This is a genomic window from Microtetraspora niveoalba (assembly GCF_001570405.1).
Classification (GTDB): Bacteria; Actinomycetota; Actinomycetes; order Streptosporangiales; family Streptosporangiaceae; genus Microtetraspora; species Microtetraspora niveoalba.
In genome coordinates this window covers 56786-114456 of the sequence record NZ_BBYM01000029.1, presented here as the reverse complement: position 1 = coordinate 114456, position 57671 = coordinate 56786, and the positions used below count along the sequence as shown (strand labels likewise).

The 57671-nt window shown below is 67.7% G+C and carries 47 protein-coding genes, 1 tRNA gene and 1 pseudogene (1 of these 49 cut by a window edge); 36 read left to right on the top strand and 13 right to left on the bottom strand.

Translation table 11 applies throughout. The features are described 5' to 3' along the window. The 3 genes in view from AWQ70_RS26900 to AWQ70_RS26890 are tightly spaced (each overlapping or abutting the next) and all read left to right on the top strand, a layout consistent with a single transcriptional unit that may run on beyond the window. Nucleotides 1–1427 carry the 3' end of a hypothetical protein gene (locus tag AWQ70_RS26900; protein WP_067181595.1) on the top strand. 4087 nt of this gene lie to the left of the window's left edge, so only the last 1427 of its 5514 coding nucleotides appear in the window; its start codon lies off the left edge, out of view; the stop codon is at nucleotides 1425–1427. After that, the gene (locus tag AWQ70_RS26895; RefSeq protein WP_067181592.1) at nucleotides 1424–8149 is read left to right on the top strand and encodes a DEAD/DEAH box helicase family protein; all 6726 of its coding nucleotides are present in this window, start codon (nucleotides 1424–1426) and stop codon (nucleotides 8147–8149) included. The genes AWQ70_RS26900 and AWQ70_RS26895 overlap by 4 nt, the downstream gene beginning before the upstream one ends. After that, a complete protein-coding gene (locus AWQ70_RS26890; RefSeq protein WP_067181588.1) occupies nucleotides 8146–10452 on the top strand; it encodes a UvrD-helicase domain-containing protein in 2307 nt (768 codons plus the stop codon). Before AWQ70_RS26895 ends, AWQ70_RS26890 begins: the two co-directional genes overlap by 4 nt. 64 nt (nucleotides 10453–10516) lie before the next feature. Here AWQ70_RS26890 and AWQ70_RS26885 read toward each other — a convergent pair whose 3' ends face one another. Next, the gene (locus tag AWQ70_RS26885) at nucleotides 10517–11578 is read right to left on the bottom strand and encodes a PDDEXK family nuclease (protein ID WP_067181583.1); all 1062 of its coding nucleotides are present in this window, start codon (nucleotides 11576–11578) and stop codon (nucleotides 10517–10519) included. A 584-nt stretch (nucleotides 11579–12162) separates the two neighbouring features. Between AWQ70_RS26885 and AWQ70_RS26880 the strand changes: the two genes are divergently transcribed. The 3 genes from AWQ70_RS26880 to AWQ70_RS26870 are packed head-to-tail and all read left to right on the top strand — an operon-like array spanning nucleotide 12163 to nucleotide 16387. Next, on the top strand, nucleotides 12163–14394 hold the full coding sequence (locus AWQ70_RS26880) for a hypothetical protein (protein WP_067181580.1): 2232 nt from the start codon (nucleotides 12163–12165) through the stop codon (nucleotides 14392–14394). Continuing rightward, nucleotides 14394–14807 carry a hypothetical protein gene (locus tag AWQ70_RS26875; RefSeq protein WP_067181577.1) on the top strand — a complete coding sequence of 138 codons (414 nt, stop codon included), beginning with the start codon at nucleotides 14394–14396 and terminating at the stop codon, nucleotides 14805–14807. The genes AWQ70_RS26880 and AWQ70_RS26875 overlap by 1 nt, the downstream gene beginning before the upstream one ends. Next, nucleotides 14804–16387 carry a hypothetical protein gene (locus AWQ70_RS26870; RefSeq protein WP_067181574.1) on the top strand — a complete coding sequence of 528 codons (1584 nt, stop codon included), beginning with the start codon at nucleotides 14804–14806 and terminating at the stop codon, nucleotides 16385–16387. The genes AWQ70_RS26875 and AWQ70_RS26870 overlap by 4 nt, the downstream gene beginning before the upstream one ends. Here the strand turns inward: AWQ70_RS26870 and AWQ70_RS26865 are convergent. Then, the gene (locus AWQ70_RS26865; RefSeq protein WP_169808756.1) at nucleotides 16369–17310 is read right to left on the bottom strand and encodes a hypothetical protein; all 942 of its coding nucleotides are present in this window, start codon (nucleotides 17308–17310) and stop codon (nucleotides 16369–16371) included. The genes AWQ70_RS26870 and AWQ70_RS26865 overlap by 19 nt on opposite strands. 222 nt (nucleotides 17311–17532) lie before the next feature. Between AWQ70_RS26865 and AWQ70_RS26860 the strand changes: the two genes are divergently transcribed. Further along, complete coding sequence (locus AWQ70_RS26860) at nucleotides 17533–17922, top strand: hypothetical protein (RefSeq protein ID WP_067181567.1); 390 nt, start codon at nucleotides 17533–17535, stop codon at nucleotides 17920–17922. A 251-nt stretch (nucleotides 17923–18173) separates the two neighbouring features. Continuing rightward, complete coding sequence (locus tag AWQ70_RS26855) at nucleotides 18174–19091, top strand: UTP--glucose-1-phosphate uridylyltransferase (RefSeq protein WP_067181564.1); 918 nt, start codon at nucleotides 18174–18176, stop codon at nucleotides 19089–19091. Between the two features lie 265 nt (nucleotides 19092–19356). On the opposite strand, the gene AWQ70_RS26850 is transcribed toward AWQ70_RS26855, so the two are convergent. Then, the gene (locus tag AWQ70_RS26850; RefSeq protein ID WP_373282382.1) at nucleotides 19357–19944 is read right to left on the bottom strand and encodes a 2'-5' RNA ligase family protein; all 588 of its coding nucleotides are present in this window, start codon (nucleotides 19942–19944) and stop codon (nucleotides 19357–19359) included. A gap of 44 nt (nucleotides 19945–19988) precedes the next feature. Continuing rightward, nucleotides 19989–21296, bottom strand: a complete 1308-nt coding sequence (locus tag AWQ70_RS26845) for an NsdA family TPR-like regulatory protein (protein WP_157530436.1) — start codon at nucleotides 21294–21296, stop codon at nucleotides 19989–19991. Nucleotides 21297–21470: 174 nt separating this feature from the next. Here AWQ70_RS26845 and AWQ70_RS26840 point away from each other — a divergent pair, with 174 nt between their 5' ends. The 12 genes from AWQ70_RS26840 (at nucleotide 21471) to AWQ70_RS26785 (ending at nucleotide 31494) form a co-directional block, all read left to right on the top strand. Further along, nucleotides 21471–21785 (top strand): hypothetical protein, encoded by a 315-nt coding sequence (locus AWQ70_RS26840; RefSeq protein WP_157530434.1) that lies wholly within the window; start codon nucleotides 21471–21473, stop codon nucleotides 21783–21785. Then, the gene (locus AWQ70_RS26835; RefSeq protein WP_067181551.1) at nucleotides 21782–22399 is read left to right on the top strand and encodes a hypothetical protein; all 618 of its coding nucleotides are present in this window, start codon (nucleotides 21782–21784) and stop codon (nucleotides 22397–22399) included. Before AWQ70_RS26840 ends, AWQ70_RS26835 begins: the two co-directional genes overlap by 4 nt. A gap of 210 nt (nucleotides 22400–22609) precedes the next feature. Continuing rightward, a complete protein-coding gene (locus AWQ70_RS26830) occupies nucleotides 22610–22867 on the top strand; it encodes a hypothetical protein (protein WP_067181547.1) in 258 nt (85 codons plus the stop codon). Between the two features lie 382 nt (nucleotides 22868–23249). After that, nucleotides 23250–23465: a DUF397 domain-containing protein gene (locus AWQ70_RS26825; RefSeq protein ID WP_067181544.1), complete on the top strand. Its 216-nt coding sequence runs from the start codon at nucleotides 23250–23252 to the stop codon at nucleotides 23463–23465. Nucleotides 23466–23479: 14 nt separating this feature from the next. Beyond that, nucleotides 23480–24454: a glycosyltransferase family 2 protein gene (locus AWQ70_RS38010; RefSeq protein ID WP_169808754.1), complete on the top strand. Its 975-nt coding sequence runs from the start codon at nucleotides 23480–23482 to the stop codon at nucleotides 24452–24454. After that, entirely contained in the window at nucleotides 24451–25686 is a 1236-nt protein-coding gene (locus AWQ70_RS26815; RefSeq protein ID WP_169808753.1) for a methionine adenosyltransferase, read from the top strand. Before AWQ70_RS38010 ends, AWQ70_RS26815 begins: the two co-directional genes overlap by 4 nt. Before the next feature lie 58 nt (nucleotides 25687–25744). After that, complete coding sequence (locus tag AWQ70_RS26810; RefSeq protein ID WP_169808752.1) at nucleotides 25745–26590, top strand: sugar phosphate isomerase/epimerase family protein; 846 nt, start codon at nucleotides 25745–25747, stop codon at nucleotides 26588–26590. Beyond that, on the top strand, nucleotides 26587–27642 hold the full coding sequence (locus AWQ70_RS26805; protein ID WP_067181530.1) for a Gfo/Idh/MocA family protein: 1056 nt from the start codon (nucleotides 26587–26589) through the stop codon (nucleotides 27640–27642). The genes AWQ70_RS26810 and AWQ70_RS26805 overlap by 4 nt, the downstream gene beginning before the upstream one ends. After that, nucleotides 27639–28529 (top strand): Gfo/Idh/MocA family protein, encoded by an 891-nt coding sequence (locus tag AWQ70_RS26800; RefSeq protein WP_067181527.1) that lies wholly within the window; start codon nucleotides 27639–27641, stop codon nucleotides 28527–28529. Before AWQ70_RS26805 ends, AWQ70_RS26800 begins: the two co-directional genes overlap by 4 nt. Then, nucleotides 28526–29359, top strand: a complete 834-nt coding sequence (locus tag AWQ70_RS26795) for an AAA family ATPase (RefSeq protein WP_067181524.1) — start codon at nucleotides 28526–28528, stop codon at nucleotides 29357–29359. Before AWQ70_RS26800 ends, AWQ70_RS26795 begins: the two co-directional genes overlap by 4 nt. A gap of 16 nt (nucleotides 29360–29375) precedes the next feature. Next, entirely contained in the window at nucleotides 29376–31001 is a 1626-nt protein-coding gene (locus tag AWQ70_RS26790; RefSeq protein WP_084517847.1) for a carbamoyltransferase family protein, read from the top strand. Between the two features lie 25 nt (nucleotides 31002–31026). Beyond that, a complete protein-coding gene (locus tag AWQ70_RS26785) occupies nucleotides 31027–31494 on the top strand; it encodes an NUDIX hydrolase (protein ID WP_067181630.1) in 468 nt (155 codons plus the stop codon). Between the two features lie 122 nt (nucleotides 31495–31616). On the opposite strand, the pseudogene AWQ70_RS26780 reads toward AWQ70_RS26785, so the two are convergent. Continuing rightward, nucleotides 31617–32851: pseudogene (locus AWQ70_RS26780) on the bottom strand (IS701 family transposase). 200 nt (nucleotides 32852–33051) lie between these two features. Here AWQ70_RS26780 and AWQ70_RS39295 point away from each other — a divergent pair. The 5 genes from AWQ70_RS39295 (at nucleotide 33052) to AWQ70_RS26760 (ending at nucleotide 38078) form a co-directional block, all read left to right on the top strand. Then, the gene (locus AWQ70_RS39295; protein WP_157530432.1) at nucleotides 33052–33192 is read left to right on the top strand and encodes a hypothetical protein; all 141 of its coding nucleotides are present in this window, start codon (nucleotides 33052–33054) and stop codon (nucleotides 33190–33192) included. Nucleotides 33193–33316: 124 nt separating this feature from the next. Next, on the top strand, nucleotides 33317–35329 hold the full coding sequence (locus AWQ70_RS26775) for a PatA/PatG family cyanobactin maturation protease (protein WP_067181518.1): 2013 nt from the start codon (nucleotides 33317–33319) through the stop codon (nucleotides 35327–35329). Nucleotides 35330–35372: 43 nt separating this feature from the next. Continuing rightward, nucleotides 35373–35567: a hypothetical protein gene (locus AWQ70_RS39290; protein WP_066936515.1), complete on the top strand. Its 195-nt coding sequence runs from the start codon at nucleotides 35373–35375 to the stop codon at nucleotides 35565–35567. Nucleotides 35568–35619: 52 nt separating this feature from the next. After that, entirely contained in the window at nucleotides 35620–37056 is a 1437-nt protein-coding gene (locus AWQ70_RS42110; RefSeq protein WP_169808751.1) for a S8 family serine peptidase, read from the top strand. After that, complete coding sequence (locus AWQ70_RS26760) at nucleotides 37053–38078, top strand: DUF6895 family protein (RefSeq protein ID WP_066936509.1); 1026 nt, start codon at nucleotides 37053–37055, stop codon at nucleotides 38076–38078. Before AWQ70_RS42110 ends, AWQ70_RS26760 begins: the two co-directional genes overlap by 4 nt. Nucleotides 38079–39087: 1009 nt before the next feature. On the opposite strand, the gene AWQ70_RS26755 is transcribed toward AWQ70_RS26760, so the two are convergent. Together AWQ70_RS26755 and AWQ70_RS38005 are read right to left on the bottom strand one after the other, a co-directional pair. Further along, nucleotides 39088–39312: a DUF397 domain-containing protein gene (locus tag AWQ70_RS26755; RefSeq protein ID WP_067181510.1), complete on the bottom strand. Its 225-nt coding sequence runs from the start codon at nucleotides 39310–39312 to the stop codon at nucleotides 39088–39090. Then, nucleotides 39294–40121, bottom strand: coding sequence for a helix-turn-helix domain-containing protein (locus AWQ70_RS38005; RefSeq protein WP_084517845.1), 828 nt, complete (start codon nucleotides 40119–40121; stop codon nucleotides 39294–39296). Before AWQ70_RS38005 ends, AWQ70_RS26755 begins: the two co-directional genes overlap by 19 nt. 547 nt (nucleotides 40122–40668) lie before the next feature. Here AWQ70_RS38005 and AWQ70_RS38000 point away from each other — a divergent pair. The 6 genes from AWQ70_RS38000 to AWQ70_RS26720 all read left to right on the top strand — a co-directional run bounded on the left by AWQ70_RS38000 (nucleotide 40669) and on the right by AWQ70_RS26720 (nucleotide 45723). Next, on the top strand, nucleotides 40669–41199 hold the full coding sequence (locus AWQ70_RS38000; RefSeq protein WP_084517844.1) for an ATP-binding protein: 531 nt from the start codon (nucleotides 40669–40671) through the stop codon (nucleotides 41197–41199). Then, nucleotides 41196–41471: a hypothetical protein gene (locus AWQ70_RS26740; protein ID WP_067181501.1), complete on the top strand. Its 276-nt coding sequence runs from the start codon at nucleotides 41196–41198 to the stop codon at nucleotides 41469–41471. Before AWQ70_RS38000 ends, AWQ70_RS26740 begins: the two co-directional genes overlap by 4 nt. Before the next feature lie 421 nt (nucleotides 41472–41892). Further along, on the top strand, nucleotides 41893–42726 hold the full coding sequence (locus AWQ70_RS40675; RefSeq protein ID WP_067181498.1) for a hypothetical protein: 834 nt from the start codon (nucleotides 41893–41895) through the stop codon (nucleotides 42724–42726). Then, entirely contained in the window at nucleotides 42726–43613 is an 888-nt protein-coding gene (locus tag AWQ70_RS26730; RefSeq protein ID WP_067181495.1) for a TRM11 family SAM-dependent methyltransferase, read from the top strand. Before AWQ70_RS40675 ends, AWQ70_RS26730 begins: the two co-directional genes overlap by 1 nt. A gap of 265 nt (nucleotides 43614–43878) precedes the next feature. After that, entirely contained in the window at nucleotides 43879–44073 is a 195-nt protein-coding gene (locus tag AWQ70_RS26725; protein ID WP_245647166.1) for a helix-turn-helix domain-containing protein, read from the top strand. Between the two features lie 6 nt (nucleotides 44074–44079). After that, complete coding sequence (locus AWQ70_RS26720) at nucleotides 44080–45723, top strand: tyrosine-type recombinase/integrase (RefSeq protein ID WP_067181487.1); 1644 nt, start codon at nucleotides 44080–44082, stop codon at nucleotides 45721–45723. Between the two features lie 797 nt (nucleotides 45724–46520). Here AWQ70_RS26720 and AWQ70_RS26715 read toward each other — a convergent pair. Beyond that, the gene (locus AWQ70_RS26715; RefSeq protein WP_067181484.1) at nucleotides 46521–47291 is read right to left on the bottom strand and encodes a TetR/AcrR family transcriptional regulator; all 771 of its coding nucleotides are present in this window, start codon (nucleotides 47289–47291) and stop codon (nucleotides 46521–46523) included. 102 nt (nucleotides 47292–47393) lie between these two features. Here AWQ70_RS26715 and speB point away from each other — a divergent pair, with 102 nt between their 5' ends. Both speB and AWQ70_RS26705 read left to right on the top strand, forming a co-directional pair. Further along, nucleotides 47394–48410: an agmatinase gene (speB, locus tag AWQ70_RS26710; protein WP_067181481.1), complete on the top strand. Its 1017-nt coding sequence runs from the start codon at nucleotides 47394–47396 to the stop codon at nucleotides 48408–48410. A 152-nt stretch (nucleotides 48411–48562) separates the two neighbouring features. Then, entirely contained in the window at nucleotides 48563–50044 is a 1482-nt protein-coding gene (locus AWQ70_RS26705) for a purine-cytosine permease family protein (protein ID WP_067181477.1), read from the top strand. 160 nt (nucleotides 50045–50204) lie between these two features. On the opposite strand, the gene AWQ70_RS39285 is transcribed toward AWQ70_RS26705, so the two are convergent. Continuing rightward, the gene (locus AWQ70_RS39285; RefSeq protein ID WP_157530430.1) at nucleotides 50205–50366 is read right to left on the bottom strand and encodes a hypothetical protein; all 162 of its coding nucleotides are present in this window, start codon (nucleotides 50364–50366) and stop codon (nucleotides 50205–50207) included. 226 nt (nucleotides 50367–50592) lie between these two features. On the opposite strand from AWQ70_RS39285, the gene AWQ70_RS26700 reads away from it, so the two are divergent. Further along, nucleotides 50593–50997, top strand: a complete 405-nt coding sequence (locus AWQ70_RS26700; RefSeq protein WP_157530428.1) for a DUF6221 family protein — start codon at nucleotides 50593–50595, stop codon at nucleotides 50995–50997. A 576-nt stretch (nucleotides 50998–51573) separates the two neighbouring features. On the opposite strand, the gene AWQ70_RS26695 is transcribed toward AWQ70_RS26700, so the two are convergent. Further along, nucleotides 51574–51647 (bottom strand) — tRNA-Ile (locus tag AWQ70_RS26695). Between the two features lie 253 nt (nucleotides 51648–51900). On the opposite strand from AWQ70_RS26695, the gene AWQ70_RS26690 reads away from it, so the two are divergent. Then, entirely contained in the window at nucleotides 51901–53031 is a 1131-nt protein-coding gene (locus tag AWQ70_RS26690; RefSeq protein WP_245647165.1) for a sugar ABC transporter substrate-binding protein, read from the top strand. 61 nt (nucleotides 53032–53092) lie between these two features. Then, nucleotides 53093–53290, top strand: coding sequence for a DUF2795 domain-containing protein (locus AWQ70_RS26685; protein WP_067181465.1), 198 nt, complete (start codon nucleotides 53093–53095; stop codon nucleotides 53288–53290). Between the two features lie 380 nt (nucleotides 53291–53670). Here AWQ70_RS26685 and AWQ70_RS26680 read toward each other — a convergent pair whose 3' ends face one another. The 3 genes from AWQ70_RS26680 to AWQ70_RS26670 form a co-directional block, all read right to left on the bottom strand. After that, nucleotides 53671–54075 (bottom strand): DUF6221 family protein, encoded by a 405-nt coding sequence (locus AWQ70_RS26680; RefSeq protein WP_067181461.1) that lies wholly within the window; start codon nucleotides 54073–54075, stop codon nucleotides 53671–53673. A gap of 248 nt (nucleotides 54076–54323) precedes the next feature. Further along, nucleotides 54324–55010 (bottom strand): hypothetical protein, encoded by a 687-nt coding sequence (locus AWQ70_RS26675; protein WP_067181457.1) that lies wholly within the window; start codon nucleotides 55008–55010, stop codon nucleotides 54324–54326. A 48-nt stretch (nucleotides 55011–55058) separates the two neighbouring features. After that, entirely contained in the window at nucleotides 55059–57083 is a 2025-nt protein-coding gene (locus tag AWQ70_RS26670) for a sensor histidine kinase (protein ID WP_067181453.1), read from the bottom strand. Between the last annotated feature and the right edge of the window lie 588 nt (nucleotides 57084–57671).

Sequence of the window (57671 nt, the reverse complement as noted above, 5' to 3'; positions counted from 1 at the left end):
TGTCAAGCGAGCAGGACGTGCCGGTCGAGCAGGCTCGACTACTTTCACCGGTAAGTACAGCGGAGGACTTAGCCATCGACGCGCTGGCTGGGTATCCATTGCGGCTCGGCGCGCTCGGGCCGCAGATCACCCGTGGTTTCGACGAGAGTGGCGCAAAGAAGCCTGTATTCGGTGCTGGCAAGAACACTCCGCTTATCGACTACAACACGAACCGGGAAGGACTCGCGGACTATCAAGTCGATTCCTGGGACGAAGTCATCCTCAAGGGTCCGCAGCTTGGCGTGGCCAACCCGCTCTTCAAGCAGCCCAGTCAAGGCGGTGGCGAGGTGCGAGGACTCGATCATGTGCAGATTCCGTCTGACGTCGTACCGGAGTCCGAGTACCGGCGTGTGGCAGACGACAGTACGTATCGCGCCGCGCAAGGCAGGTGGTTGAATCACGTACGGCTTGAGAAATTGCGCGCCTCGGAGCAAGAGATCTCGATAGTGCGGGCCAGGTTAGCCAAGACACTGAAACTCCCTGAGGCAAAGATCACAGACAAGGAGGTGGACGAGGCGCTTGTCGCTATGGCGACTCGGCCCTACACAGAATTTTATCGCTTGGCGTGGCGGCGGCAGATCGCTCCTGACACTGAGCGTGCCCTGTTCGCCGCGATCATCCCTCCTGGTCCAGCGCATGTCCACATGGTTCACAGCTTGGCGATGCCCACCCCGAGAGCGACTGTGCTCATGGCTGGGTTCTGGGCGTCACTGCCACTGGACTACTTCTTACGTACAACTGGCCGAGGCGACCTCCAGGTTGCAGGAGCACACGCAATGCCCGCTCCTCAGACCGACCACCCTCTCGCTCCTGCCCTTCTCCTCCGAACTCTCCGTCTGAACTGCCTCACCACCGCCTACGCGAACCTGTGGCAGGAGCTCTTTGACCCCACCTGGGTGACATATGAACCCTGGGCTCGCGTCTGGAAGGGTATGAAGACGGAACTCCACGCCGTGACGCCGGACTGGCAGCGCGACATACCACTCCGTTCTGAATATGCCCGCCGAGCGGCTCTGGTCGAAATCGATGCCCTTGTCGCCGCATGGCTTGGCATTGACGCCGACACTCTTGTCACCATGTATCGGGCGCGATTCCCCATTATGCAGGACTTTGATCTAGTGACCTGGTTTGACGCCAACGAGCGGAAAATCGCTGGCGATCGGTATACCTATGGCCATGGTCAGGATAAGGAGCACTGGAAGCAGTTCGAGGCGTACTTAAAATCTCCGCAGATCAGCGCCGTTCCCGAGAGCTATACGGCCCCCTTTTACAAGGCGGATCGCGAAACGGAGATGCGCGAGGCGCACGCCGTCTTTCAGAAGCGGCTCGATGAAGCGATCGCCCGTGGCGCGTGGGATCCAGTCAAACAGGAGGTACCGAAGCCGTGAGGCCGACGCTTCAGGCGCGGGCGCTCAAGGAGAGCCTGCTGCAGTACCTGTCGACGACGTACGCGCTCAGCGACGAGGGGGCACGTGAGGCGCTGCACCGGTTCCTCGGGGACGAGACATCAGGGATGTTCCGGGGGCCGTATCTGCGGATTCATACGCCTTTCACGACCGCCGGCGAGGAGTGGCGCGAGCATCTGGAGTGGCAGCGTGCGGGGTTCACGCCGTACGCGCATCAGGCGGTGGCGTTCGCGCGGCTGACCTCCGCGAACGGGCACACGCCGCAGCCGACCATCGTCACCACGGGCACAGGCTCGGGCAAGACGGAATCGTTCCTCTACCCGGTGCTCGATCACTGCCGCCGGGAGCGGAGGGCGGGGAAGACCGGCGTGAAGGCGGTGTTCCTGTACCCGATGAACGCGCTCGCGACCGACCAGGCACAGCGCATCAACGACCTGCTCAAGGAGAACGACGATCTGGGCAGGCTGCGGGCGGGGCTGTACATCGGCGACCGGGCGGTGACGCAGTACGAGAAGGTGCATACACGGCGTTCGGACATGCAGTTGTCGCCGCCGGACATCCTGATCACCAACTACAAGATGCTGGACCTGCTGCTGCAACGCGAGGACGACGCCATGTTGTGGCGGGAGTCGGACATCCGATACGTCGTGGTGGACGAGTTCCACACGTACGACGGAGCGCAGGGTACAGATGTGGCGATGTTGCTGCGGCGGCTCGCGTCCGCGGTCGGCGCGTCCGAGAAGGGACGCCCGCTGGGGCGCATCTGCCCGGTGGCGACGTCGGCGACGCTCGCGTCGGGGGCGGGCGACGGCGAGGTGGCGCGCCTGCTGCAGGTGGCGACCGACGTCTTCGGCACGGAGTTCACCGCCGAGTCGATCGTCGGGGAGAACCGGCTGTCGGTGGAGGAGTTCATCCCGCTTACCGAAGTGACGATGCAGCGGCTTCCGACACCGGACGAGCTGCTCGCGCTGCCCGATCCCGCGTCCGGCGAGGAGGCGCTGCTCGACCTCATTGAGGCGGTGACCGGAGTCCGTGATGACGATCCGCTTCAGTTGGGGGGAATGCTGAAACGGCACCTCTTCACCCGGGCGGTGATGCAGGCGCTGGACGGTGAGTTGAAGACCGGCGCCGAGGTGCTTGACATCATGTGGCGGGCGGGAGCGGCCGGTTGGGCGGAGGCCGTGGCTCGGCAGCCGGAGAAGGCCGCGGAGGCGCTGGCCCGGTTCGTGGCATTGCTGTCGCATGCACGTGACCCCCAGTCTCCGCCGAATGAGCCGCGCCCGCTCGTCCACGTCGAGGTGCACCAGTGGGCGCGTTCGGTGTCCCGGCTGCTGCGGGGTGTGCTTCCGTGGCCGAAGGCGGAGTTCCGCTGGGATGTTGCCGGCATAGCGGACGCGAGCGTTACGGACAGTGAGCGCTCTGTGCCGGTGACGACGGCCACGTCGGCGCAGAACGCCAATCTTTTCCTGCCGGCCGTGTACTGCCGGGACTGCGGCAGGTCGGGCTGGGCGGTGTTCTCTCCGGAGAGCGACGACCACGACGTTCAATTCGACACTTTCAAGATCCGGCGCGCCTCGCTCGGACAGGACAAGGCCCGGGTACGGAACCTGATCGCGGCGACCGATCGTGAGGCGCGCGAAGGCTCTGGGGTAGGGCCGGCGTCGGTCGGCGGCAGGGGCGTCAGCGGCGCCTCGGCGACGCAGGGCAGCGGTGGCTTGCTTATGGTGCTGGACGGCGCGCGCAAGCGGCTGCGATTGCCCGATCCGCTTAACGACTACGACAGGAACACCGGGGAGCCACGGCTGGCAGCCCGCGACTCCGCGTTCGTACTTGTTTACTTCGGCGGCCCGGTGGCGAACACCGCAGCCAAGGAGGACTGGTGCCCAGCGTGTGGCGAGCGCAATGCGATTCGCTACCTGGGCACCGGTTCCGCCGCGATGGCCGCGGCGTCGATCACACAGCTGTTCACGGGCGGGGAGCTCGACAAGAAGCGGCACGAGGACAAGACACTGATGTTCAACGACTCGGTGCAGGACGCCGCGCACCGGGCCGGATTCGTCGCCAACCGCTCATACACCTTCTCGCTGCGCGCCCTGCTGGCCAAGCACCTGCGCCACGACGAGCCGACGGCGCTCAACGACCTCATCGCGGACGTGGTCGAGGCCACGACGGACAAGGACACCCTCGCTGCGGTGGTGCCGCCGGATCTGCACGTCTACAAGGGAGTCGACCGGCTGCTGTCCGGCCAGGGGCGTGGCGGCGACATGGCGACGTGGCGGCTCATCGGGCAGCGCCTCGCCTTCGAGGCCCTGATGGAGTTCGGATTCCGCTCCCGCAACGGCCGCACCCTGGAGCTGACCAGGACCGCCGCCGCGCACGTGCGTATCGACGACCAGGCGGCTGTGGTGGCACTGGTGAAACGGATCCACGAAGAGTGCCTCCGTGACAGGGTGCCACTGATCGCCCAGGACGACGCACGGTACCTGGCGTTGGTGCGGATCTTCCTTGAGCGGCTCCGCACTCGAGGCGCGGTCGCCCACAAGTGGCTGAGCAGGTACGTGGACGATGCGGGAACCAACCGCTACTACATCTGGGGCGGGCGTGCGCGAGGCATGCGGGCCTTCCCCAAGGGGATCGCGGCGCCGGTCTTCCTGCTGAGCCGGAGCAAGGACGGCAGCGACTTCGATTTCGCCACTGGTCGGCTCTCCTGGCATGAGCGGTGGGCCGGACGCTGCCTGGGGCTGCCAAGGGAGATGTCACCGGAGTTCTGGTCCAAGCTGCTGCCCGAACTCGCCGCGCTGGGGCTGCTGTCGGTGCGAACGCCCCGCGACACCTCGCTGCGCGTCTATGGCCTCAAGCCAGGCAATATCGAGGCCCAGCTGCTGGACGATACTCAGGTGCGGCATGCGTATGTGCGCTGCCCCGTGTGCTTCTGGGAGCAGACGGTGCACCCGTCACTGCTGGACCAGTGGCACGAGCAGCCCTGCCCCTCTTACCGCTGCCGCAGAGGTCGCCTGGTCGCCGGTGACCGGTCTGAGGGGTTGGGCGTGCACCACCGCGACCGCGACTACACCCGCGACTACTACCGGCTCCTGTACCGCGGGGCGGGCATCTATCAGGTGGTCACCGCCGAGCACACCGGCATGCTCACCCGCCCGCAACGCGAGGAGGTGGAGCGGGCCTTCAGAGAGGGGGCGGGCTTCAAGGCCCCCAACGTACTCTCCTGCACTCCGACGCTGGAGATGGGGATCGACATCGGCGCGCTGTCAGCCGTGGTCCTGGCCGCGCTGCCACGCCGCCCCGCCTCCTACGCCCAGCAGGTCGGGCGGGCCGGACGTCATACGGGTAACGCGTTCTTGCTGACGATCCCGGACCGCAGGCGCCGTGACCTGTACTTTCTGGAACGCCCCAAGGACCTGATCGCCGGCACGATCGTGCCGCCGGGCTGCTACCTGTCGGCCATCGAGATTCTCCGTCGCCAGTACCTGGCCCATCTGCTGGACCTCGCCGCCGCTAGACGCCTGGTACGCGCCGATGGCATCACGCTCCGCGCGCTGCCGCACAAGGCACCCCGCCTGTTCGGGCCATCCGGCTATCTGGCCGACCTGGTGGAGCTGGCACTCGCGCAGGGCGAGGAACTCGCAGACGGATTTCTGGAGCTGTTCCCCACCGGGGTCAACGACCAGGCCAAGGCCGAATTGCGCGCATACGCCACACACGGTCTAAAGGCCGCGGTCGAGGAGGCCGAGCGGGAGTGGTTCCGGGGGGAGCGGGCATTGCGGGCCCGGCTGCGCGAGATCGACGAGGCCCACGACGAGCTGCACGACTCCGATCCGGACCAGGCACGGCAGAAAGCCGAGCTGGACGCCGAGCGGCGCGGCGTCGGGCGGTACCTGATGAACCTGGGGGAGACCACGGCGCAGGCCGCGCTGTGCGATCTGGGACTGCTGCCCAACTACGCGCTGATCGATTCAACGACCGTCCTGTCAGCGATGCTGTTCGGCGAGGACGGAGTGAACTCCGAGACGGGCAGGGTGACCTACACCTCCGACACCTACACCTACGAGCGGCCTCGACGTATTGCGTTGGAGGAACTGGCCCCCGGTAACACCTTCTATGTCAACGGCTACAAGCACCGGATCAGCGGCCTGGAGATCACTGCCGGCGGTCGGCAGGGGTGGCGCACCTGGCGGGTGTGCTCCAGCTGTGGCTACGTACGCACCGAGAACGCAGAGGAAGACCGCTCGCCGTGCCCGCGCTGCAGCGCACGCATCGCGGACGACGGATCGTGCCTGTTCCAGATCGTTGAACCTGCCACCGTCACCTCGCGCGACAAGCGCGAGGACGCCCGGATCCGCGACGACAAGGACGACCGGGACCGCCGCTCCTACACCGTCGTGGATGCGGTGGACATCCCAGTGGAGGACATTGAGCCCGGCTCGTGGCGGCACGCCCACCAGACGTTCGGCGTCGACTACTGCCGACGTGCCATGATCCGGCGGATCAACGTCGGACCGGTCCGCTATGACGCTCCGGCTCGCGACGACTTCGCCGGATACCGTGTGCGCCTCAACCCTTTCCACGTGTGCACGGCGTGCGGGGCGGCCAGCGCGGACGGCCAGCCGGTCTTCGACCACGATGCCGACGAGCTGGACTCTCTGGCCGCCCGCAGCGGGCGGCTCAAGCACCATCGCCCGTGGTGCCCGCTGCGCCGCGGTAAGAAGAGCGACGCCAAGGATGAGCGAGTACTGCTCGCCCACCAGCTGCAAACCGAGGCGCTGCGGGTGCTGATCCCGGTCGCCACTGCGGATGTGGACTCCAGAGTGCACTCCTTCAGGGCCGCCCTGCGGCTCGGCGTGGACCTGCACTTCGGCGGCGACCCGCAGCACCTGGCCACCACCGTGGCCTCCATGCCAGACATCGAGAGCGGGAAGAGCCGCTGGTTCCTGGTGCTTTTCGACTCCTTGCCCGGCGGCACCGGTTACCTGGACCGGCTCACCGACCCGATCGCCTTCCGCGACACCCTAACCGCGGCGTACGAGATGTTGAAGGACTGTCCGTGCGCCGAGGAGCAGCGCCGGGCCTGCCATCGCTGCCTGCACCGCTACACCCCTGAGCCCTTCCAGGACATCGTCTCGCGCCAGTCCGCGCTGACCATGCTGGAGTCCCTGCTGTTCACGAAGGACGGCGCGGACGGCTGGGAGACCACCGATGTCGGGCACACCGGATTGGTCGGCCTGGACGCCCAGGTGGAATCCGACCTGGAAGCCCGATTCCTGACTGCCTTGCGCGACTGGGCGAAGGTCACCGACGGCGCATCACTGGACGAGGACGGTCATGCCAGCGGGCATCTGCGCTTCACCGGCGGCTCCGGAGTGACGCACTGGCGGCTGACTGCGCAAGAGCGACTCCAAGGCAGCGTCAGCGATTTCACTTTCACCCGTGTCGACGGCCCGGTGCAGAGCGTCAAGGTCTTTCTCGAAGGCTTCCGCTTCCACGCCAGCCGCGAGCACAACCAGATCGCCGCCGACGCGGCGAAGCGCACCCGCCTGCGCGCCGACGGGGAGATCGTCTTCCAAATCACCTGGGCCGACATCGATCTGTTCGAGAAGCAGCCCACCCGTACGAAGCCGGTCTGGCCGCCGTACCAGGGGAGTGCCCAGGAGCAGGCCAAGGCGGCCTACGAGGAGTACGGCGGGCAGCGCGCCCACTTCGCCGACGCCGTCTTCACCAACCCGATCGACACCCTGATCGCCTACCTACGTGACCCGAATCCGGACCGCTGGACGCGCCGAGCGCGCGCCCTGGTCACCGGGCTTGCCGTCCAGCCGGGCACAGCCCAGGTTGCGGCGACCGGGCGCCGCAGCGAGCTCGTCGCCGCCCTCCGTGATCAGCTGGCCGCCTTCTCCGCCGAGGAAGGCCACGACAAGCCGGTCGTGCCGGACGCGGCCGGTATCGGACCCGTCTATGTTTTCCGCACGCAGGACGACAGCGGACTGCCGATCGTGTTCGCCTTGGATGCCGCAAATCCAGAGGCGCTCAAGTGGACCGCTCTCACGATCCTCGACGACAGCGATGCCGTGCTGGACACAGACGAGCACAAGGAGCGCTGGCGGTCCTGGCTGTACTGGACCAACCTCACCCAATTCCTATCCCTGGCCGGCGGCGACGGCGTCCAGCTCGCCACCAGCAAGGCCGCCGACTTCGAGGTCGAGGTTCTCGCGGTGTGCGGCGGTCTCGGCGAGCTCGACTCGCTAATCAGCGTGCCGGGGACCGGCTCGCCCGTAGGTGTAGTCGCCCCCGCCACCCCGGACCACGGCTCGGCCGCCGAAGCCGCCGTGGCCGAGGCACTCCGAGACGCCGCCTGGGACGAGGACATCCTGGAGATCCTGCGGGAAGAGCCCGACGAGGCACCGGACCTGATCCGCCTTGCCGAGATGCTTGCCGACCGTGGCAAGCAGGCTCCTGTCTTCGGCTATGAACTGGGCTCAGGCCGCTGGTTGGCCGACTTCGCCTGGCACGGCCACGGCATCAAAATCGCCGTTGTCTCCGCCCACCAGGGCGACGACGACAGCGAGGCGCAGCGACGTGACGCTGCGTACACCGAGGAGGGCTGGACCGTCCGCACCGCCGCCGAATGGCTCGCCCATCTTGACGAACTACTCGAGAAGGTTCCCAACGCAGAGGAAGGTACTCCTCGATGACCGCCCGGCTCAGCCTGTACCGCAAAGCGGAACAGGAGCTATACAGGCTCGACCGCTCGGTCAAGGCCCAGTTCTACGACTTCTGCCACAATTTCCGAAACAACCCAGATCTGCCTGGGCTCAGGAAGAAGAAGCTCAAGGGCGACTCCCGCATCTGGTCCGCCCGCGTTGACCACGACTACCGGGCTCTGCTCACTCCCACCGGAGTGGATGCGGACGGTACCGAAAGCTGGCTGGTTATCGCCGTTCGTCACCGCAAGGATGTCTACGAAGAGCTCCAGGTTGCGGTCAACCGCGTCACCGGCGAGATCGAGTTCGTGGATCTCGCCGTCGTCGGGGATAGCGCCCTGCGCAGGGTCGGCATCACCCTCACCCCCACAGAGCCAGAGGAGCAGGGTCCCAAGCCCGCACCGGCACCCGCACCAGAGCCTGCGGCACCGGCCTTGCTGGCCGCGTACGACGCCAGGCAACTGCGCGAGCTCGGCGTCGCGGAGCAGCTGATCGAGCTGGCGCTCACCGTGACCACGAGCGCCGAACTCGACCAGCTCGTCGAGGGAGCCCCGTTGCTCTCGAAGGACGTCCTCTATGGTCTCGCCGCCGGGATGGACGTCGACGAAGTACGCAAGGAGATCACCGCTCCGGTCGAAATCGACCAGCGTCCCGACCCCGACGACTTCGCCGCAGCCCTCTCCCGCACCAAGGTGACCGCAGTCGACGACGCCGTACGCGACGCGATCGAAGAGGGCGACTTCCGCGCTTGGAAGGTCTTTCTCCACCCCACACAGGAACGCATCGTCCGCCGTCACTACAACGGCCCCGCTCGAGTCTCCGGCGGTCCAGGCACAGGCAAGACCATCGTGGCTCTGCATCGTGTCAAGCACCTCGCTGAGCAGTTGCCCCCTGGTCAAAACAAGCCGATTCTGCTGACCACCTTCACTAAGAACCTCACCACTGATCTGCGCCTGAGGCTCGCCTCCCTCATTGAACCTGAGCTGTTGGCCCGCGTGGACATCGCCCATATCGACCAGTTGGCCGCTCGCGTCCTGGGGGAGAACACGTCCCCCGGACGTGCCAAGCAGCGCGTTTACGACCACGTAGCGCTGAACGAGATGCGCCAACTGGTGGCCGAACTTGACGACCGGCGCTGGGAACCGGAGTTCCTTCTCGAAGAGTGGGAACAAGTCATCCTCGGCCAGTCGATCCTCACTCGCTCCGAGTACTTCAAAGCCCGCCGGGCAGGCCGCGGCCGCGCGCTGACCCGCCCCGAGCGCAACCACATCTGGAAGATCATTGAGCAGTTCGCCGCCCACCTCGACCAGCTCGGAGTCGAAACTTGGGCCCAGGCTGCCGAGCGCGCCGCCCGATTTGAGATCGAACGCGCAGCGAAGATCCGGGACCGGCGCCAGAACAGCAAGGAGGTCCCCGGTGAAGGTCTTGCCCACCGGGACGACAGTTCTGGCATGCGCGACCTCGGTTTCCGCTATCGGCACGTCGTCGTCGACGAGGCCCAGGACCTGCGTCCCGCGCACTGGAAGATGCTGCGAGCCATGGCCGACCCAGATCTGCCCAACGACATGTTCATCGTCGGCGACACCTACCAGCGCATCTACGATCACCAGGTCGCCCTCGGCGTCCTCGGCATCAACATCCGCGGGCGCGCTTCCCGGCTGACCCTCAGCTATCGCACGACCAGGGAAATCCTCGCTGAGGCCCTTCGCGTCGTCGAACCCAAGGGCAAGAACGTGAAGGTCCTCTACGACGACCTCGACGAGGGCACCGAGACCATCGCCGGATACCGCTCCGTCCTGCACGGCCCCAAACCCGACTTCGTCCCGTACGACACGTGGGATGACGAACTCGCCGGGCTCGCCGCCACCTTGAACACCTGGCGCGCAGAACTGTCCACCGACGACAACGGCGCCCCTATCGACCCAAGTGGCCGCATCGCCGTGTGCGTCGCCGACAGAGACATGGTCAGCCAAACCATGTATTACCTGGTCACCAAGGCAGGCATCACGTGCGTTGAGCTCACTAAGGACGGCCCCAAGGGTGACGGTGAGGTTCACGTCGGCACTATGCATCGCTTCAAGGGCCTCGAATACCAGCGGCTCGCCATCGTCGGCGCCAGTGACGGCATCATCCCGCGTACCAGCGTCATTGAGCGTTACCGCACCGAAGACCCGATTCGCTATGAGCGCGAGCAGCGTAAGGCTCGGTCCCTGCTATTTGTCGCCACCACCCGTGCCCGCGATGCTCTGACCGTTAGCTGGCATGGTAAGCCCAGCCCGTGTCTTCCTCTCTGAGAACGCCGTGGGCTTCCGGTGCCATACGGCCTCGCCGGCCTGTGCGGCACCGGAGTTGGCGCGTCTAAGTTGCGGCTGATCGGGACAGCGAACTCGCCTCATAGCGCAATTGATAGGTCCGCACGCCGTCGCTGTTCACGCGGTATAGCGTGATCGCGGACAGGAAGTGCTCCTTGACGTGCGCAGTGCGGCGACGCTCGTTCTCTCCGATGTCGCTGATCCACTCCTCGATGTTCTCTGGGAGCTTGAAGGTCAGCTCATAGGCGCCAACGGCATCCGTCGGCGACACTATCCACTCCGCTGTGTTTCCCGTGCCATGCCGCTTGATCCGCACTGTGTGGTCGGGTCTGATCTCCGCGTATTCCAGGAACCGCCGCTGATCGTCTGCGGCGAGCGGCAGGATGAACGGCGCCGAAGGGAAGCCGAGTAATAACTCTGCGTCGCTGTGCTGCCGTAGCACAGCGGTGAATTCATTTACTGCGGCGCTGGCCGCGCGTTTGAACGATCCATCAGGGACGGAGGCCGACGACAACAGATGCATCGGAGATGTCTCCAACGCCCGCCGTAGCTCAGCGCGCATCCAGGTCACAGGAAAACGGCCTGACTCCGGCAGATGTTTCTGCGCTGAGTGCAGACTCGTCGCCGTGGCTCCGATGAGGCCGAGCAGCCAGCCGAAGGATGCGCCGGATAGGTCCACCAAGGAAATCTGGTGAGCGAGCGCGTATCTCTGGGCATCCGCAGTGAAGCCGCTGGTGGAGAACAAAGCGTATGAGTACTTGTATCGCTGCCGCGGCCCCGCCCCGAAGCCCGTCATGAAGTTCTCGTTCACATCATGCACCACACCATGAGCGTTCCGTACAATCTCCAGCCCACAGCGGTCCTGGTAGTACTTCGCCTCCAGGAACAGCCGCACCGGCATAGAGAACGCTGGCGTGAACGCGAACTCTCCAAGCACATCGACTTGGTGGAGCGCGCCCCGTCCGCGGACCCGGAGGGTATCGCCGTCGGTGACCAACTCAGCGGGGTCTTGGTCCTCATGGACAAGCAGTCGGTATCCACTGAAGCGCAGGAGCCAGGCCAGCGACTCTTCCAGCAGGTAGCCCCTCAACACAGAGTCCTTGACCACTCCTGTCGCCCCTCCTGTAAGCCAGTCACACAGTCAAGCGTGATCATTTCATTTACTGGCGTTTAATGGAGGTGTGACCCCGAAGATTTCGTCCTGGCCAGGCACGCTGCAGCGGACCTCGGCGGCACTGTCCGAATAGGGGATTTGGCGCGAATCCGAAGGTGACTGTCGGTCGTCTACGTGAGCAGGGTCCGTTGACGAAGAAGCGGGAAGTAGCTTGCGTCATGCATCGGGCGTTTGATGAGTTCGATCTTGATGTTCCCGTCGGACGTTGCTGTAGAGCCCCGTAAGCCCGTAAGAGGCTGACTCCTTCTTCTGGGGGCCGCCAAATCTCTCGCCGCCCACAGGCGCGGGCCTGCAGGGCAACCGGCTATCTTCTGATAGGTCAGGGAGGGCGACGAACATGGAAATTCGGCATCGCTTGCAGGGCCTATGGTGATCGGGACCGGTCTGGAAGACCTCACTCCGAATTCGGTCATCGGGCGGAGTGACGCCGAATGCCGCCGTGTCCGTCGCCTCAGGCAATCGTACAGGTCCAGGCAGGACCGCCTGGCCTGCAGCTGTATGAAATTCCGTGAGGTTTCATGGTTCAAGACACCCGCCGAGTTCAGACGGCAGTTCTCGGCAGCCCCACGTCCGACTATCCGCTCTCGCTGCCCACAGATCGCAAGGAAGCAGAGCTCTACCTGAAGCGTTACAAGGGAAAACGCTTCTATTGCGGGGAGCATCTCGGCGGCTGCGGCTGGGAGCTGATGGACAAGCTCTACCGCGACCGCGTCTGCCACTTCGCGCATCACCCCGACCCCAAGGGGATCGCTCCGCAATGCGAGCGCCGCTACTTCGGCGCCGACAGCGCCGACCACCTCTACATCCATCGTGGCTTGACCTCTGGTCTGGGCAGGTCCGCGGTGTCGCAGCCCTTCCGGGGCACCATGGCGGAGGGCCAATGCACTGCTCTTCTGGTGAACCCCGCCCGGAGCCGCTCGGCCATCAAGGTCCAGTTCGTGAATCTTCCGTCCGACGCCTGGACGACAGAAGATGAGGAACTCCGCGCCCGGCTTGGCCGAGTCGACTGGATGCTCGGCGCGCGGGCGAGCGTGACCGCCAAGTACCTGGTCGATCGAGACGGCTACGCACTGCGCGTGCGTTGCGAGCAGGAAGGCACCGCTCGCGTCGTCAAAGTGGGCACGGAGACGCGCGACGGTGACCTTGAATGGTGCGCACTGAACGACTGCGAGATCAGTGGGCAGGGGATCGTCACTCCGCTGCTCCGTAAGCGCCGGCGGATTGCGAAGCCGCCAGCGGCGCCAGCAGTGCGGCTGCCCAGGTTTCCCTTGGCAGTCGAGGACATTGTGATCTACCCGCAGGAGAGGGTGACTCGACCGATAGGTGGGCCCGGCATCCCTGAAGGCTCCTACGTCGCAGCGGCGGACATCTGCATCGGCGAGGGCGACCGCCTACACGCCCGAATCATGGTGCCAGACCATCTGGATCTTGCGGTCGACGAACCGTACTCCCTTGTCGAGCCCGCGTCTGTGAACGCGCTGATCAGCCCCGGGAATGCCACGCCCGTATGGACCGTCTTCAGCGCGGGCGTGAGGCGTATCCGGACCAGCCAACCACCAAGCGTTCAGGTGCCACAGAAGCCGACGCCGGAGCCTGCGGCCCCTGCACAGGAACCTGGGACTTTCCGGAAGAAAGCCGTATCGTCTCCGGGCCAGTCTGAGGCACTGGTCCGACACAAGCTGACCTCGTTGATCCGGGACATGCGTGATGCGCGGAAAATCGGAGACCATGGACGTCTCTTGCAGACGCTGAGGGCCAACGAGGAGTTGCTCAAGGCGCTGACACGTCCGCATTTCAACAAGGAACGGGAGGCGATCCAAGAACTTAGCCGCTGGGCGACTGCGAAAGATGAGGCTCATGCGCGGAACGAGCGGGAGGTTCGTGAGCGCAGCGCGGCGCTCATCGATCAGATCGACCGGGCGAAGGCTGCGGGGAACCTCGAGGAAGCCCAGAGTGCGGTCGACGACCTCCGGAAAACACTGGTGCGTGTCTCGCTAAGCAACCCGAAGTTCACGACGGAGGCACGGAGTCTGCATGACCGTGAGTCATGGCTCGTACGCGCCCAATCGGAACGTGATCGAGCGGCACGTGCCCGTACGCAGGAAGCGCTGGCCGAGAGTATCCGTTCGAAGCAGCATTCTCGACTCAGCGAGGTGCTTGACCGGCTCCAGAAGGCGGAGATCGCGGGGGAGACCGCTGAGGTGCGCAAGCTTCACAAAGAAGGGCGCTCCCTGCTCAACAAGCTAGGCAACCACGCGACCTCGTATGAGAAGCGGCACCTGGACCTGACCGCCCAGTGGCTGGCGGCCGGCCGGGCGGACAGAGAGAGCGGGGCCGAGACCTCGGCCACCACATTGGAACTGAGCGTCCGTTCCACCCCGCGCGACGTCGCCGACCGCATATCCGCCGTCCTGAAAAGGACGGCCCGAGATCAGGTCGCCATCAACCTGGAAGACCTTGCAGGAGAGGTGGCTGCCGACCGTGTGTTATGCGCGAAGCTCCTGATCGAAGTCGACGAGCCGGTCAGGGACAGCGGACCCCTGTTGTCAGCCCTCGTGACTTCGCCGGACGGAAGCGTGCGCGGGGAGTTCCGTGAGATCCTCACGGGCCTCGGCTACGAGGTCCCAAAGACTGATCGAGCACTTCAACTCGTCTGGCAGCGCGAGGTGGAGCGGACGCACGCCTGCTATGCGGAGCCGCCGCGTGAGATGCCCACGAGCCTCGTGCCCCGCAAGATGGAGCCGGCATAGTGCGCGCCGAACCGCTGCGGCAGGTGTCCGCATGGGAGTTGCTTTCGGTGCGCGAGATGGTGCCGACGCGGACACTGCGTGGCTTGTCGCTCGATTGGAAGGCGGGTGTGAAGCACGAGCACGCACTCCAGTACGCCTCCGTGTTCGGGCCTCTGCATGCGAAGCAGATTGCCGGGGATTGGAGGTCCAACGGCCCGTTCACCGCCCGGTCTGCCTATGCCGTCATGGTGGTTGCCACCGCTCTCGCGGAGGCCGCTACCTACGGCTGCGGTCAGGAGACCTGCGGCTGCCAACAGCGGAACTTCCGTGACCAGCGATATCACCAGGACCTCAGCCGGGAATCGGCCGTCCAGCCGCTTGAACCGTTCGTATCCGGCGGTGGGCTCAAGCTCGTGAGGAGCGATCCGCGATGACGTTCCAGCTCGGGGCCAAGGTGAGTGACAAGACCGCGGCCAAGGCCGTCGCGGGGGCTGCTCACTACCTTCTCCAGCAGGAGGGGGAGCAGATCCTCTTCATCGGCAAGACGAACCAGGTGAAACCGCAACTCGATCTTGTCGCCCTGACGAACATGCGCGTCATCGGCGTTCATCTTCTGACTCATGAACGCCCGAAGGTGCATGTCTGGTGGCCGCAGGTCCGATGGTTCTACTTCAGCGACAAGTGGACCTCGATGAACCGGCTGAGCGTGGTCACGCACGAGGGAACGGAGATCCACTTCGGGACCGTTTCCAAGCCGGACGTGCCCTTCATCCGCGCGCAGATCGAACGGATGATCTCGCCCGCGCACACGAGTGCCGTTATCCGCGTGCTGCCGATCAACCGGGAACGTCAGCACGCCCTTGAGGCGGCGCGACTTCGTGAGCAGCAGATGCGGGCGGGGGAGTGGCAGCGATACCAGGCATCGGCTCCCTCCCCTCCTCCGCCGATTGCCTCGTCCTCTCCTGCTGTTGGGGCTGCTGGGGGGACCACATCGGTTGACCCACCAAGCCCCGTTCCCCCGCTTCCGGTGGCCGCGCCACTGCCTGTCGTTCCCGCTGGCGCGCCAGGTCTGATTGAACCTCTCGCCTCGGTGCCGCCGCCTGCGCCGGTGATTCCAACAACCCCCGTTCCGGCTGTCGTCGTGGCTCACGCGCCTGTCACCCCGGAGGAGCAGCGGCACGCCATCGAAGTTGACGTACCGAGCAAGACCGAAATTGGTATGCCGGTCCCGGAGAAGGAATTCCTTAAGGAGATCGCCGCGGCCAAGGCCGCGCCTCGGAAGTGGCCCTACATGCTTCTGATCTGCGAACTCGCCGGGATCGTCATGCGCGGTCACGGGTGGATCGCCATGGTCGCCGGGCTCGTCGCTGCGTGGATCGTTTCGACGATGGAAAGCCGGAGCCGTCGCCCGCGTGTTGACTACGATTTGCCCGACGAGGATGCCGTGCTCTTCGACCGTACGGTTGCCGCGTTCCGAGACGCCGCTCGTGCCGGGCAGATGTGGCTCGTCCTCGAAAGCCAGGCGGTGACCTCGGATTACGAGCGTAAGATCAACGCGGGCGCCGGATCTACTATGCGGCGGACGACGGCGTCGGTCGAGTTCTCGGGCCTCGACGGCATTGATATCAACATCAAAGCCCCCACTCTGACAGCAGCCGGTTGGACCCTGCACTTCTATCCCGACCGGTTCCTCATCGGCGAGAACGGAAGATTCAAGGAGCTCAACTATGACGATCTTTCGGTCAAGTCGGTTTTCTCGCGTGTCGTCGAGAACGAAATGGTCCCAACGGATGCCAAGGTTGTCGATCACACCTGGAGCCATGTCAACGTCCGAGGCGGTCCCGACCGTAGATTCAAGGACAACCGGAAGTTGCCGATCGTCCTGTATGGCGAATTGACGACGCGTGTCCACGGATCGGATCTGGTCTGGATGATCTCGGATGCGGATGTATCGAAGCGTCTGCGCACCGCGTTGAAGAACCTCGGGGCCGGAGACTACCGGGTGCAGGCATAGATCCCGCGGCCGGCTGCCTGTGCTTTGGCGGCGTACGCCTTGAACCTCTGCTCCACGCCGCCGCTGATTTCGGTGGAGGCGAGCCGTGTTGACCCTGAGAGGAGCGTCAGCGCATTGATCGACGCGCGGCCATTGCCTTCGCGCCATATGTATAAGGCGACGGGACTGGCGGAATCGTTCGTCCCTGCTCCCCGCGCTATCCAGGCATAGGAATCGCTCGGCAGGTAGGAGCGGAGCCGCTCCGTTGCCCACTCCGCCTTGCACTCACCGTCTACGGGGGCGGTGGCTCCGAGCAACCTGACAGCGATCCGACCACTGCGACTCAGGGCTATGCCTTCGGTCACTGCTCGGACGAGCAGTGAATCCCCACTGAGGACCGATATGACGACCACACGCTGAGCCGTTTTCGGAGCGCCTGGCGGCCGGAGCGCTTCGGCAGGCGTGGTCGGACTGGCTGCTGCCGTGGCCGTGGGACTGGCGGCGACGGCCCGGTGCTCCACTGGAGGCCCGGGTGCTTGCGCCATGCCGATCGTCGCCGCCGCGACCGCGGGAAACAGCGCCACCGCCCAGAAGCGCCAGAAGCTCGCCGAGCCCTTCGTCCCTGGTGCTCCCAGATAGAGCGTACGGATCTCCGACGCCGCGATGATCAGTCCGGCGACTATGAGGAGGAACTCGACCCAGAGTCCCTGAGCGGCCCAGACCACTCCCGCTTGGTAGACCGTGTCCAGATCCGACGTCTTGAGCAGCGGCTCCAACACCCGGGCGGGCCAGGTGAGAAACCACCAGACGGCCGTGACGACGTAGTAAATGACGGCGAGCGCGATGAGGTAGGGGAGGGCAGTGATACAGCCCCTGGCCTCGGACCGGCCAACTCCCGCGGACACGCGGACGGGTCCAAGCCCCACACCGACTCGGAGTCCCATGTTGCGGCTCATCTCCCCGCGAGGCCCATTTTGGAGGCGATGGTACGGCAAAGCAGGGCATAGATCCACAGTTCTGAAGTGACCGTATTGTCTGTGGTCGGAACCGTTCGGGGTTACGAGAAGGCTCTGCTCCGGCTTGTGCCCTTGGCGAACCCAGGCGAACAAGTTGTGTAATTGCTCGCATAGATCGTAATTCGGCCGCCGCTGGGTGAGGATGGCGAAGTGATCGCTGATGTGTCGGTTTGCCTGTCCCGGCTGGCCGAAGCCCTGGTACTGCTCGCCGCTCCGGCTGAGCGTCAGCACGACTGGTGTGAGCGGCACACCCTTCCCGAGGATGAACTCGCTCTTGAATTCGATGACGTCTACGGGTGGTCCGTATGGATGCTCGACGAGCAGCGGCCCGGTCTGCTCACCACCGAGGTCAAGGCGCTGCTGGATGGGATCGACCGCGCCCTTGAGGCGATGAGTGGTGAGGAGCATGCCGAGGTGTGGACTTGCGAGGGGCTGATGAGCGACCCGCGCTGGCAGCAGGTCCGCATTCTTGCTCGGCGTGCCGTGGCCGGCATCACGGAACTCGGCGTTTTCCCCGTTCCCGACATCGCCTCCCTGTAGGAAACGTGTCGGCACCTGTCGCCAGGCGTGCCCGACGCGTGGACATCGGTCTCCTCGTACAGGTCCAGCACATCGAGGGGTAGCGACGATCGCCTGGCGGAAGATGTCGTGGATCGCAGGCACCCGTGTACCTTCGCCTTGAGCTTGGGGAATGGCAGGGGAGCGGCGCGTCCTTCGGGCCGTGGCACGTTAATGGCACCAGGCTGCACTGTGCCGACCGCCGTGTGTTCGGCTTCACGAGAGGGAATCGGATGACTACGACGATCCGCAGGGCTGTGATCCCCGCCGCCGGACTCGGCTCCCGCCTCCTGCCGTTGACGAAGGCGACCCCCAAAGAGATGCTGCCGGTCGGCGACAAGCCGGTGATCGAACACACCGTGCGCGAGCTGGTCGCCTCCGGCATCACCGACATCACCATCGTCGTCTCCGGTGGCAAGTCGCTGATCCAGGACCACTTCCGGCCCAATCCCGCTCTGGTGGAGCAGCTACGGGCGGACGGCAAGCAGGAGTACGCGGACGCGGTGGAGGAGATCGCCGAGCTCTCCCGCCGCGGCCACATCACCTACCTGGACCAGCACGGCCCCTACGGCAACGGCACCCCGGTCCTGAACGCGGCCCGGAACTTCGACAACGAGCCGATGCTGGTGCTGTGGCCCGACGACGTGTTCGTGGCCGAGGTTCCGCGCGCCCAGCAGTTGATCCGCGCGTACGAGGCGACCAACTGCCCGGTGCTGGCCTTGATGCCCATGCGCCCGGAGGACTCCCAGCGCTACGGCGTGCCTGTGGTCAAGGAGGACCTGGGTGACGGGCTGCTGCGCATTACCGGCCTCGTCGAGAAGCCCAAGCCCGCCGACGCGCCCTCTGCGTTCGCGGCCATCGGCGGTTACGTCATCACGCCCGGCATCATCGACGAACTGCGCGAGCAGACGAGGCGCTGGTACGAGCACCGCACCGGCGAGATCTACCTCACCGACGCTATCAATGCCTATGCGGGCAGCCGCGCCGTGTACGGGCAGGTCATCCAGGGTCGCTGGTACGACACCGGCAACCCGGCGGACTACCTCGTCGCCCAGTTCGCCTTCGCCCTCGCACACCCTGAGTACGGGCCCGTCCTGCGCCGGCTCGCTCGCGACCTTGAGGGCCATCCCGGCATCGATACGAACCCCTGATCCGTGGTACTGGAGTGTCGGCGAACTCGTCTTCGTTCTGTCAGGTTTCGGGGTCGGTGATGGTGAACGAGTGCCGGGTGGCCTTGGCGCAGGCCGAGGAATCCGGCTCGTAGACGCACGCCGCCATCACAGCATGCCCAAGCCTGCCGATCGGCCGTAACGCTACAAATTCACGCGATTACACGACGCAACTCGGGCATGCCCTGGCGAATCGCCTTCTCACGAAGCTGAGGCCCTTGCCATAGCCTGAGGGTTGTCGAGATCGTCAGGAAAGGCAGGGCCCACCGAAAGGGACCTCGGCCACCGGCCGCCAATCCCAGGCATATTCCGGGCCGTCCTGAACGACCAAGTTGATGCTGCCTATGGTGACCACACAGTCGGGCACGGTGCGCCCCAGCGCTGCGATGATCGGAGCAGCGGGCTGTGCCGCCTTGCTGTAGGCCACCGTGACATGGGGCGTCCAGGGCGCGTGCGAGAGGACACCGTCGCGGCCTGTCGCCATGCGTGTTGCTGTCTCCACCGCGTTCAGCATCGGGAGGAGCGCGTCTCCGGGCCGCGCTTCCAGAGCGATGGCCTCCGGGTGATAGAACACGCGCCCCAGCGTCACGGTGATAGGGGGCACCTGTGCCAGCAACTCCCGAGCCTTGACGAGCATCGTGTCGACCTGGTCATCCGAGATCTCGTCCGTGAGGCCGGCAATGAGCGTCGTCAAGTGCAACCACTCGTGCGGCACCAGGTCCAGGCCGGGCAAACCGCTCAACCGCTCATGAGCAGCGGCTACCGTCGAACGGACTTCCGGACTGTCACGGAACAGGACGTGCCAATAGAGCTGCCCCTTCCCTGGGGGGAGCATCGTCCGTCTCCGCCAACGGTCGGCCATCACCTCTGGGAGTGGGCTCAACCATCCTCCTCAGCGACTTGATCTGCCGACAGGGCGGCAGAGTTGAACTCCCGAATCTGCTCACGCAGATCCGAGGCGACGTCAGAGCCGTGGAAACGCTGATCACGCAATCGCGCATCCATCTCCACGAGATAGTTCGTAACGGTAGCCATGCGAAGCTCGGGCGGCATAGACATCACGGGCGCAATCTGGTCGGCCGCACCGTGGAGGTCGCCCATCATCACATAGGCATTGCCCGCGCCGAACCGGATCTGCGCCCATGTCCCATACACCCACGGATCTCCTGACGTCCAAGCCGCCTCAGCTGTCCTAGCGGCCTGAATCGCCTCCTCCGGGGCGCCCGCCTGCAGCGCTACCGACAGCGCGTACAGCGCCTGGCGAGGGCGAGGACATGACCACGGTGACACCCCGGAGTCGTCCGACCGCGCGATATTCGCAGCCTTCTCTGCCCGCGTTAATGCTTCCCGGGCTCGGTCGATGTCGCCGAGCAGTCCAGCCGCGTTGGCCTCCTGGCTGGCAAGCAGGATCCGCAGCGGTGTCGGCGGGCTGCATTCGAATCCCTTGCGCGCCAGATCAGCGGACACCGCATATCGGCGCCGCCACCGCTCCGTCTTCGCCTGCGCGCTGAGCGCGGCTGCCTGGTTGGCACCAGCCTCGTCAGCGCATAGGGCCGCGGTCATGCCGTGCGTGATCGCCGCCGTGTTGTCATGCAGATCCCCCAGGAGGATGCACGAGTGGGCCAGGAGATCGGCCTCGATCCGGAGCAGGTCACGCGTATGACGAAGCCGCTGCCGACCGCCATGCAGCAGTGAGCGAACCTGCCGGTGAAGCTGGATGACGTCGGAGAGCATGCGTCTCGGCGGAACTCGGGTGTGATTCTCCGCGAGAACGTAGCTGGCCTCGGCGAGCATCTCGATAGTGCCCTGCCCGACGTTGCTCTGCTCGATCCACGCAGCGAGGTCGATCGCCTCGGCCGCGAGGGGCGAGAAGTCATCTGACTGGGAGTCCACTGCGACACTGGTGAGCGGATCAGCCTGGACCGCAGACCATGCTTCATCGCCAAACAGCTCCCGCTCGCTGATTTCTAGGACTCGCGCGAGCAATCGCGGGTACGGGTCACGCGGCCGGCGCTCCCCCGATTCCCACATACGCAGCATTCTGAGCAGCGATTCACGCGTCGGTAGGTGGGCGCGCATGCCCTCATCGGCAGCGTCAACCAGTCGCCGAACCATTTCCTTCGGCAGCCAATCCCGCTCCCGGCGCTTGTCTCGCAGTCGAACAGCCCAAGCCGGAACCTCGCCCATGAGACTCCTCGCGGACACAAAGCGGACGCTGGGGGAGTCCGCTTCCGTCCTCTATCGTCCTCTGTCGCGACGGCGACGCACAGCGTTGTGATGGATCCGCCACGTGAAAAGCGGGACCCGCCACAGTGTTAGCGCACCGGGCGGGCCCCTTGATCAGGAAGTGAGTCCTGACCCGTGCAACACAATAGAGCCCTACCCTCCGGGGCGACGCTCCCTCGCGGCTGGCGGAAGGTGGAGTGCTGCCGGGGCGAGCTGTGCGCGACCCGGGACCAGCGGTTCAGCGAGGGTGCCGAGTTCGCCGGCGCGTTCCGTACGGTCTTCGCCCCGAACGCTTTCGAGCTCGTGCGTGCGGCCGAGCTGATGGAGGCTCGCGCCGAGCAGGCCCCGCCGACACCGCAGTTCGTCCCCCTGGAGCAGCTCATCCCGCCACTGCCTGGCTTCGACGCCGAGCAGGCTGCCCCGGATTCATCCTGCTGGGAGGCGATGTGACCGGCGCGGCTGCTACGGCGGAGGCGCCGTACATCACCGCCTTCGCCGGCGAGCTGGTCAACCACCCGCTCGTCTTCCGATACGGGAGCGAGGCCCGCGCGATCCGCCTCTCCTACGTCGTCCCTGATGACAGTGATTGGCAGTGCGGGGTGCTGCTGGCCCGCCACGGTCGGATCCAGACCGGGCTCCCGTGCCGGGGCCGGGTTCACACCCGGCGGCAGTGGCGTTGCATGGAGCACGGCCTGTGCCTGCACTGCGGTGAACCTGCGGTCGACGCCAGCAGCGGGCGGTTCTGGTGGGTGATCTACGACGGACCCGGCACCGACCTCGACCGCGGTTACACCAGCACGCCGCCGACCTGCCGCGCCTGCATCCCCGCCCAGCTGGTCCGCCGACCCTGCATCGGCAGCTCGCGGCCGTGGATCGGAACGGCCGTCCTCGCCAAGCCGTACGCGGTGCTGGCCGACATCTACCGGCAGGGCGTCGGGGGCGCCCTCCTCGACAAGCAGGGCGTGACGATCCCGCTGGACGAGTTCCGCCGCCTGGAGCAGGCGCTTGCCCACCGGCTCATCGTCTCCTTCACCGACCTGCGTGCCGAGAGGTGGCCGAGTTGAGCCCTCTTGACGTCGCGCGGTCCGCGCCTCCTCCGTCTTGGGCGTGGACCGGGCCTCCCCGCCGTCGCGACCTGCAGCCCGCGACGGTCAAGCACGGCGCGCACCGCCCCACCCTGCGCGTCTTGCTATCACCCTCCGGCCGGGCCGCCACGGGAACTCACCTCCGCCCGTCCCGGCCCGGCCGGAGTCGACCGCCCCGGAAGGAGGAGCATGGACGAGCCGTTGACCGGCGTCACCCTCACCCGGGAGGAACGGCTGCTCGCCGTACTGCAGGCCACCTATCCCGGCTGGGAGATCATCTACCAGCCGGGGAAGGACGGGGAGTTGCCCTGGCTGGCGCGGCGCCGTACTCCTCCCTCGGAAGCGCAGCGCAGGGCCGGCATCCGGGAGCTCGTCTACCGCACCACGGGCGAGGCGCTGGGCTCCGCGGTGGCCGGGATGGTCGAGATCGCGCACTACGTCCACTGACTGCCCCCACCACGCCGCCGGCCATCTCGGGATTGGGCCGGCGTGGCAGGGGGCTGGGCGGCCATGCGAGGGGAAGCGGCCGCCCCACCAGCCCGGCAGGTGCGATGCCGGGAACCCGATGCCAGCCGTGCGCCGCAACCCTGGCGGACGCGTCAGGGGTGGCCTCTCCCTCTCCCCTGTGAGGGAGGGGCCACCCACACCATGAGCTGCCCTGCCGGCCCCGCGACACGGATCACGACTCCTCCTTCCGTCGCGGGGCCGACAGGGCGGGCGGCCCACTCGGGGGCCGCCCATCCCAACTCCCGGCCGGGCCTTCGGGTGCGGATCGCCCGGGCGGGGGCCCTCATCGAGAGGGCGACTCCAGCCACACGTGAGGAGAAAGATGCTGCCCATCACCGATATCGATCTTTCTGGCGCCGTCTGGCGTAAAAGCCGCCGAAGCGCCGGGAACGGCAACTGCGTCGAGGTGGCGGAGCTCCCCGAGGGACACGTCGGGGTCCGTGACAGCAAGGACCAGGACGGCCCCGTCCTCGTCTTCACGCCAGGCGAGTGGGACGCCTTCATCGGGGGCGTCAAGAACGGCGAGTTCGACCTGTGACCTGCCAGGATCTGTTGATCTCGATCGTGGTCTCCACGCGCGGCAACGGGGACGCGCTTCCTACGCTGCTGTCTGCCCTTGCTGAGCAGACGCTCGCCGGCGGCGACCTTGAAGTGGTACTCGTCGACAACGATCCACCCGGCCGCCGCGGCGCGGTTCAGGCGGCGGCCGTGGGTGGAGCGTGGCCGTTCCCTGTTCGGGTGCTCCGTGAGGCGCGCCCGGGGGCAAGCCGAGGACGTAACCACGGCATTCGTGCGGCACGTGGCAGGTACATCGTGCTTACCGACCCTGACATTCGCCCCCGCGAGGGATGGCTGGAAGCGCTGATGGCCGCCGCCATCGACGAGGGCGCTGCCGTGGTAGGCGGCAAGGTCCTCACCTACTACCCGGAAGGTACAGCGATTCCGCTGGAGTGGCCGATCACCCGGCCGCTCGCCGAATGCCACGGTCCGCTCGACTGGCCCAGCGCGCGGACCTCATACGGGTGGCCGTACTGGATCGTCACTGCGAACATGCTCATAGACCGCTTGGCGCTGCCGACGCTGGGGCTCCTGCGCACCGACCTGGGCCGCCGAGGCAAGCTCCCTCTGGACTGCGAAGACCTCGAATACGCCGACCGCGCCCTCCAGGCCGGGCTACGCGTGGTGATCGAACCCGAGGCCGTGGTGGACCACCCCGTCGGCTTCCCCCAGACCCGGTTCGCCTGGTTCCTCACCCAAGGCATCGGCCACGGCATCTGCGTCGCCCGGATGCGCACCAGCGTCGCCGTGCCGGCCGCCGCACTACGCGCGAGAGCCGCCGACCTGTGCGAAGCCGCCGACGGACTGATCCGCGCATGGGGATTCCTCGACAGCGCGCAGGCGACCGCCTCGCTGCGCGACATCGCACGCATCGCCGCCTACCACGCCGAACGTACTCGGCTCTTGCTTACCGGCCGAACGCTTCTACCGGCCGCGCCCAGCCGCACCCACGAAAGGGACACCGCATGAACATCACCGTAGAGAAGGGTCTACCGGCGGCCGACCACGTCATCGAGGTCGTCGAACGCAAAGGCGCCGGGCATCCCGACACCCTGGCAGACGGCGTTGCCGAAGCCGTCTCCCGTGCCTACAGCAACTTCTGCCTGAAGGAGTTCGGCGCGATCCTGCACCACAACAGCGACAAGACCGCGCTCCTCGGCGGAGCCGCCGACGTCACCTTCGGACACGGGGAGCTGACCAAGCCGATCACGGCGCTGATCAACGGCCGGTTTACCGCCGCTCTCGGAGACACGGGCATCCCCGTTCAGGAGATCATCGATAAGGCGGTGCGGGACTATCTCGGGGCCGCGCTGCCGCTGCTGGACATCTCCCGCGATCTGGTGGTGCGGCCGCGGGTGACGCAGGCGTCCAGCCCCGGCGCGGTGCTCGGCGAGGTCGACGAGCAGCAGGCCGGGCGCCGGTTCTGGTTCGCCCCCCGCAGCCTCGACGACCTGGCCGAGCGGGCCCGCATGTTCAGCAACGACACCTCCGCCGGCGTCGGCTACGCCCCGGCCGGGCTGGCCGAGAAGGTCGTCGCTGGAATCGAGCAGTACCTGACGTCTCCGGAGATGGCCGCCGCGTGTCCCTGGTACGGAACCGACGTCAAGATCATGGTGGTTCGGCACGGCAGCGAGGTACACATCACCGCGTGCGTCCCGCAGATCGCCGTCCACACCCCGGACCTGGCCACCTACTCGACGCGGCGTGCCGAGGCCCGCGCCCTCATCCGGGAGGTGGCGCACAACATCGCCCCGCAGTGCCTGATCGACGTCGCGGTCAACACCCGCGACAACGACGAGCGGCGGGAGCTGTATCTCACGGCGACCGGCTCCTCTCTCGAATCCGGTGACGAGGGAGTGGTCGGGAGAGGGAACCGGGCCAACGGGGTGATCTCGATGTGGCGTCCCTGGAGCGCCGAAGGCGTATCGGGGAAGAACCCGGTCTACCACGTCGGGAAGCTCTACAACTTGGCCGCCCAGCAGGCCGCCGAGCGGCTGCACGCTGAGACGGGCCAGACCGTCGCGGTCGCGCTGGTGTCCCAGTCTGGGCGTGACCTGAGCGACCCGTGGCAGGTCGTGGTGCAGACGTCCGGCGAAAGCCGGATCGACGACGGCCTGGCCCGCCGGGTCATCGCGGAAGTGATGGGCGACCTGGACAAGGTGCGGGACGGGCTGCTGTCCGGCACCCTCACCACCGCCTGAGAGAGGCATGGTCACGATGTGCGACAAGATGTTCGCGCCTTGTCTGAACCCCGCTACCGTGAGCGGCCTAGGCTTCGCCGAAGTCGCTGCGCTGGCCGCCGCCAACAACATCGGCCACATCGAGGTATCGATCCAGCAGGTTGTCGCGTTCGGGCCGGACAAAGCCGTCGACCTGCTGGACCGGCTCGGGATCCAGGTCGCCGCCGCGTGCGGGCTGCTCCCGGACGGCCCTGTCCTGCCGCACCCGCTGCTGGTCGACGAGACGACGTACCAGCTCGCCCTGGACGGGCTGGCCGGACGGCTCCACGCCTTCCAAACCATCCGGTGTCCGGTCGCGACGCTCGTCGTCAACCCGCGAACGGATCTCCCCCTGGCCGCCGCCCGCGAGCTGGCCATCAGCCGGTTGCGCCGGTTCGCGGCCGACTGCGCGCTGCACGGCGTGACACTCGCTGTCGAACCGGTCGGCGTCCGCAGCGGGCTACCGCCGTCCTTGGATGGGCGCAACGAGTTCGTCACGGACCTGCCACAGCTTCAACGTCTGCTCGACGACGCCGGCGGGGAGACACTGCTCGGTGCGGTGAGCGTGTGCGTCGACTCCTTCCACTGGGCCGTGACCGGAGCCAACCCGGCACACCTGGCGGGGCTCGACCCGTGGCGGATCGGGCACGTTCAGATCGCCGACATCCCACACAAGATCCCAGCCGGGGAATGGACAGACGCGATGCGGCTGTTCCCCGGCGACGGGGCTCTCCCATGGCAGAGGTTCGTTCGCGGTCTGGAGACGGCCGGGTACGGCGGGCCGGTGTCGGTGGAGCTGTTCAATCCGGACCTGCGCCGCCTGCCCGAGGACGAGATCGCCTGTCACGCTCTGTCCGGCGCGCTGCTGTTGGGAGATAGCAGGTGAGCGAGGTGCGGAAGCCGTGGCGGATCGCGGTGGCCGGGTGCGGGGGAGCCGCGTACGGCATCCATCTGCCTGTCCTGTCCGCTCACCCCGCCTTCGAGGTCATCGCCGTCGCAGACCGGGAACCAGGCCGCGCCGAGCACGCCGCCGCCCAGTTCGGCATCGCCAAGGTGGCCCGGGACGATGACGACCTGATCGACGGAGCCGACATGCTTGCCGTGCTCACCGGCGTCCACGAGCCGTGGATCGAGCGGGCGTTGTCGGCCGGCGTTCACGTCTTCACGGAAAAGCCCGTGAGCCTGGACATCGCCAAGACCCGGCGGTTTCGGCAGCAGGCCGCACGCTCTGGCCTTCTGCTGGAAGTCGGGGCGGTACGCGCCCACGACGGCGCCGTCGACGTGCTCCTCCAGCACCTTTCCAGCGGGGACCTGCGGGGAGGCTGGCTGGTCAAGGCCGACGGCACAGACGAGCGGGAACGCCGCCAGTTCCTGCCCCCAGCCGCGGACGCCTACACGTTCTCTGCCGACCCGCCCCAGCCGTGCCCGGCGGGGCTCAGCACCGCGGGACAGCAGGCACTGAAGATCCTTCTGTGGCAGGGCTACCACCTGCTGACGGTGCTGGCACTGGTATCTCCGCGGGCTCAGCCAGTCGCCTGCACGGTGACCGGCACCAGTGTCCACGCATGTGTCCGTGCCCCCAACGGCGCCCTCATCGCGCTCACAGTCGGCGCGGCCCCTCCCGGAACCCACATCGACCAGGCGCTTTTCACCGGCCCTACCGGCACCACCACGGCGACGTTCGGCCCGCCGTACGGGCCTGCTGGCCCCGGCCAGGTCATCGCCTACGATCCCCAGCCCAGCCCGGTCCCGATCCCGCCCATGGCACCGGCCGATCGGATGTGGTCGGCCATCGCACGACGACTCATCACCTTCCGCCAGCAAGTGGGCGGCGGGACTGGGGATCTCGCTGAAGTCATCGAACGGCTCGCCTACAGATTGGCCTGCCTCGCCAACGGCATCAGCCGGATGCAGTCACAGCTCCAGGAGGCTTCATGAAGAACGAGGCACCACGCCGAGTCGGCGTGGTAGGCGCGGGCAGGATCGTCCGCACCGGGCACCTGCCCGCCTACGCAGCAGGTGGCGTGCCAGTCACGGCGATGTGCAGCAGCAGCCGCGCCACCGCCGCCGCCCTCGCCGACGCGTTCCCCGGCCTGAAGGTGAGGATCCACGACACTGCCGCCGAGGTGGCCGCGGACCCTGACGTCGACGTGATCGACGTGGCGACCCGGCCAGACGACCGGCTGCAGGTCATCCGCGAGTTGCTGCCGTTCGGGAAGCCGCTGCTGGTGCAGAAGCCGCTCGCCTACACCCTGGAGGAGGCCCTCGCGATCGCCCGCGAGGCCGCCGAGGCCGGTGTTCCTCTCGCCGTGAACCACAACCTGCGGTGGGCTCCGCCCCAGCGGCTGCTCCTGGACTGGGCGCGCTCCGGCAGGCTCGGCGACATTGCCCACCTCGCGCACGTCCACCACTTCAGCGAGGACATCCGCGCCTGGTACATCGACCACCCCGACTATCTGTTCCTCGATCACGGGCTGCACTATCTGGACCTGGCCCGTCAGCTCGCCGGCGAACCGGTGGCCGTGTCCGCACGCGCGCGCATCCTGCCCGGTCAGACAGCTCTCAGCCCTCTCACCTACACGATCACCGCCACCCTCCATACCGCCACCACATCCGAGACATTCAGCCCGTCCGGCGAATGGGTGCCCGACGGGATTCTCGGCGCCTACAGGGCATTCGCCCAGGCCCTGGACAGCGACACGGTGCCCGAGCACGACGTCACCGACCATCTGCGCAGCCTCGCCCTGGCCGTCGCCGCGGCGACGTCGGCGGCCGAGAACGGCGCGTGGACCAACGTGCCAGCATCGGAAGGCGCCCTGCGATGAAGGAGGTGATGCTCGCGTTGGAAGGCCCACCCGGCGCCGGAAAGACGACACTGCTCGGCGCGCTCGTCCCCGCCCTCGGCGATACCGCCCTTTTCTTCTCCGAACCGAACATCACGCTGGGCGGGGAAACCACTCCCGTCCACGCCAGCACAGCCCAGGAGACGTTGTGGTACCTGCGGCAGGAGAAGGCCCGCGCCCAAGCATTACGGGACGCCGCCCTCGCCGACACCAACGTGGTGGTGTGCGACCGTAACCATCTCGGCGTGCTCGCCTACACCTGGGCCGCCCGCCAGCGCGACGCCTTCCCCTACAAGAAAGCGCTGGCCTACTTCCGGCGGCACATCGCCCCGCTGTACGACGGCAGCAAGCTGCGGACGGTGATCCTGCTGGTGAGCGTGGACGCCAGCCTGGAACGCCGCGGAGGCCGCCCCGCCCACCGATGGCTGCGCCAGTGGTACGACCCCGGCCTGTTGGGGCGGATGGCCGAGTTCTACACCGAACACAGCCGGGCTCTCTGCCCCAACCCGCCTCTGGTGATCGACACCGACCCGCTCGACCCGGCGGCGGTCCTGTCGGTCGTCGCCGGCGAGCTCCGCGCCGCCGGCGCACTCCTTCCCGCGCACATCCCCACCGCGCCCGGCCAGCCCGACGTAGACGCCAGATTCGCAGATTTTTACGCGGAGTCAGGCGGACGGGATCTGTTCGGCCGGACAGTAACGGACGCGTTCGCCTACCGGGGCGGGCTGATGCAGATGTTCCAGCTCGCCGCCCTCACCCAGGTCGACGGCCACACCAGCCTGTGGAACCCCTACCACGCCCTGCGCCAGTAACCCCTCGGAGCTGCTCATGACCAGCACAACCCCATGCGTGATCGGCATCAACTTCGGCCACGACGGCGGAGCCGCCCTCGTCACCCCCGACACGATGATCGCGATCGGCGAGGAGCGGCTCAACCGCCGCCGATACAGCCCCGGCTGGCAGGCCGCCCTCCTCTACTGCCTCCGCGCCACCGGCATGACCCTCGCCGACGTCGACCTCGTGGTGGCCAGCAACTTCGGCCGGATCCCGCTCACGGCCGCCGACACCGGCATGCACCACCTGGGCGTGGACCCGGCACGGATCGTCATCGTCGACCATCACCTCTCCCACGCCTATACGGCCTACTGCCTCGGCCCCTACGACCAGGCGACCGTCCTGGTCGCCGACGGCGCGGGCAACAACACCGACACCGAGACCTACTACGTGGCCACGCTGGACGGGATCGAACGGCTCGGCGGCAACGACCCGTCCCGGGGCCGCGCGGGCGGGATCGGCGCCACCTACGAGGCGTTCACCGAGTACCTCGGCTGGTCCGCCCAGGAAGCCGGAAAAACCATGGCGCTGGCCAGCTTCGGAGACCCCGACATCTTCGCCGCCCCGCTGTTCGACCTGCGCGGTACCCGCGTCTACGGGCGCCTGGCCGCCACCCATGCCGCTGGCGTCGCCGACCTGATCGCCCGCACGGGCTGGGACTTCGGGCCAGCAGGCAGCAAAGGCGGAGACGAGCGCGGAATCAACGCGGCCGCCTACCTGCAGGCCCAGGTGGAGCAGGTCCTCTCCGGTCTCGCGACGAATGTGATCGCAGAGACAGGGATCGGAAACCTGTGCGTGGCGGGAGGAGTCGCGCTCAACTGCGTCGCCAACGACGAGTTGCGTCGCCTACCTGCCGTGACCGGCCTGTTCGTGCCGCCGCCGGCGTCCGACCGCGGTCAGGCCCTGGGGTGCGCCCTGTACGGGTTGCACCAGCTCACCGGCCAGATCCCCAGGCGGCCGATCGCCGATGATGCCTTCGGACATCACTACAGCGACGACGAGATCGAGTTGGCGCTGCGCCGCGACCCCCGGTCAGGTCTCACGGAACGGTCCTTCGTCCCGTTCACCTGGCGGCGTGAGAGTGACATCGCCGCCACGGCCGCGCAGATGCTCGCCGCGGGGAAGCTGATCGGATGGTTCGACGGCCGGAGCGAACTCGGCCCCCGCGCGCTCGGCCACCGCTCCATCCTGGCCGACCCGCGCACCGTTGCTTCCCGCGACGCCCTCAACGGGTGGATCAAGCATCGTGAGCCGTTCCGCCCGTTCGCACCGGCCGTACTGGACGCCGACGCCTCCCGCTGGTTCGACATGGACGGCGCCCTGTCCCCGTTCATGCTGCTGGCGCCGGCCGTACGCGACGACTGCAAGCCCATGATTCCTGGCGTCGTCCATGTCGATGGGACCGCACGGGCCCAGACCGTCAACCCCAGCGTCAACCCGCGCTTCGCCTCGCTGATCAGCCACTTCGGGAAGATCACCGGCGTTTCGGTGGTGCTGAACACCTCATTCAACGATCGCGAGCCGATCGTCGAAACCCCAGCGGACGCGCTGGCCACGTTCCAAGACACGGACCTGGACGCTCTCTGTCTGGGTGACTATCTCGTGGAGAAGGAAAGCTGAGGACGTCAGAACTACGATGAGCGACATGCCCACCACACACATCCGTGCAGCTGCCCGTGTGGTCGTGCTCGACCAGGACGACCGGATACTCCTGCTGCGCTACGACGAAGGCAACGGCGTGTTCTGGGCAACCCCCGGCGGAGCCCTCGAACCCGGAGAGACCCACGTCCAGGCCGCCGTACGGGAACTGCATGAAGAGCTCGGTGTCGAGGCGGTTGAAATCGGCTTCGAGATCGCCACCCGAGCCAAAGAGCATGTGATCAATGGCGAGCTCACCCGGCAGGTGGAGCGCTACTTCGTCGCCCGAGTCCCTGCGGGAGAAGTTAACCCATCCAGGGCCACGCAGACCGACGACATCCTCGCCTGGCAGTGGTGGTCACTTTCCGAACTCGGTGCCACCCACCAGACCGTCTACCCCCTCGGCCTCACTGGTCTCGTTCAGCGGTTCCTGATGGATGGGCCCCCGTCACACCCGGCCGTCCTGGAAGGCTGACATCTGACAAGCCCCTATCAGTGCTTTGTTAGGTGATCAGGGTGGTCGCTGTGAGCAGGTCGGGCAGCGGCCGGTCCAGGTGGCCAGGAGCACCTGGAGTTCCTTGAGGATCGTGTAGAGGGTCAGGCCGCAGCTTTTGGGTCGTGCAGGCGCAGTTCGGTGCAGAACAGATGCGCGGAGGTCACCAGGGTGACGTGGCGATGCCAGCCGATCCAGGAGCGGCCCTCGAAGTGGTCCAGGCCCAGGCCGGTCTTCAGTTCGCGGTAGTCGTGCTCGAGATCCGCCAGCGGATCTTGGCCAGGGCGACCAGCGTGGCCGGTGGAGTGCCGGCGGGCAGGACGGTCAGCCAGTACTTGTCGGCTCGGGCTCATCGTCGGGCCATTGCGCGATCAGGAGACTGATCGGCAGCGTGCCGTCGGCTGCGGGGCGCGGCCGACGCCCGGCGACGCGAACGGGCAGGATGACGAACTGGGAGGTCATGAGCCCTTTGGAGCCGGCCCGCCAGGTCACGGTTTGCGCCGCCTGATGTCCGGCGGCCAGCACGTGCTCGCGCAGGCTGATCGGCCGGGCCGGGTAGCGGTGTGGCCGGGGCGGGCGGCCGCGGCCCAAGTACGTGACCGGGTCGGGTTCGTCGGTGGCGTGGTGGGCGGTGACCGCTCCTTTGACCTGCACCACGTGCAGGCCGCGCTCGGACAGGGCCGCGCGCAGGTGGGCGTTGTCGCCGTAGCCGGCATCGGCCACCACCAGCGGCGGCGCAAGACCCCAGGCGGCCAGCTCATCGAGCATCTCCACCGCGAGCTGCCACTTGGGCCGGTGGTGTTCGCCATCGGGGATGGCGCAGCGGGCGCGGCGCGCGCTGACCTGCTCGGCGGCCTCATCGTCAGCGGCCTGCGCGGGGTCCCAGGAGGCGGGCAGGAACAGGCGCCAGTTCAGCGGGCAGGAGGCGGCGTCGGTGACCGCGTGCACGCTGACGCCGACCTGGCAGTTGCCGACCTTGCCCAGGGTGCCGGAGTACTGCCGGGCCACGCCGGGTGAGGCGATTCCGTCCTTGGGGAAGCCGGTGTCGTCGATCACCCAGGCCACCGGGGTGATGGCGGCGACCGCCCGGGGTGGCCAAGTGGCGGCGCACTTGGGTGAGATCCCAGGTGGAGGAGGTGAGGAACTGCTGGAGTCCTTGGTGGTCGACACCCAGGCGCTCGGCCATCGGCTGCATCGACTTGCGGCGGCCGTCCAGCAGCAGGCCCCGCAGGTAGGTCAGCCCTTTGGCCCGCTGATCCCGGCGGGCCAAAGGAGCGAACATCTCTGCAGCGAAGGACTCCAGTTGCTGCCGGACATGGGCAAGGTGCTCGGGGGTCACGCCCGCATCGCACCACTACATCCCGAAACGGACCAGCCACAAAAGCCTGACCCAACAAAGCACTACTAGGAGGGCTGCGGCGGCGACCGCCCCGGCCACGTGCGGCGGCCGACCTCTGGTAGCAGAGAGTATCTATAAAGTAACCGTGAGTAGGGGAATGCTGGTGTGCGGCATCACTGCCCAGCAGAAAGGAAAGGTCAATGAACCTGCCCATCCAGTCCGCCCCTGTGGTGCGCACCATCAACGGTGCTCCCTCGACCGACCGTGACGGCGCGGAGCAGTCCCTCTGGCCGGTTGTGCCGATTCCGGGCGTTCCCTTCGCCGACGAGAACGACGAGTAACCAGCCGGTGAACCGGTGAACCGGTGAGTGCCCGGTGCCCTCTGCGTTCCAGACAAGGCGGCGTCGGGCGCTCATCGCAGTGGGTCAGCCATCCAAGCGCCAGCGGGGGAGTGACAGGAGCGACATGGGCGAGGTGCGGGACATCCCCGGACTGGCCGATCTGTGGAAGTTGACCACGGGCGACGACCGGATCACGGTGGCCGTCGTCGACGGGCTGGTCGACGAGACGCACCCGGCCTTTCCGGCTGGAAAGCCGAGCCAGGTGCGTGACGTCTGGCCCGCCGGTGCAGCAGGTGCCAAGGCGGCCCACGGCACTGCGGTGGCCAGCGTGCTGTTCGGCCGCCACGACGGCCCGGTGATGGGTGTGACACCGGCGTGCCGGGCGATCAGCGTGCCGGTGTTCGTCGAAGGGCGGCGCACCTCCCAACTGGAGCTGGCTCGCGCGATCGAGCTTGCAGCCGAGGCCGGCGCGCACATCATCAACGTCAGCGGCGGACAGCTGGCCGACGCCGGCGAGGCCGAGGACGTTCTGACGCGGGCGGTGCGCCGCTGCCGCGAGCAGGGCGTACTGATCGTGGCAGCCGCCGGCAACGACGGCTGCCTGTGCGATCACGTGCCGGCGACCCTGGAGGGGGTGCTGGCCGTGGGCGCGTGCGACGATGCCGGACGGCCGTTGCCGATCAGCAACTTCGGGCCCGGCAGCCGCCGACAGGGGCTGCTGGCCCCCGGCCAGGACATCCGGGTCGCCGTACCGGGCGGCGGGATCGCGACGATGACCGGCACCAGCCTGGCCACACCGATCGTGGCGGGGGTGGCGGCGTTGCTGACCTGTCTGCAGTTGCGCCAGGGTGGCAAACCGGACCCTCTCGCCGTCGGCGAGTTGCTGCGCGAAACCGCCGATCCCTGCGAGCCGGGCACCGGCCCGCTCGACAGCCTCGACCGCCTGGACGGGCTGGGCGGTCAGGGCGCGGCATGCCTGCAGCACTTGAACGGAACACTCAACATCACGAAAGCGGTGACTGCTGTGACCACCTCATCCTCGACCTCTTCGGCCACCACGCCGGCGGGCCCGGACTCCCCGGTGGACGCGGGCGAGCCGGCCGTGGCCCCCTCCTGCGGCGCCCTGCCGCACACCGGTGCCCCAGCCGGGTGTGACTGCACCACTGGCGAGTCCTTCATCCCCACGACCGCCCCTCCGGCGCCGGTACCCGCTCCCGTCGTGACGCCGCCGCCGATCCCTGCCGGTGTGGTGCCCTCGGCAGATGAGCCCCAGCAGGCTCCGCCCGCGGCGCAGCGGCTGGTGTACGCGCTAGGAACGCTGGGCTATGACTTCGGCAGCGAGGCCCGCCGTGACTCCTTCAAGCAGCTCATGCCGACGGTGCAGGTGGACGGGCACAGCGTGCCGGCCAACCCCTACGATCCGCGGCAGATGGTGGCCTACCTGCGCGAGCACCCCTCCGAGGCGCGGCCGCTGATCTGGACGCTGAATCTGGACCTGACCCCGATCTACGCCATCGAGCCGGTCGGCGGGTACGGGCCCGATGTGTACGAGCGGCTGACCGACTTCCTGGAGCGCCAGCTCAAGGCCGAGGACGACGCCGAGTTCGTCGACCGGGTGTCCATCCCCGGCACGCTGCCCGGCCGTACCGCGAAGCTGTTCAACGGGCAGTACGTGCCGGTGGTCGAGGTGAACCTGACTCGCGGCCTGTACGGCTGGTCGGTCGCCTCGCTAGCCCAGGCTGTCATGGACTGCGGTGTGCCCGAGCACAACCAGCGCGGCCACGATCACGGCACCCCCCTCAGCGACGCGGTCGCCGACTTCCTCCAGCGCATCTACTACGACCTGCGCAACTTCGGCGCCACCAGCCGCGACCGCGCGCTGAACTACGCCGCCACCAACGCCGTCCAGGCCCGCGAAACCCTGGCCGAGGCTCTCGGCCACGGCATGGCCCTGCAGAACATCGACGTGGAGAAAAGCCCTTACGGCCGCCCTGACAGCGACTGCTGGGATGTGAAGCTGCGCTTCTTCGACCCTGACAACAGCAAGCGGGCCAAGCGCGTCTACCGCTTCACCATCGACGTCAAGGACGTCCTGCCGGTCAGCATCGGCCAGGTCCGCTCCTGGCCCGAAGTCTGACCGCCCACCTGTTCCACCTGCCCTCGAGAGAAGGAGTGTTTTGGTGAGCCGTCCCCCGCAGGCGCCCCCGGTGCGCCGACCCGAGCTGATCGACCCCTACACCACCCTCGGCCTGAACGCTGCGACTCGCGAGCAGCGAACCCGCATCCGCAACCTGCTCACCTTCAACGCCAACGTCAACGACCCCGCCGCCTTCAGCCGGCCGTCCTATGAGCAGGCCAAGCTGTCGGCCCTCTGAAGGTCGGTCGCCCCCTCTTTCTGGCAACCCCGACGACGACAGGAGCCCGCCGATGGCCGATGCCCGCACCGCCCCCGGCCCCGCGCCCGGGACCGCCGCCCCACCGACTGCGCAGCCGGATACCCCGCCCGACCGATCCGCGCCCCCGCCGCGCTATCCCGCGCAGGCTGTGGCCGGGATCGCCGAGCTGTGGCGGCACACCCAAGGCGGAGATCCGGGCATCACCATCGGCGTCGTCGACGGACCCCCACAGTTGTCCCACCCCAGCCTCACCGGCGCTGACCTACGCGTGCTTCCCACCTGGTGGTTGCCCCCCACCCAGACCGACCCGAAGATGGCCGAACACGGCACCTGGACCGCCAGCGTGCTACTCGGCCAGCCCGGCAGCATCCTGCCCGGCCTGGCCCCCCGCTGCCGCGCCCTATTCCTCTCCCCGCCAGTCGACGAGGAGAACCCGCCCGACCCGCTGTCGGGAGCGCGCGCCGTGGAGGAACTGGTGGAGGCCGGGGCCGACATCATCCAGTTCACCCTGGCCTTCCCCACCGCCTCCCACGACGCCGACGACATGCTCAAACGCGCCATCGCCCGCGCCATCGACGCCGGCGTGCTCATCACCGCGCCGGCCGGCAACGACTACGGCAACAACAGCATCGCTCCCGCCATCCTGCCCGGCGTGCTGGCCGTCGGCGCCCACCGGGCCGACGGCGCCATGTTCTACTTCAGCAACCACGGACCCGCCTACACCGGGCACGGCATCACCGCCCTGGGCGAGGCCGTCTACGGCGCCCACCCCGATGGTGACATCGAAGCGCAGAAAGGCACCTGCGTCGCCGTCGCCCTGGTCACCGGCGCCGCAGCCCTGCTGATCAGCCTGCAACGCCACCTCGGCCAGCCACCCGACGCGCTCGCGGTCCGGGATGCGCTGCTGGCCACCGCCCGCCCCTGCATGCCCGAACAGAGCCACGGTCAGACTGAACGTTGCCTGAACGGCTTCATCGACGTGCCCGCAGCCACTCGTCGCCTCCTTGCCGCCCCCTCGCCCGGCATAGGGCTTTCCTCCCCAGCCCAGCACGACCACTCGGCCCCGGCCCCTGCCAGCTCCGGCCGCGTCCACCAGCACGCCCCTGACGTCGCGGCGCACCCGCGCCAGCACGACACCCAGCACCTGGCCAACCTCGCCTGGCCCCAGCTGACAGCACACCTTGCCGACCTGGCCGACCAGGCCGAACCCGGCGCCCGTCCGGCCCTGCTCGCCCTGGTCCGACAGCGCGTCCTCGACGTCGCCCGGGGATTCGTCCGGGCGGTCATGCAACGCGACTACCGGCAGGCCGCCGGCGCCGCGCGCTGGCTCGCCCTGTCCGGGATGGCACCGCACACCCTTGGTCTGGAGACGGGCATCGACTTTTTGGCCCAGCGCACGCCTCACGATCCCCAGGCCGTGCACCATCTGCAGGCCGCCCGCGCGTTGCTGAACGGGAAGCGCTCATGACCGGCCCGATCTTCGACACCATCGCCGACGGGGCAGTGCGCTGGCTACATCAGCACCTCGACCGATTCCGGCTGAGCACCGAGCTGCGGGCATCCGACATCCTGCAGCCGCCGCTCCTCCCTGAGCGCTCCTGTACCGCCTGCCTTCGCCAGCGCGGCTGCCCGGACCATCCCCGGCACCGATACATAGACGCTCTCTGGTGGGGGCGCGCGCTGACGCCACTGACCGAACTCGCGCTGGCCGGCACCGCCGTCCTGCGGGCCAGCGATCCGCGCACAGACCGGCATCGACTCGCCCACGAGATGGTCGACATGATCTGGAAAGAGATCGATGCGGGAGAAGTCCTGTTCGCACTGTTAAAGGCCGAGCCGGGGGAGGGCAGCGTCCTTTCGCTCTATGCCTTCCTGCGGGAGAGGGGCAGGCGCCATGCGGGAATCGAGCACATCGCCGCCCAGCTCGTGACAACACGCAACTGGAGCGCCAAGGAGGTCGCCCCCTTCCATCTGCTGGCGCGGCTGACCTCCCAGCGCGCCCTCGGGCTCCCCGTCGAGCACGTGGACCTGGAGGAGGCCATCACGAGGACTTGGCTGGCGCGCACACCCGAACCATGGCTGTTGGATCACCACCACGCCTACGCACTCACGCACACCGTGTTCTACCTGACGGACTGGGGCCGAGCGCCCGCACATCTGCCCACCGCTCTAGCGGCTTACCTCAACGATTGGCTGCCATGCTGGTCACAAGTGTGGTGCGAGGAGGAGGACTGGGACCTGCTAGGCGAACTGCTGGCCGTAGACGCATGCCTCCCCCAGCCCACGCTGGACGAACGGCTGTGGAACCACCTAGCTCAGGCCCAGCTACCGGACGGCTCCATACCCGGTCCGCGGTTTCCTTCACGTGGCATAGATCAAGCTGACGGTGATGCCTACACCTACAACCGTCACTCCACCATCGTTGCCGCCGTGGCCGCCTCCTGGGCCTGCGCTCGAGCTGCCAACCGAGCCGCCACGACGATATCTTAATACTGTTTGTGATCTTGGTCGTCTGATCGGTCCTGCTCCGAAGAGGGCACACCCCCTGATGAGGTGCAGAAGATCGCGATGCTCGCATCCATCGAGACCACGATGCCCTACAACCGGCGTCGCACCTCCCTGAAGAACCACCGGCCGTACCAGCTGAAACAGTCTTACGCGGACGAGCATGACGGTAGTTAGGGGAGCCGTTCTCCCGCGCACCGCTCGGCGACAGCACTGCTTTTGCCCCCCGCGCCTGACGGTCAAGGTGCTGCTTCATGCCCTGCCGCGAACCGCATGAACGTCGCCGGGCCCGCTGCGGATCTCCGGCTTAGAGAGCCGCAGATCCGCCATGATCATGATGTTCCATCAGTGGGCAGGGCAGCTGGGCCGGTACGGCTCGGTGGGAATGTACTGCTGCCACTCCTGGGGGGTGAACGACCGGCCTGCCGCACACCGCTCGCGGGATATTGTTGGGTAACGCCACGTCCCAGATCGGGACGTCTCCGCTGCAAAGGCGTATGCGGAGGGCCGCGCTCCGAACGCCCAACTCCAGCCGCGTAGTTGGACCGGCCTGCTCGCCCTGATCGGCATCGATGAGACGCACGCCGAGGCTGTCGACCTGGCCGTCCCATTGATCGCGGTACCAGGCCATTCCCCGGTCTGCCGCATCCCATCGAAGATCGTTGCCTTGCTTCCATCGGGGAAGCGGACCCCGAAACGCTCGATCGACCGGCCGGACCGGTTCTTCGGTTCCTCAGTGGAAAGGGGGAGCCAAGTGGCCGCCGGTTCGCGTATCGGAGCTGGCATCTGTGGCTATGGCCACTGCCGCCACCTGAACCGTTCGAGTTCGTCGTGGAGTGGCCAGCCTTCGACGTCCCGTTGACATTCACCGAGATCGACGCGGCCCCGCTCGTCTCAGCCGCCACCCGCGCGCAGCCGCTCTGGCCCTGACAGGTGCAGGGAACGTCAGTCAGCCCCATGAGGTGAGGAGCCGTACGAGAAACGTCGCCGGACGCTACGCGTCGAAATCGCCATCCTTCACACCACCGATGAAGGCTCGCCACTCGGCGGGAGAGAAGAGCAGCTTGGGGCCATCGGGGTCCTTGCTGTCACGGACCGCGATGATCCCAGGAAGATTGCTGGCGACCTCGACGCAGTTGCCACCGTTGGCTCCGCTACGGGCACTCTTCCTCCATACGGCCGTGGAGAGGTCTACATCGGTCAGGCCTTTGTCTTCCATTGGTCTCGTGCTTCCTTGATCATCTCTAGTGACTGACCGGGACGAAGGGCTTCGGCACGAATCCTGTCATAGGTGTTCCACATGAGGCTCACCAATTCATGCTCGGCAGACACCTCACCTGCGCCCGAAGACTCTATGGACACCGTGGTTGGCGCGTCTGGTAGTTCGGCGAGGGCGAACCCCGAGGTCAAGCTGATCGTGCATGGCGCGTTGTGCGGAACGATCTGAACTTTCACATTCTGACGACATGCCACGGTTGCCAAGCGGTCAAGCTGTCCATGCATGACGCTTGGACCTCCTATCGGGCGGCGCAGTACCCATTCATCCAGCAGAAACCACAGCGCTGGAGGGTGATCACGATCGAGGATGATCTGTCGGGTCATGCGCGCGTCTACCTGTTCTTCAACGGCTCGATCCGAGGTGGCAAGGCCGCCGCGGAAGACGGCACGTGCGTAGTCCTCAGTCTGGAGTAGTCCGGGAATCAGTAGCGGATCCCAGCTCCGTAGTACCCGTGCCCGGGGCTCGATCTCCTCTGACCATCTGAGGAACCAATGGGGCGCCGACGGAGAGGTGATGTTCCGGCAGAGCCGGGCGAAGAAGTCGCCGGTACCGAACACTTCGTCGCAGCGGGCGGCCAAGTCCGGCTTAGGGTTTCGGTTGCCGATCTCGATGTGTCCCACGAGCGACCCTGACACGCCCAAACGCATGCCGAGCCGCTCCTGGGACAGCCCCGCCTCCTTGCGCGCCCGCGCCAGTTCACGCCCGAAGCGCTGAGTCGGTGTCAGACGCGGGTCGAGATCGTTCGCCATCCTTCGCTTCCTCCCCTGATCTCCTGGCGGCGCTATGACGCCTTTTGACAGACCGCTACAACGGGCGAAAGTTACCGTCGTCCGATTGTCGGCGAATTGCGGCTACACGTCTACCGAAACAGCGTGCAATCTAATGCCGGAACTTCATTCCCCAGCGCGGCAATGACAGTAAAGGGACATATCTGGCCAGCCGTCGGAGCAGTTGTGACGATCAGACCGTGCGTTCGAATAGCAACAGGTATGGAGGTGACCATATGGCCCCGAACATAGCCTCCCAAGCTGAGGAACAGCTCATCCATCTGGTGAGACTGGCCTGGGACCTGCGGACCCTTGGGGTCTCTACCTCGCTTGTGCTGCTTCCGGGTGAATTCCCTGCGCTGGACGTTATGCAACCGAGCGGCAGACCCCTGCGTGTCGAGATGATTCGCCGGCCGCATGGCTGGGTGTTCACCTGGAGGCCTTCATGGTCGAGTCTGTGGCGGCGAGCTGAATGGGCGTGGGCGCTTGATGAGGATGCGGCCACAAAGGTCAAAGCGGCGGTGAATCCGTGAAAACGAAGAAACCGAGCCGCGCGCGAGTGCGCCGCCGGACTGGATATGCGGCCGTCTCGCGCGATCGGAACCTATGCGCTCTTGGCCAGGCCGACTTCGCCGGACAGGCCGTATCCGTCGGCGCTGCCAGAGCATGGGCCGATGGCCTGCTGGCCGGACACGTCGCGGACGAGGTCCGGGAAGACGCCGTTCTCCTGCTCAGCGAACTGGTCACGAACTCCGTCGTGCATTCAGATTCCGGGCGCAAGGCTGGCGGGCTGGTCACGGTCTTCCTGGCGGCCGGGGACGGCGTCGCGCACTGCGAGGTCATCGATGACGGATCGGGCGCCAGCGTTCCCGTCATCCGCGAGGCGTGCCCGGAAGACGGCAGCGGGCGAGGCCTGTGGATGGTGAACGTCATGGCCGACGCCTGGGGAGTCCATCACGATGACGAGGCAGGCAATGCCGTCTGGTTCCGCATAGGCGGACAACCCACGTCAACCCATCTCATGCCGCTTTCGTCACCTTGTGCGGGAGGTGCAGCGTGAGCGTGTTCCCCATGCCCGACTTCAGTAGCCGGCAAGAGCTTTCCGACGACGAACTTCGGGAGATGCGCGAGACGGTCGCCCGAGCGTTGGAGGTGACAGCGGAGATAGCCAGGCGGGAGCAGCATCGTCCGCAAGGGCTGATCAGCGGTGGCCGTCTCACTCGCAACGGACTGAACGTCGCCACCGAACTCATGGGTATCCCGCCCGTCTCCGATGAGGAGTGGCGGGACATCACCGGCCCGCCGGACGGCGTCACCCGGCATCTCCACTAGCAATGATCGAAAAGCTCCGTGCCGCTTGATGCGGTCCCTGATGGCGGCACGGGAGAGCGGTCCCCCTCTGGGGTGGGCGGGGACCGCTATGTGGGCCTGATGGCGCGCGTGACGCTCCGCGCGCGGACAGGCCGGGCGCGACGGTACGGGCAGCCCCCCGACACCTCCGTACCGTCGCGCCCCTTCCGAACCCCGACTGGTCCCTGAAACGCCGCCATGGGCCCACGTCCCCGCCGCTCACGGACACCGCGTGTGGCGCGTTCGTAGCCGCAGCGGGCCCGCCGTCATGCGGCGTCGAGACGCGGCAATAGTACGGACGCTCACGCCTATTCGCGTGGAGGTTGTCCTAACCGGCATCTCGTCGCAGGTATTTGAGTAAGTGACAGGGATCAGGTGGCCTGGGTGACTGGGCCACACCATCGTGACGACCTCGCCGCACTCCTTCCAGGACTTCTCCGCTCACTCCGGCCCGCCGCGGCATCTGCCGCTCAGCGTCTGGCTCACCGCACCGGAGGGCAAATCACCCGCCGTCTGCCGCAGCGGCTGCTGCATGCCGGTCACCGGACGGCTCGCCCGCCAGCTCATCACGACCTGCACTCGCCCCGGCGATCTGGTCGTCGATATCCACCCTGCCGATCACACGCTGGCGGCCAACGCGGTGATCCTTGGCCGCCGCGCGTCGGCCGTTGTCACCGACCCCGAAGTGGCGGGTGACATCTGGACGCGGGTGACCAGCGGCCGCGAAGCCGATCGGCGAAGGGTGGAGGTGCGTGTCGCCCGCCCCGAGGCCGCCTATCCGGTGCTGGCCCACCGACGTGGTGAAGCAGCCCTCGTCGTCATCAAGCGGACCTGTGAGACGAGCACGTTCACCAGTTCGGTCGGCTTGCCCCTCGAAGAGAGCCCGCTGGCCGAGCCTGCCGCGCTGCTCGGCAATGGCGGCCACCTGGCCGTCGTCACCGGCGTGCACCTGGTCGACGGCCGCCCGTATGACCCGGTACCCGGCCTCATCCAGGAGGCGCGCTGCGCGGGGCTGGTCTACCTGCAGCACATCGTGGCGGTGCACGGGTCGGTCCGGCGAGGCCAGATCGTCCTGTCCCTGCTCCCAGCCGCCCTCACCGCTGCCCGGACGAGCGCTGTCCCGCCGCATGTGCCCACGGTGCTGCGGGCGCACGCGGACGTGCTGATCTTCACCAAACCCGCCCGGCCGCCAGTCTCGGCCGAGCTGTACCCGAACGAAGAAGGGGAGGAGCGGTGATGAGGGAGCTGATCGGATCAGTATGGGTCACCGGGCAGCAGCCCTCACGGACGCAGCGGCGGGGCCGCTACCTGCCCGAGTCCATGAAGCACCCGGGCAAGATGCTGCCCGCCATCGCCGCGAAGGTGATCTCCACCTACACGCAGCCGGGCGAGCTGGTGATCGACCCGATGTGCGGCATCGGCACCACCCTGGTCGAGGCGATCCACCACGGCCGGCACGCGGCCGGCATCGAGTACGAGCCGCACTGGGCCAAACTCGCCGCCGAGAACGTCGCCCACGCCCGCTGGAACGGTGCCCTCGGAACAGCCCAGGTCGTGACCGGGGACTCCCGGAACGCCTCTCGCCTCCTACTCGGCCTGGCCGGGACCGCAGCGCTGATGCTCACCTCCCCGCCCTACGGCTCCTACACCCACGGGCATATCCGCTCCACCCGCGATACCGGCGATCCGGGCATCCGCAAGTGGAACCACCACTACTCCCGCGACCGAGCCAACCTGGCCCATCAGAGCCTGCCCGCCCTGCTGGGCGGCTTCGCCCAGATCCTGGCCGAGACCGCGCTCCTGCTGCGGCCCGGCGGCATCGTGGCGATCACCGTCCGGCCCTACCGGGTCCGCGGCGAGCTCGTCGACCTGCCCGGCCAGGTCTTCGACGTCGCTCAGCAGACGGGGCTGCTCTTCACCGACCGGATCGTGTGCCTGCTGTGCGGGATCGACGACGGCCGAGTGATCAACCGGGCGTCGTTCTTCCAGCTCCACGAGGCACGCAAGGCGTGGGAACGCAGGGTGCCGATCCACGCGATCGCCCACGAAGACCTGCTGATCTTCCACAAACCACTCACCGACGCAGCCGAGGCCGGGCGGTCTGCCGATCGGGAGGAGCGGTGAGGACGGTGCTGGTTCGACGGCGACGCGGGGTTCCTGACCAGCGGATATTGCTTGACACGCATTGCAGAGGTGGGCGTCGATACCGGCGTCCATGGTGGACCGGCCGCCCCATACCTCGCCACACCCGTGTACGGCGGTGTGGGGTGCGCCAGTCCGGCAGGGCAACGACACCACGCCAGCGCGTCCAGGGGGCGTACCTGCGCCCGTGCGGGGGCGTGCGATGACACCGGCAATGCGGGCGACCGACCTCGGTGACCTTCCGGCAGTGATCGATGTGGTCACCGCGGGACGGCTGTTGGGGTTCGGCCGGACCAAGGCGTACCGGCTGGCCAAGAACGGCGAGTTCCCCTGCCGGGTGCTGCGGATCGGCCGCAGCTACCTGGTGCCGACGCGGGAGGTGTGGGCGTTGCTCAGCTACCACGACGACGGCACACGCCGTCCACAGCCTGAGGAGAGGTGATCAAGGGTGGCGAACGGCACCACCTACAAGACCTGCGGCTGCCGCGACGCAGCGACGGGCAAGCAGCTCGGGAAGAAATGCCCGAAACTCCGCCGATCCGGCGGCGGAGGCGAGCGATGGAGCAGCACCCACGGCAAGTGGGCCTACCAGCTCGAACTCCCCCCGCACGGGGACGGGCGACGCCGCACCCCGCTACGGCGTCACGGGTTCGCGAGCTTGGAAGACGCAGAGGCCGAACTCGGCCACGCACGCGGGCTGCTCGCCTTGGATGAGGACCCGCACACACGGCGGAAGATCTGCGAGCTGATGCTCTCGGTCCTGAAGGACACCAAGGCGCTCCCGTCGATCGAAGAGGTGCGACGCAAGGTCCGAACCCACCAGGACCTTGACCGAACCGTCACGGTCGCCGAGTGGATGGCGGAGTTCCTCAAGCGAAAGAGAAGGATCGACCCGACCACCCGGCGCTCGTACGAGGCACACATCCGGCTCTACTTCGTCCCCTATCTGGGAGATATACGCCTGGACCAGCTGCGGGTTTCCGACGTCAGCGGCATGTTCGACGCGATCGAGGAGTTCAACGACGTCATCGCCACCGCCCGCGCCAGTGACGACCCCGTCCAGCGGGCGACGGTGAAGTATCGGCGGTCGGTCGGTCCCGCGACGATGCACCGCATCCGCGCTACCCTCCGCCACGCGCTCAACGTGGCGATCAAGCAGGACCGGCTGATCGACTTCAACCCCGCCGCCGTGGTCGAACTCCCCGACGCCAAGCCTCCCAAGGCGCTGGTGTGGACGGATGAGCGTGTGACCGAATGGAACGCTGACTTCCAGCGGCAGCTTGCCGCCGAGCGGGAGCGGCGAGACAACCGGTCCTTCAACACTGTCGGCCTCTATATCTCTACGCCGCGTCCGTCGTCGGTCATGGTGTGGACCCCGGCCCAGACCTCGGCCTTCCTTGGCCAGGCGAGCGCGCATCGGCTGTATGCGCTGTATCGGCTGATCGCCCTGCGCGGCCTTCGTCGCGGGGAGGCGGTCGGCCTGCGGTGGAAGGACGTCGATCTCAATGCCGGGACGGCGGGGGTGCACTGGCAGATCACTCAGCTCAGCTGGCAGCCGATTCAGGGGAAGCCGAAGACTGAGGCCAGCGACCGCACCATCGCCCTGGACGAGGAAACCGTCCAGGTTCTGCGCGCCCACCGCAAACGCCAGGCTGCCGAGCAGCTGGCCGCGGGCAAGGCGTGGGCCGACAGCGGGTTCGTCTTCACCGACGAACTCGGGCGGCCCTTGCATCCGCAGCACGTCAGCGACCAGTTCCACCTGATCGCATCCCGGGCAGGTCTGCCGCCGGTCCGGCTGCATGACCTGCGCCACGGCGCCGCCTCGCTGATGCTCGCCGCCGGGGTGGAGTTGAAGGTGGTCCAGGAAACCCTCGGGCACGTCTCCTCGACGTTCACCCGCGACACCTACACCAGCGTCTATCCGGAAGTCGCGCGGGCGGCGGCTGAGTCCACCGCCGCGCTCCTGGCCACTTCGGCTCCGCCTCCGTCGGTACCACCGCGCGGGCCGGACGGTCAACGGAACAGCCGCAGACCGGAGAGGGGCCAGCGTACGGGTTCCCACGTGAGGCTATCCGTCGTGCCCGACCTCTGATCCCGAATCTCTGAAACGCGAGACAGGCTCGCTGGAAAGAACTCCAGCGAGCCTGTCTCGCTCTTGTGAACCGGGCGCCACGACCACCGGGCGGGCCAGTTACCTGCGTTCAAGGCGCAGTGGATCACCTTCTTCCAGAGGTGGATCCTCGATGTTGAGCTCATTCCGGTCGCCGAGGTTCTGTGGGAGGTGCGATCGTTACATCCGGGCGGCTGTCCGGCTGCCGGTCCGGGCGGAGTTGGAATGGCAATTGGCCATCGCTGATGGAAGGCTTCTCTGTGTGGTGGCCGCCGGTATGACGGTTCCTTCACGCCCGGGAGAGGTGTTTCCGGGATTGCGACTACACGCCGAGGTCGAGTCCTCGATGGATGACCTGATCGCGTTCGTGCAGGCTCGTATCCGCTGGCCGCCGTCGGCATCGCCTTCGGCAAAGTCCGGCCGTCCTGGGAGCGCTTGCGGCGGTGCTGCTGAGCGGCCTGGCGGCGGCCTACCGATCGCCGCGGAACTCAGTCGCGGGCAGAGCGGCAGCGCCGCCTGAACCCCACGTGGTGCCCATCCAGGCGGCGCGAGCGGCCCGGGCTTCTCAGTGTGCGGACAGGAGGGACAGCAGAACGAGGCCGACGGTCACGACCCCGGCCGCGGCGATACGCCGGAGGCCGAGCCGTTCCGCGAAGCACCTGGGCGAGGTCGTCCAGCTCGTAGCAGGCTTCTCGCGTTCGGCGTTGGACGGCAGCTCGGGGCGGCTGCCGTCATAGGCCTCTCTCCCTTCCTCGCCCGATCGTGCGGTTACAGGGCCTTCACGTGTCGGTCGGTGTGCCCGGTGACGGCGCGGGGGTGCGCGGCGCGCGGCGGCGGCGGGGAGTGGCGCGGTTGGGCTGGGTGTGCGGCGGCGGGGTTCCCGGGTCGGGGAGGGGCTGAAAGGGGAGTTCGCCGCTGTAGCCGACGGCGAGGGTGAGTTGGTGCGCGGCCAGGCGGCGGGCGTCGGTGAGGGTCGGTCCGCCCGGGTCGGTGAGGAGCCGACTCGTCAGGCCGTCGAGGAGGGCCATGGCGACGGTGGCGACGTCGCCGGGCTCGCAGTCGCGGAAGTCGCCGGTGCGCAGGCCGTCCTCGATGGCGGAGACGAGCGGGGCCAGGATGCGGCGGCGCAGTTCGGTGAGGGCGGCGGCGAGTTCCTTCGATCCGGTGGAGCGGATCTCGAGTTCGGCCCATAGGCGGCATTCGAGGACGTCTTCATGGGTGAGCGGCAGCCCGAAGTCGATCAGATCGGCGAGACGCTCGGCCGGGGTGTCGCGGTGGGAGCTGTGGGTGCGGCGTTCCAGGCGGGCTTCGGCGCGGGTGAGAGAGTGCGCGAGCGCGTCGGTCAGCAGCCGGTCGCGGACGGCGAAGTGGTAGTGCACCAGCGCGGTGGACACTCCCGCGCGGGCGGCGATGTCGGCGATGCGAACGCCGTCGAAGCCGTCCCGGGCGATGAGTTCGACGGCGGCTTGGAGGATGCCTTCCCGTCCGCCTCGTGTGCCGGTGACCGCAGGTTCGTCTACGTCGTGCGCGGTGGGGTCGCTTGCGCTCACGGCTTCGATCCTGTCACAGCTCTTGCCATCACCCGGTTCCTGACTTTAAAGTCAGGCCACCTCTCCTGACTTTAACATCAGGAGCTTGTTTGAGGAGAACCCATGAGCCGCTACGGAGCGATGTTCGGCCCCGACATCACATTTCTCGGAGTCGATCCCTGCACACTCGACGACCCCGCCACTTACCGGGACGCCGACGTGGTGATCGTCGGCGCCCCGTTCGACGGGGGCGTGAGCCACCGGCCAGGCACCCGGTTCGGCCCGTCGGCGATGCGGTCGACCGACTACAACGCCCATGACGGGTCACGCCCTTCGTTGCCGATGCGCGTGGACGCGCTGCGGGACCTGCGGGTGGTGGACGCCGGCGACGTGGAGATGTTCGCCGGCGACATCGAGGGCAGCATCGCCGCGATCGAGGAGGCCGTGGCGACGATCGCCGCCTCAGGCGCGATCCCGATCGTGCTGGGCGGCGACCACACCATCGCGCTGCCGGACATCACCGGCGTCGCCCGGCACCACGGGATGGGCCGAATCTCAGTCATCCACTTCGACGCGCACGCCGACACCGCGCACATCGAGTTCGGCCACCTGCACGGCCACGGACAGCCGATGCGCCGCCTGCTGGAGTCCGGCGCCGTCCGCGGGGACCGGTTCCTGCAGATGGGCCTGCGCGGCTACTGGCCGGATCCGGAAACGCTGGACTGGATGGCCGACCAGCGCATGCGCTCGTACGAGATGAGCGAGATCGTCACCCGCGGCCTGCAGGAGTGCGTGGACGAGGCCATGGGAATCGCGCTCGACGACTGCGACGGAGTGTTCCTGTCCGTGGACGTCGACGTGGTCGACCCGGGCATGGCCCCGGGCACCGGCACCCCCGAGCCCGGCGGACTGACCTCCCGGCAACTGCTGGACACCGTACGCCGCCTGGCGTTCGAACTGCCCATCGTCGGCATGGACGTCGTCGAGGTCTCCCCGCCGTACGACCACGCGGACATCACCGCGATGCTCGGCAACCGCATCGTGCTCGAAGCGCTGTCGGGTATGGCGGCACGCCGCCGCGGCGACACCTGGCAGCCGGCCCGGCCGCTGCTCGACGGACGCGGCACCGCGACCCACTGAGCACCCGGGCGGCCGGACGGCGCACCTCATGCCCCGGCCGCCCCGGTGTCGGCAGCACGGGGGCTGCACCGCGCCGCGCCCCATCCCCACCTCATCCCGCGTTCCGCCCGGTTTCTCCCGCCTGTTCACCTCCCAAGCCTGGAGTGCCGCTTGTGACCACGTCCGAATCCGCCGGCACCGCAGCCGAACACCCCGCCGACGCGGTGGCACCGGTAGCCCGCGCCACCCATATCGAGACCTACGGCATCGACCACATCCCCGAGCACGAGCGCTACGGTCGTCCCCGCGACATGTTCTTCGTCTGGGCCGGCGCCAACGTGAACTACCTGTCCATCGTCCTGGGCGGCTCCCTCGTCCTGCTCGGCCTCGACATATGGCAGAGCCTGGCGGTGATCTTGCTGGGAAATCTGTTCTGGGTGTTCAACGGCATCCTTGCCGTCTCCGGGCCGGTGTCCGGGACGCCGTGCAGCGTGCTCACGCGCGCGACCTACGGCATACGCGGCAACCGCGTAGGGGTCATCGTCACGAACTGGGCGGTGTGCGTGGCGTACGCCGCGATCAACCTCGGCATGGGCTCCCTCTCCGGGTTCGCCCTGCTCGACCACCTCGGCGTGACCGTCACCACCGCGGTCCAGGCAGCCGTCGTCGCCGTGCTCGCGGGCGGCACCTTGCTGGTCAGCATCTACGGCCACGGCCTCATCGTCCGGCTCAGCCCGCTGTTCACCGCCGCGCTCGCCATCTGCCTGACCGTGCTGGCCGGCTTCGTCTTCGGGCACGCCGACCCCGGCCGCGGCCCCGAGGGCGCACTGCACGGAACGGACCTGGCCGCCACCCTCCTGCTGGGATTCACGATCATGGTGTCGGTCCCGTTGTCCTGGGGCAGCGGCGCCGACTACGCCCGCTACCTCCCCGCCGACGCATCCCCCCGCGCGGTCGCCGGATGGACGACGCTCGGCGGATTCGTCCCCTGCGTCGCGCTCAGCGCGGTCGGCGTGCTGGCCGGCACCGCCGTCGACATGACCGACCCCCAGACGTCCCTGAAATCGATCGTGCCCGGCTGGTTCTACCCGCTGTTCCTGCTGGCCATCGTCATCGGCTCGGTCGCCAACAACATCCTCACCACCTACAGCTCCGCCCTCGCGCTGCAGGCCACCGGCGTGCGGATCGGCCAATGGGCCGCCGCCCTGCTCGACGGCCTGGCCGCCACCGCCATCACCGCCTACGCCCTGTTCATCACCGACTTCCTCGACGCGCTGAACAACATCCTCGAACTCACCGTCGCCCTCCTCGGCCCCGGACTGGCCATCAGCGCCGTCGACGTGATCATGCGCCGCAACCACTACCCGGGGCCCGGACTGCACAACGAAACACCCACCAGCGCCTACTGGTACCACCGCGGCATCAACTCCGCCGGTCTGATCGCCCAGGCGCTGGGCACCACCGCCGCGCTGCTGAGCTTGAACTCCATGTACACAAGCCCCATCGCCGCCGCCCTGAACGGCGCCGACCTATCCGCCCTCGTCGGACCCCTCATCGGAGGCCTGACCTACGCCGCACTGTTTCGCACCCTGTACCCCCACCAACTCGCCCAAGCCCGCCGGGAACAGGCCGCCAAGACACCCACATCAGCCTGATCCGGTGGGACTGTACGGTCATCTTTTCTTCTTGACACTCCCGCGCGAACGTGCCGGGCCCGCGTCCGCCTCGACGTCGGGGCGGTCGTACCGCTCCAGGGAATGGACGGAGGTGTGGCGGGAACGGGCCAGCGGCATCGGGGTGAAGGTGCCGTCGTCCTCAGTGTCGTGGGTCAGCGCTGTGGCGAAACCGGTGCAGGGTCCAGCCGCCCAGCTCCTCGATGTCCTCGGGCGAGGCGAGCGGGTTGGCCAGGAGCCAAATGTTCTCCTTGAAGATCTCTTCGGTTCGCCGGTACGAGAGTCGGGCGGCCGCCGAATCCACCGCTGCGCTCCTGGCCACGCCGAATCCGGCCCGTCGCCGCCCGATCATCCAGACCGACAACGGTCCGGGGGCAAGCAGGAAAGTGCAGGGCGGAGGGGGACGACGGTGCGGCTGTCTGTTGTACCCGACCATGAGGCGGTTCGCCGAATGCCAGTACAGGTCGGAGAGTTCGGGCTCATGATGGATGGCGTAACTCTCCCCATGAGTGATGAGGTCCGAGTCCCCGATGGATGACCTGATCGCGTTCGTTCAGGCTCGCATCGACGAGTCCTGGCGGATCGCCGGAATGTGCGAGCCGGGCCGCTGGTTCCCGTCCCGTGTGAGCGACGATCCGAGGTCCTTCTCGCGTCAGGGCGTGTATGGCCACCAGCGCGTGGAGGTGCCCGATTGTGCCCAGCCGCGGATCACGGTCACCCTGGACGCTGCGTATGAGCGGCACATCGTGCACAACGACCCGGCCCACGTCCTGACCGATCTGGCCGCCAAGCAGGACCGTTTGAAGTATCTGGCGCATGTGGCCGGCGGGAGCTGGGTCGATGCGGGGGAGCACGCCCAGGCCGAGCACCTGCTACGTCTGGAGGCCGCCGCCTACGACTGGCACGAGGACTACCGCCCGGAATGGCGCCCCTGAAGCACTCTCCGAGACAGGAACGACGTCGTCCATGCGGTGCTCGGCCACCGCCCGGAATCCTGACATTGAAGCGGCGGCGGGCAGGTCCAGGCCCGGCACGCAGGTACTGCAGAGGTGAACCTCATCGGCCTCGGCGTGCGCGTCTGTTGCGCGCCGCCACGTCCCTGGACCAGCGGAGCCTCCGGATGGAGGAGCCGCAGCAACCAGCAGATTATTCGTCCGCTGGTTGCCGAATTACGAGCCTCAACTGCCGGGATTTCGCCTATTTGTCGGAGTCGGCGCATTTGGAACGTCCGTGACCGCCGGAATGCCATAACCGGGCAGAGGAGCCCTGTGGGGCGTTCGGTTGTGGCCTTGTCTTGATCGTCACATTGGTCTGACCTGAAGATCGATCTCTGGGTGATCTACCGTGTGCCCGGAGCACGCCCGGTGCCCGTGAAAGTCCGCTGGTTGAGCTTCCCGGCGACGTACACGCGAGCAAACAACGAGCAACCAACAGGAGCCTGCTTCTCGGGCCGAGATCGGCGCGCATCGAGAAATCGCAGGTCAGAAGCCATATTCACTGATCAAACTGAGTAGGGCGGGTGGGACTTGAACCCACGACCCACGGATTATGAGTCCGATGCTCTGACCGGCTGAGCTACCGCCCCGCAATGGTGGAGTCTCTCACAACTTAGTGCCTCAGCGGATCAGCGGATCACACCGAAAATCGGGCCGGAAGCGGAGCCCGGGACGCCCTCTTCGGGAACGGTCCACGGGGCGGGAAGGCCCCCGTTCCTGTTCATGGCCTGTCCGGTGCCCGGTACGGCGGTCGCAAAGAACGGCTCCACGCCGTCCACGATCAGGCGTTATGTCCATGATGTCCGGGTACGGCAGGGCCGAACAGGCTGAAGGGGTTTCGCCGTGGGCAGAAATCTGGTTCGCCGGCTCATGCCGGGGGTCGTGGTCGTCGTTCTCATGGGTCTGGAATCGTGCGGTACGGCCTGGCGGCCGGGAGGGGATCCCTCCAACGTCGCCGTCGGCTCGCTGAGTGAGGGTTTCCCGATCGGCCTGCTGCTGCCGGACACACGGACGCCCCGCTACGAGAAGTTCGACCGGCCGTACATCGTCCGGCAGGTCGCCGCCCTGTGCCCGAAATGCGAGGTGGTGTACGGCAACGCCGGCGGAGACCCGCAGCGGCAGTCGCGGCAACTCGCCTCGATGCTCTCGGCGGGCGTGAAAGTGCTGATCCTCGACGCGGTGGACCCCAAGGGCGTGTCGGACTGGGTGGCCCTGGCCAAGAACCAGGGGGCGCGGGTCGTCGCGTACGACCGGCTCGCCGGCGGCCCGGTGGACGCCTACACCTCGTTCGACAACATCCAGGCGGGCAGGATGCAGGGCCGTTCCCTGCTGGACGCGATCAGGATCGGGGGCGATCTCCGGCGCGGCGAGATCGTGATGGTCAACGGCTCACCGGCCGACCAGCACGCGGGCGACCTCAAGAAGGGGGCGCACCAGGTCCTGGACGGGCAGGTGACGATCGGCAGGGAGTACGACGCTCCGGGCTGGAGCCCGGCTCGGGCCGGGGAGGCGGTGCACGGCGCGTTCACCGCGCTCGGCCCCGACAGGGTGATCGGCGTGTACGCCGCCAGCGACGCCATGGCGGGAGGCATCGCCACCATCCTGCGGAACGCCGGCGCCACGCCCGGCACACCGCTCACCGGGCGCGGCGCCGAGCTCGAGGCGCTGCGAAGGATCCTGCTGGGCGCGCAGACGATGACCGTCTACCTTCCGATCAGGTCGGTGGCGCGGAGCGCGGCCCGGATCGCCGTGGATCTCGGCGTGGGCAGGACGGTGTCCGGGACGACGACGCTCTCCAACGGCACGGTCGCCTCGATCCCGGCCACGATGATCGCGCCCGTCGTGGTCGACAGGGGCACCATCAAGGACACGGTGGTCAAGGACGGTTACTGGACCGCGACCGAGATCTGCGCGCCGCCGCATCTCCGTACGGCCTGCCTCGCCGCCGGGCTGACCCAGCGGGCCGGAGGTTGAGGAGGACCTGCTCGGGTAGGCGGTCCGGAGCCATCCGACGACCGGAACGGAGGAGGACGGCATGGCGAACAAGCCGAACCCGATCCAGCTTCAGAAGGACCTGAAGGGCGTGGACTACCCGGCGAAGCAGTCCGACCTGGTGAAGGCCGCCCGGGACCACGGCGCCAAGAAGGAAGTCGTCAGCGCCTTGGAGAAGATCCCGGACCGGGAGTACGACGGCCCGAACGCGGTGAGCAAGGCGGTCGCCGATCTCGACTGACGATCCCTGGTCGTCCGATCGCTCGCCCAGGCGGGCGCACGGCGGGGGACGGCACGCGCGAAACGGGCGCGTGCCGTCCGCCGCCTCGACAAGCGTGACGAAGGTGTTCTCCGAACGTCGGCCGCACCCCCCGGAACGTTTTCCGCGCGAACGCCGCGTCACCGGGAATCGGCATCTCTTTCAGGACGTTCTCGGCCCGGAGGCCGAGCCCCGTGAGTCAAGCGCCCACGCACGGTTCGCGCCGCCGTCCATGGCCTGATCTCGACGGGCCTTTTCGTCTTCGTCGTCTTCCTCGTGCGCCGAGGGCGCGGCTAGCCCGACGGCCCCCAAGCGTGAACAGCACCGCGGCGGATGCGCCTCCGGCGGGCAACGCGGAGCGTTCAGTCACGCCACTCCGGGCGGTAGTCCGAATGCCAGTCATAGGCGGCGGCCTCAAGACGCAGGAGATGCTCCGCCTGTGCGTGCTCCCCGACATCCACCCAGCTCCCGCCGACGACGTGAGCGAGATATTTGAGACGGTGCTTCTTGGCGGTCAGATCCGTCAGGACCCGGGCGGGGTCGTGGTGAACCATGTGCCGCTCACACCGCACGTTCATGGTCGCCGCGATCTGCGGCTGCTCGCAGTCGGACACCTCCATGTGCTCCCGGCCGTACACGCCCGGGCGGGTGAAGGAAACCGGATCATCCGCCGTACGGGAGGAGAACCAGTGACGCGGTTCGCACCGGTCGGCGATCTCCTCGGCCTCGGCGATACGAGCACGCAGGAACGCGATCAGGTCATCCATGGGGACTCAACCCTCATCACTCGGGTGACAGCAGGTGGCCTCCCATCATGACCGGGACCGCCTCGGCGTGTGACGGCCACGATCCGCCCGACACCTACAGTGAGTGCATTATTTCGCTCCGTGAGGAAGGTTTTCCTCCTGATAACCCGGCGAAGCGGTCGAAAGCACTCACCTCTTGATGATCAAAGGATGCCCGTCGACGACCTGAGTGCCACCGAACGCTGGTGGTCGACGAGTCTCCACTCCTCTTACGGCGACTCCGCCGGAGAGCGCCGACGCCGCTCCACGAGGAGGAAGCGGACGACGATGAAGCCGACACTCGCGGCAGCCGCCGTCCAGACGATCGTCTTCCCTATAGCCTGGACCACCTCGTTCCTGCCGGGCGGGAGCACGAACATCTGTACGGCGGCGCCGACCGGCACGGTCGATCTCGCGAGCAGACCGATCGCCCCTGATCGCCTGACGCATGTACCGATTGCACCCAGGGGCGCTCCGAAGACGACACTGGCGACCCACCACAGGAGCGGCTCGGACTCGTACCAGGAGATCTGCCCGCCGCTACGGATTGCGTCCACGATGCTGTACGCGGCCGTGGCCGCAAGCAGGGCCAGTGCGCCGGCGGCAGCACCGAGCCGCGCCGGTGCCGTGGGACGGCTCTCCCCGGCGCGTGAGACCAGCCACCCCACCGCGACCGCCAAACCCGCCCAAGCCCAGCCGGAGTCGAGCAGCACGCTCACGATTTCCGGGACCGACCACCCGCTGGTGGTATACGCACGGCTTCCAAGGTCGGCATTGCTGTTGGAGAGGGCGTTCATGAGGGAGGTCGCCGCGCCGAATCCGGCTCCGACCGCCAGGGCGGTCACCAGGATCTCGACGGGACGGAAAACACGCGAGCGGTCCCGCCGTCGGCCGCCATGCCGCTGATCGTCAGTCACGGTGCCTTCCTACCGTAAAGGTCAGGATTGTGCGGCGGATCCCCAGGGTCATCCGGAGCGGACATGGGACAGCAGGTTCCCGGCCCCGTCGGAGCCGGCGCCGAAGCGTCCGGGAAGCGGGAGCGTGGCCTCGACCTGCGTCCCCGGCCTTGCGTCGACGCGTGCCGCGGGAGCCTGGCCGATCAGGCAGGTGCCGCCCAGTTCGGCGGCGCGCTCCCGCATCGAGGCGAAGCCGACGCCGGAGCGCCGGTGCGTGGGCAGCCCCTTGCCGTCGTCGCGTACCCGTACGACCAGCGCGTGCTCCGAGCGGGCCAGGGTGACGGTGGCGCTGGTGGCGTCGGCGTGCTTGCGCACGTTGGTCAGCGCCTCCTGCGCGATCCGGTACGCCGCGACCTCCACCGCCGCCGGCAGGTCGCGGGTCTCGCCCTCCACCTCGACCTGTACGGCCGGCCCGGGCTCCGCGGCGAGCGCGCGCACCGCCCCGGGCAGACCGAGGTCGTCCAGACTGGGCGGCCGCAGGCCGTAGACCAGGTCGCGGACCTCCTGGCTGACGGAATCCATGCTGCTGCGCAGGTCCCGCAACATCCGGTCGGCCGAGGACGGCGCCTCGCGCAGGCGCAGCCGGGCCACGTTCAGCGTCATCGACATGTTGGCGAGCGCCTGGCCGAGGCCGTCGTGCAGGTCGCGGCGGAGCCTGCGCCGCTCCTCCTCGCGCGCGGTCAGAATGCGCTCCCTGGAACGTTGCAGGTCGGCCGCCGTCAGCACGGCGTGCGCGACGTCCGCGACGTAAGGGGTCGCCGCCCGGATCAGCCGCTCGGTGTAGGCGGTGGAGAAGCGGCGCGGTCCGGGCGGCCCGATCAGCATGCGGCCGACCGGCTCGCCGTGCCACACCAGCGGGAGGGCGCGCGGCTCGGGCCCGGCCACGCCCAGTTCCACCCGCATGCCCGCGGAGCCGACCTCGACGAGGACGCCGGTGACGCCCAGGCCGTCGAGCACCACCGCGGTGACGGCGGCCAGCGCGTTGACCGGATCGGTCTCGCCGACCTCGCGGGCCAGCCTCCGGGCCAGTGCCTCGGGCCGGCCGTGCCTGCCGTACAGCATCACGTCGGTCATGCGGCGCAGGCGCGTGCGCAGCGGCTGGAAGAACGCGCCCGCCGCCAGCGCGGCGGCCAGCCCCGCGACCTGGTCGTAGCCCGACACGAGAAGCCCGGCCAGCGCGCCGGTGCCGAAGTAGACCGCGCCGACCGCCACGATCAGGCCGGTCGCGACGACGGTCCGGCTGATGACGGTGTCGATTCCGTACAGGCGGTACCGCAGCACGGCGAACGCGATCGCCACCGGAATCAGCCCGGTCCAGATCGTCGCCGGCAGCCAGTAGTCGTTGCCGAGCAGTACGAACATCGCGTAGACGACGAAGGCGAGCAGCGGCCAGGCGATCTGCCTGCGCGCCGCCGGGGCCGCGCCCCGCAGCCGTACCGCCTGGGAGAGTACGGAGAGCACCATGCAGGCGTTGACCAGCAGAGTGAGCGAGCCCATCAAGGCCGTGTGATGAGGAGCCAGGGCTTCGATGGCCAGCGGGCTCGGAATGACCTCCGGCCAGCGGTACGTGCTCGCGGGTGGCGTGGGCCGCACCATGTTGCACACGCCGTAGGCGACGATCGCGACCACGCCGCCGATCGCCGCGGGCAGCCAGCGGCGGGAGGGCAGGCGGTCGTCCGGCGAGAGCAGCGGCACGAGGGTGGCCAGCGTGCACCCTCCGACCACCCAACCCGCGATGGCCAGAAGGCGCAGCCAACCGGCACTCTCCAGGTGGCCGGCCGACGCCTGCATGAACTGCAGCCCGATCGCCATCACGTTGACCGCGCAGCCGAGACCGCCGACGCACATCAGCCAGGCCAGCCTCAGGCGGGGCCGGTGCGCGATCAGGAACGCGCCGATCAGCGGGAACATCAGGCCCGCGCTGTGATCGGACGCCGCGGGCGGCCACGGGGACCACTCCTTCGGCAGCGACAACTGGATCGCGGTGCCGGCCGCGGTCAGGGACACCGACAGTACGGCCAGCGCGGCGGACATCCTCCGCGCCCGCGCCGCCCGCCGGGCGTCCGTGCCGCCTCCCTCCGGAGACGCGGTCGCGGCCTCTTTTCCGCTCCCGCTCGCGGACGCCGTTCCACCCGTCCGATCCGGCGCCCGCGTCACGGCGGCCGAGGCCCGGCTCGCACCGGCGTCCCCGCCTGTATTCACGCTTCGCATCCCTTACCCCGTAGAAACCCCAGTGCCCGGGGCGATCAGCACGCGCCGTTCGCGACGCCTCGGATGATCACCGGCAGGTACGCCCTTCCTGCCGATCCGCAGCTCCCCACGCTCCACTCCCCGCGGCGCGGTCAGGCTGCCTCTGTACCGTTCCATTGAGTCGTCGCCCCCCGGAAGGAGAATGAGCCGGGCGGCCCGATCAAGATTGTCACAGCCCCGGAGCTGGAGCGCCAGGTAATCCGGGAAAGGCCGGCCGCCCGCTCGATCCCGGCAGGTGTCCGGAGCGGACCCGCGCGGATGCCATCCCTGGCCGTGCCGGATCCGCTCGCCCTGTTCCTCCTGCTCCTTCCGCTCCTGGCGCCGGTCGCGGCGATCGGAGGATCGGATCGGCGGCTCACATCACGATCGCCC

Excerpts from the sequence above, each read along its gene's own strand:
- AWQ70_RS26815 (WP_169808753.1), top strand. The coding sequence starts at position 24,451 with ATGAACATCACCGTAGAGAAGGGTCTACCGGCGGCCGACCACGTCATC.
- AWQ70_RS38005 (WP_084517845.1), bottom strand. The coding sequence starts at position 40,121 with ATGGCGAACGATCTCGACCCGCGTCTGACACCGACTCAGCGCTTCGGG.
- AWQ70_RS26685 (WP_067181465.1), top strand. The coding sequence starts at position 53,093 with ATGGCGAACAAGCCGAACCCGATCCAGCTTCAGAAGGACCTGAAGGGC.
- AWQ70_RS26865 (WP_169808756.1), bottom strand. The coding sequence starts at position 17,310 with ATGGGACTCCGAGTCGGTGTGGGGCTTGGACCCGTCCGCGTGTCCGCG.
- speB (WP_067181481.1), top strand. The coding sequence starts at position 47,394 with ATGAGCCGCTACGGAGCGATGTTCGGCCCCGACATCACATTTCTCGGA.
- AWQ70_RS26755 (WP_067181510.1), bottom strand. The coding sequence starts at position 39,312 with ATGGAAGACAAAGGCCTGACCGATGTAGACCTCTCCACGGCCGTATGG.
- AWQ70_RS26880 (WP_067181580.1), top strand. The coding sequence starts at position 12,163 with ATGGTTCAAGACACCCGCCGAGTTCAGACGGCAGTTCTCGGCAGCCCC.
- AWQ70_RS39295 (WP_157530432.1), top strand. The coding sequence starts at position 33,052 with ATGAACCTGCCCATCCAGTCCGCCCCTGTGGTGCGCACCATCAACGGT.
- AWQ70_RS42110 (WP_169808751.1), top strand. The coding sequence starts at position 35,620 with ATGGCCGATGCCCGCACCGCCCCCGGCCCCGCGCCCGGGACCGCCGCC.
- AWQ70_RS26795 (WP_067181524.1), top strand. The coding sequence starts at position 28,526 with ATGAAGGAGGTGATGCTCGCGTTGGAAGGCCCACCCGGCGCCGGAAAG.
- AWQ70_RS26775 (WP_067181518.1), top strand. The coding sequence starts at position 33,317 with ATGGGCGAGGTGCGGGACATCCCCGGACTGGCCGATCTGTGGAAGTTG.
- AWQ70_RS26670 (WP_067181453.1), bottom strand. The coding sequence starts at position 57,083 with ATGTCCGCCGCGCTGGCCGTACTGTCGGTGTCCCTGACCGCGGCCGGC.
- AWQ70_RS26890 (WP_067181588.1), top strand. The coding sequence starts at position 8,146 with ATGACCGCCCGGCTCAGCCTGTACCGCAAAGCGGAACAGGAGCTATAC.
- AWQ70_RS26850 (WP_373282382.1), bottom strand. The coding sequence starts at position 19,944 with ATGCTCCCCCCAGGGAAGGGGCAGCTCTATTGGCACGTCCTGTTCCGT.
- AWQ70_RS26855 (WP_067181564.1), top strand. The coding sequence starts at position 18,174 with ATGACTACGACGATCCGCAGGGCTGTGATCCCCGCCGCCGGACTCGGC.
- AWQ70_RS26800 (WP_067181527.1), top strand. The coding sequence starts at position 27,639 with ATGAAGAACGAGGCACCACGCCGAGTCGGCGTGGTAGGCGCGGGCAGG.
- AWQ70_RS26830 (WP_067181547.1), top strand. The coding sequence starts at position 22,610 with ATGGACGAGCCGTTGACCGGCGTCACCCTCACCCGGGAGGAACGGCTG.
- AWQ70_RS26680 (WP_067181461.1), bottom strand. The coding sequence starts at position 54,075 with ATGGATGACCTGATCGCGTTCCTGCGTGCTCGTATCGCCGAGGCCGAG.
- AWQ70_RS26700 (WP_157530428.1), top strand. The coding sequence starts at position 50,593 with ATGGATGACCTGATCGCGTTCGTTCAGGCTCGCATCGACGAGTCCTGG.
- AWQ70_RS26730 (WP_067181495.1), top strand. The coding sequence starts at position 42,726 with ATGAGGGAGCTGATCGGATCAGTATGGGTCACCGGGCAGCAGCCCTCA.
- AWQ70_RS26785 (WP_067181630.1), top strand. The coding sequence starts at position 31,027 with ATGCCCACCACACACATCCGTGCAGCTGCCCGTGTGGTCGTGCTCGAC.
- AWQ70_RS26845 (WP_157530436.1), bottom strand. The coding sequence starts at position 21,296 with ATGGGCGAGGTTCCGGCTTGGGCTGTTCGACTGCGAGACAAGCGCCGG.
- AWQ70_RS26760 (WP_066936509.1), top strand. The coding sequence starts at position 37,053 with ATGACCGGCCCGATCTTCGACACCATCGCCGACGGGGCAGTGCGCTGG.
- AWQ70_RS26870 (WP_067181574.1), top strand. The coding sequence starts at position 14,804 with ATGACGTTCCAGCTCGGGGCCAAGGTGAGTGACAAGACCGCGGCCAAG.
- AWQ70_RS26790 (WP_084517847.1), top strand. The coding sequence starts at position 29,376 with ATGACCAGCACAACCCCATGCGTGATCGGCATCAACTTCGGCCACGAC.
- AWQ70_RS26825 (WP_067181544.1), top strand. The coding sequence starts at position 23,250 with ATGCTGCCCATCACCGATATCGATCTTTCTGGCGCCGTCTGGCGTAAA.